The organism is Terribacillus saccharophilus, assembly GCF_002272745.1.
Lineage (GTDB): Bacteria > Bacillota > Bacilli > Bacillales > Amphibacillaceae > Terribacillus > Terribacillus saccharophilus_B.
Genome location: NZ_NPBD01000002.1, coordinates 748,211 through 805,881, shown reverse-complemented (window position 1 = coordinate 805,881; position 57,671 = coordinate 748,211). Strand labels below are relative to the sequence as shown.

At 44.4% G+C, this 57,671-nt stretch carries 60 protein-coding genes, 1 other RNA gene, 1 pseudogene and 2 other annotated features (2 of these 64 running past the window's edge); of the genes and pseudogenes, 47 read left to right on the top strand and 15 right to left on the bottom strand.

All coding sequences use genetic code 11. The features are described 5' to 3' along the window. Positions 1 to 234: the 3' portion of a DUF421 domain-containing protein gene (locus CHH58_RS05905; RefSeq protein WP_095232886.1), read on the top strand. The gene continues 432 nt to the left of window position 1, outside the view; 234 of the gene's 666 nt are visible here — the last part of the coding sequence; the start codon falls outside the window, past its left edge; it ends in the stop codon at positions 232 to 234. A gap of 6 nt (positions 235 to 240) precedes the next feature. On the opposite strand, the gene spoVB is transcribed toward CHH58_RS05905, so the two are convergent. Next, positions 241 to 1,788: a stage V sporulation protein B gene (spoVB, locus tag CHH58_RS05900; RefSeq protein WP_095262159.1), complete on the bottom strand. Its 1,548-nt coding sequence runs from the start codon at positions 1,786 to 1,788 to the stop codon at positions 241 to 243. A gap of 119 nt (positions 1,789 to 1,907) precedes the next feature. Between spoVB and CHH58_RS05895 the strand changes: the two genes are divergently transcribed. The 11 genes from CHH58_RS05895 (at position 1,908) to ssrS (ending at position 14,762) form a co-directional block, all read left to right on the top strand. Beyond that, positions 1,908 to 2,204, top strand: coding sequence for a post-transcriptional regulator (locus CHH58_RS05895; RefSeq protein WP_249275040.1), 297 nt, complete (start codon positions 1,908 to 1,910; stop codon positions 2,202 to 2,204). Positions 2,205 to 2,358: 154 nt separating this feature from the next. Continuing rightward, positions 2,359 to 4,617: a protein translocase subunit SecDF gene (gene secDF, locus CHH58_RS05890; protein WP_095226831.1), complete on the top strand. Its 2,259-nt coding sequence runs from the start codon at positions 2,359 to 2,361 to the stop codon at positions 4,615 to 4,617. Between the two features lie 86 nt (positions 4,618 to 4,703). Next, a complete protein-coding gene (locus CHH58_RS05885; protein ID WP_095232883.1) occupies positions 4,704 to 5,087 on the top strand; it encodes a LapA family protein in 384 nt (127 codons plus the stop codon). 57 nt (positions 5,088 to 5,144) lie between these two features. Beyond that, positions 5,145 to 7,490, top strand: coding sequence for a single-stranded-DNA-specific exonuclease RecJ (gene recJ / locus CHH58_RS05880; protein WP_095260724.1), 2,346 nt, complete (start codon positions 5,145 to 5,147; stop codon positions 7,488 to 7,490). Then, positions 7,480 to 7,995 (top strand): adenine phosphoribosyltransferase, encoded by a 516-nt coding sequence (locus tag CHH58_RS05875; protein WP_038561596.1) that lies wholly within the window; start codon positions 7,480 to 7,482, stop codon positions 7,993 to 7,995. Before recJ ends, CHH58_RS05875 begins: the two co-directional genes overlap by 11 nt. A 166-nt stretch (positions 7,996 to 8,161) precedes the next feature. Continuing rightward, positions 8,162 to 10,378, top strand: coding sequence for a RelA/SpoT family protein (locus CHH58_RS05870; protein WP_095226833.1), 2,217 nt, complete (start codon positions 8,162 to 8,164; stop codon positions 10,376 to 10,378). An 18-nt stretch (positions 10,379 to 10,396) separates the two neighbouring features. Beyond that, positions 10,397 to 10,858, top strand: a complete 462-nt coding sequence (gene dtd / locus CHH58_RS05865; RefSeq protein WP_095262157.1) for a D-aminoacyl-tRNA deacylase — start codon at positions 10,397 to 10,399, stop codon at positions 10,856 to 10,858. Between the two features lie 81 nt (positions 10,859 to 10,939). Further along, positions 10,940 to 11,110, top strand: coding sequence for a hypothetical protein (locus CHH58_RS18325; protein WP_170937534.1), 171 nt, complete (start codon positions 10,940 to 10,942; stop codon positions 11,108 to 11,110). 46 nt (positions 11,111 to 11,156) lie between these two features. After that, positions 11,157 to 11,375, top strand: a binding site (T-box leader). Positions 11,376 to 11,451: 76 nt separating this feature from the next. Next, positions 11,452 to 12,744, top strand: coding sequence for a histidine--tRNA ligase (gene hisS, locus CHH58_RS05860; protein ID WP_095226835.1), 1,293 nt, complete (start codon positions 11,452 to 11,454; stop codon positions 12,742 to 12,744). After that, positions 12,737 to 14,521 carry an aspartate--tRNA ligase gene (aspS, locus tag CHH58_RS05855; protein WP_095226836.1) on the top strand — a complete coding sequence of 595 codons (1,785 nt, stop codon included), beginning with the start codon at positions 12,737 to 12,739 and terminating at the stop codon, positions 14,519 to 14,521. The genes hisS and aspS overlap by 8 nt, the downstream gene beginning before the upstream one ends. 62 nt (positions 14,522 to 14,583) lie before the next feature. Then, positions 14,584 to 14,762: non-coding RNA, 6S RNA (ssrS, locus tag CHH58_RS05850), on the top strand. 58 nt (positions 14,763 to 14,820) lie between these two features. On the opposite strand, the gene CHH58_RS05845 is transcribed toward ssrS, so the two are convergent. Further along, positions 14,821 to 15,567, bottom strand: a complete 747-nt coding sequence (locus CHH58_RS05845) for an RsfA family transcriptional regulator (RefSeq protein WP_095232880.1) — start codon at positions 15,565 to 15,567, stop codon at positions 14,821 to 14,823. A 105-nt stretch (positions 15,568 to 15,672) separates the two neighbouring features. Beyond that, on the bottom strand, positions 15,673 to 16,941 hold the full coding sequence (locus CHH58_RS05840) for a replication-associated recombination protein A (RefSeq protein ID WP_095260722.1): 1,269 nt from the start codon (positions 16,939 to 16,941) through the stop codon (positions 15,673 to 15,675). 158 nt (positions 16,942 to 17,099) lie between these two features. Between CHH58_RS05840 and cymR the strand changes: the two genes are divergently transcribed. The 15 genes from cymR to greA all read left to right on the top strand — a co-directional run bounded on the left by cymR (position 17,100) and on the right by greA (position 31,393). Beyond that, entirely contained in the window at positions 17,100 to 17,519 is a 420-nt protein-coding gene (gene cymR, locus CHH58_RS05835) for a cysteine metabolism transcriptional regulator CymR (RefSeq protein ID WP_095226839.1), read from the top strand. A gap of 15 nt (positions 17,520 to 17,534) precedes the next feature. Then, a complete protein-coding gene (locus CHH58_RS05830) occupies positions 17,535 to 18,683 on the top strand; it encodes a cysteine desulfurase family protein (RefSeq protein ID WP_095232878.1) in 1,149 nt (382 codons plus the stop codon). 5 nt (positions 18,684 to 18,688) lie between these two features. Further along, positions 18,689 to 19,801, top strand: coding sequence for a tRNA 2-thiouridine(34) synthase MnmA (gene mnmA / locus CHH58_RS05825; protein ID WP_095232877.1), 1,113 nt, complete (start codon positions 18,689 to 18,691; stop codon positions 19,799 to 19,801). A 54-nt stretch (positions 19,802 to 19,855) separates the two neighbouring features. Continuing rightward, positions 19,856 to 20,530: a tetratricopeptide repeat protein gene (locus CHH58_RS05820; protein ID WP_095232876.1), complete on the top strand. Its 675-nt coding sequence runs from the start codon at positions 19,856 to 19,858 to the stop codon at positions 20,528 to 20,530. 13 nt (positions 20,531 to 20,543) lie between these two features. Continuing rightward, on the top strand, positions 20,544 to 22,880 hold the full coding sequence (recD2, locus tag CHH58_RS05815; protein WP_095232875.1) for an SF1B family DNA helicase RecD2: 2,337 nt from the start codon (positions 20,544 to 20,546) through the stop codon (positions 22,878 to 22,880). A gap of 59 nt (positions 22,881 to 22,939) precedes the next feature. Then, a complete protein-coding gene (locus tag CHH58_RS05810; protein WP_095226844.1) occupies positions 22,940 to 23,140 on the top strand; it encodes a hypothetical protein in 201 nt (66 codons plus the stop codon). Further along, the gene (locus CHH58_RS05805; RefSeq protein ID WP_170937533.1) at positions 23,106 to 24,206 is read left to right on the top strand and encodes an AI-2E family transporter; all 1,101 of its coding nucleotides are present in this window, start codon (positions 23,106 to 23,108) and stop codon (positions 24,204 to 24,206) included. Before CHH58_RS05810 ends, CHH58_RS05805 begins: the two co-directional genes overlap by 35 nt. 42 nt (positions 24,207 to 24,248) lie before the next feature. Then, positions 24,249 to 24,461 (top strand) — a binding site (T-box leader). Between the two features lie 53 nt (positions 24,462 to 24,514). Further along, a complete protein-coding gene (alaS, locus tag CHH58_RS05800) occupies positions 24,515 to 27,151 on the top strand; it encodes an alanine--tRNA ligase (RefSeq protein WP_095262156.1) in 2,637 nt (878 codons plus the stop codon). 67 nt (positions 27,152 to 27,218) lie between these two features. Next, positions 27,219 to 27,482: an IreB family regulatory phosphoprotein gene (locus tag CHH58_RS05795; RefSeq protein WP_038561551.1), complete on the top strand. Its 264-nt coding sequence runs from the start codon at positions 27,219 to 27,221 to the stop codon at positions 27,480 to 27,482. Then, complete coding sequence (ruvX, locus tag CHH58_RS05790) at positions 27,479 to 27,907, top strand: Holliday junction resolvase RuvX (protein ID WP_095226847.1); 429 nt, start codon at positions 27,479 to 27,481, stop codon at positions 27,905 to 27,907. The genes CHH58_RS05795 and ruvX overlap by 4 nt, the downstream gene beginning before the upstream one ends. A gap of 13 nt (positions 27,908 to 27,920) precedes the next feature. Further along, positions 27,921 to 28,208, top strand: coding sequence for a DUF1292 domain-containing protein (locus CHH58_RS05785; protein ID WP_038561545.1), 288 nt, complete (start codon positions 27,921 to 27,923; stop codon positions 28,206 to 28,208). A gap of 138 nt (positions 28,209 to 28,346) precedes the next feature. Continuing rightward, entirely contained in the window at positions 28,347 to 29,474 is a 1,128-nt protein-coding gene (mltG, locus tag CHH58_RS05780; protein WP_249275039.1) for an endolytic transglycosylase MltG, read from the top strand. Between the two features lie 22 nt (positions 29,475 to 29,496). Beyond that, positions 29,497 to 30,135, top strand: a complete 639-nt coding sequence (locus tag CHH58_RS05775) for an O-methyltransferase (protein ID WP_095262155.1) — start codon at positions 29,497 to 29,499, stop codon at positions 30,133 to 30,135. A 29-nt stretch (positions 30,136 to 30,164) separates the two neighbouring features. Beyond that, on the top strand, positions 30,165 to 30,797 hold the full coding sequence (gene udk / locus CHH58_RS05770) for a uridine kinase (RefSeq protein ID WP_095226849.1): 633 nt from the start codon (positions 30,165 to 30,167) through the stop codon (positions 30,795 to 30,797). Between the two features lie 119 nt (positions 30,798 to 30,916). Continuing rightward, complete coding sequence (greA, locus tag CHH58_RS05765; RefSeq protein WP_095218169.1) at positions 30,917 to 31,393, top strand: transcription elongation factor GreA; 477 nt, start codon at positions 30,917 to 30,919, stop codon at positions 31,391 to 31,393. Between the two features lie 45 nt (positions 31,394 to 31,438). Here the strand turns inward: greA and CHH58_RS05760 are convergent, their stop codons facing one another. Then, entirely contained in the window at positions 31,439 to 31,693 is a 255-nt protein-coding gene (locus tag CHH58_RS05760; RefSeq protein ID WP_141235004.1) for a hypothetical protein, read from the bottom strand. 219 nt (positions 31,694 to 31,912) lie between these two features. Between CHH58_RS05760 and CHH58_RS05755 the strand changes: the two genes are divergently transcribed. From CHH58_RS05755 to CHH58_RS05745, 3 genes are all read left to right on the top strand, one after another. Further along, on the top strand, positions 31,913 to 32,545 hold the full coding sequence (locus CHH58_RS05755) for a YrrS family protein (protein ID WP_170937532.1): 633 nt from the start codon (positions 31,913 to 31,915) through the stop codon (positions 32,543 to 32,545). A gap of 13 nt (positions 32,546 to 32,558) precedes the next feature. Next, the gene (mtnN, locus tag CHH58_RS05750; protein ID WP_095226852.1) at positions 32,559 to 33,251 is read left to right on the top strand and encodes a 5'-methylthioadenosine/S-adenosylhomocysteine nucleosidase; all 693 of its coding nucleotides are present in this window, start codon (positions 32,559 to 32,561) and stop codon (positions 33,249 to 33,251) included. A gap of 80 nt (positions 33,252 to 33,331) precedes the next feature. After that, positions 33,332 to 33,559: a YrhC family protein gene (locus CHH58_RS05745; RefSeq protein ID WP_095226853.1), complete on the top strand. Its 228-nt coding sequence runs from the start codon at positions 33,332 to 33,334 to the stop codon at positions 33,557 to 33,559. 27 nt (positions 33,560 to 33,586) lie between these two features. On the opposite strand, the gene CHH58_RS18745 is transcribed toward CHH58_RS05745, so the two are convergent. The 9 genes from CHH58_RS18745 to CHH58_RS05705 form a co-directional block, all read right to left on the bottom strand. Continuing rightward, positions 33,587 to 33,712, bottom strand: a complete 126-nt coding sequence (locus CHH58_RS18745) for a hypothetical protein (RefSeq protein ID WP_283162798.1) — start codon at positions 33,710 to 33,712, stop codon at positions 33,587 to 33,589. A 51-nt stretch (positions 33,713 to 33,763) separates the two neighbouring features. After that, on the bottom strand, positions 33,764 to 34,462 hold the full coding sequence (gene sigK / locus CHH58_RS05740) for an RNA polymerase sporulation sigma factor SigK (RefSeq protein WP_095226854.1): 699 nt from the start codon (positions 34,460 to 34,462) through the stop codon (positions 33,764 to 33,766). Between the two features lie 113 nt (positions 34,463 to 34,575). Next, a complete protein-coding gene (gene mnhG, locus CHH58_RS05735; RefSeq protein ID WP_095226855.1) occupies positions 34,576 to 34,968 on the bottom strand; it encodes a monovalent cation/H(+) antiporter subunit G in 393 nt (130 codons plus the stop codon). After that, positions 34,949 to 35,260, bottom strand: a complete 312-nt coding sequence (locus CHH58_RS05730) for a monovalent cation/H+ antiporter complex subunit F (RefSeq protein WP_095226856.1) — start codon at positions 35,258 to 35,260, stop codon at positions 34,949 to 34,951. Before CHH58_RS05730 ends, mnhG begins: the two co-directional genes overlap by 20 nt. Further along, positions 35,257 to 35,733: a Na+/H+ antiporter subunit E gene (locus tag CHH58_RS05725; protein ID WP_095226857.1), complete on the bottom strand. Its 477-nt coding sequence runs from the start codon at positions 35,731 to 35,733 to the stop codon at positions 35,257 to 35,259. The genes CHH58_RS05730 and CHH58_RS05725 overlap by 4 nt, the downstream gene beginning before the upstream one ends. Then, positions 35,734 to 37,218 (bottom strand): Na+/H+ antiporter subunit D, encoded by a 1,485-nt coding sequence (locus CHH58_RS05720; protein WP_095226858.1) that lies wholly within the window; start codon positions 37,216 to 37,218, stop codon positions 35,734 to 35,736. After that, complete coding sequence (locus CHH58_RS05715) at positions 37,211 to 37,549, bottom strand: Na(+)/H(+) antiporter subunit C (protein WP_095226859.1); 339 nt, start codon at positions 37,547 to 37,549, stop codon at positions 37,211 to 37,213. Before CHH58_RS05715 ends, CHH58_RS05720 begins: the two co-directional genes overlap by 8 nt. Continuing rightward, positions 37,549 to 39,906 carry a hydrogen gas-evolving membrane-bound hydrogenase subunit E gene (gene mbhE / locus CHH58_RS05710; protein ID WP_095262153.1) on the bottom strand — a complete coding sequence of 786 codons (2,358 nt, stop codon included), beginning with the start codon at positions 39,904 to 39,906 and terminating at the stop codon, positions 37,549 to 37,551. The genes CHH58_RS05715 and mbhE overlap by 1 nt, the downstream gene beginning before the upstream one ends. 171 nt (positions 39,907 to 40,077) lie before the next feature. Beyond that, positions 40,078 to 40,218 carry a sporulation histidine kinase inhibitor Sda gene (locus CHH58_RS05705; RefSeq protein ID WP_038561505.1) on the bottom strand — a complete coding sequence of 47 codons (141 nt, stop codon included), beginning with the start codon at positions 40,216 to 40,218 and terminating at the stop codon, positions 40,078 to 40,080. Positions 40,219 to 40,607: 389 nt separating this feature from the next. On the opposite strand from CHH58_RS05705, the gene CHH58_RS05700 reads away from it, so the two are divergent. From CHH58_RS05700 to CHH58_RS05665, 8 genes are read left to right on the top strand one after another with little or no spacing between them, the layout of a single operon-like run. Beyond that, the gene (locus CHH58_RS05700) at positions 40,608 to 41,123 is read left to right on the top strand and encodes a YqeG family HAD IIIA-type phosphatase (RefSeq protein WP_038561502.1); all 516 of its coding nucleotides are present in this window, start codon (positions 40,608 to 40,610) and stop codon (positions 41,121 to 41,123) included. 2 nt (positions 41,124 to 41,125) lie between these two features. Then, the gene (gene yqeH, locus CHH58_RS05695; RefSeq protein ID WP_095226911.1) at positions 41,126 to 42,229 is read left to right on the top strand and encodes a ribosome biogenesis GTPase YqeH; all 1,104 of its coding nucleotides are present in this window, start codon (positions 41,126 to 41,128) and stop codon (positions 42,227 to 42,229) included. A gap of 14 nt (positions 42,230 to 42,243) precedes the next feature. Next, complete coding sequence (aroE, locus tag CHH58_RS05690; protein WP_095226861.1) at positions 42,244 to 43,080, top strand: shikimate dehydrogenase; 837 nt, start codon at positions 42,244 to 42,246, stop codon at positions 43,078 to 43,080. A gap of 1 nt (position 43,081) precedes the next feature. After that, complete coding sequence (yhbY, locus tag CHH58_RS05685; protein ID WP_095226862.1) at positions 43,082 to 43,372, top strand: ribosome assembly RNA-binding protein YhbY; 291 nt, start codon at positions 43,082 to 43,084, stop codon at positions 43,370 to 43,372. A gap of 11 nt (positions 43,373 to 43,383) precedes the next feature. After that, positions 43,384 to 43,953 (top strand): nicotinate-nucleotide adenylyltransferase, encoded by a 570-nt coding sequence (locus CHH58_RS05680; protein ID WP_095226863.1) that lies wholly within the window; start codon positions 43,384 to 43,386, stop codon positions 43,951 to 43,953. Then, entirely contained in the window at positions 43,940 to 44,512 is a 573-nt protein-coding gene (gene yqeK, locus CHH58_RS05675) for a bis(5'-nucleosyl)-tetraphosphatase (symmetrical) YqeK (protein WP_095226864.1), read from the top strand. The genes CHH58_RS05680 and yqeK overlap by 14 nt, the downstream gene beginning before the upstream one ends. Further along, the gene (gene rsfS, locus CHH58_RS05670) at positions 44,512 to 44,868 is read left to right on the top strand and encodes a ribosome silencing factor (protein WP_095218155.1); all 357 of its coding nucleotides are present in this window, start codon (positions 44,512 to 44,514) and stop codon (positions 44,866 to 44,868) included. The genes yqeK and rsfS overlap by 1 nt, the downstream gene beginning before the upstream one ends. Next, positions 44,868 to 45,626 carry a class I SAM-dependent DNA methyltransferase gene (locus CHH58_RS05665; protein ID WP_095233998.1) on the top strand — a complete coding sequence of 253 codons (759 nt, stop codon included), beginning with the start codon at positions 44,868 to 44,870 and terminating at the stop codon, positions 45,624 to 45,626. Before rsfS ends, CHH58_RS05665 begins: the two co-directional genes overlap by 1 nt. A gap of 51 nt (positions 45,627 to 45,677) precedes the next feature. On the opposite strand, the gene comER is transcribed toward CHH58_RS05665, so the two are convergent. Then, entirely contained in the window at positions 45,678 to 46,502 is an 825-nt protein-coding gene (gene comER / locus CHH58_RS05660; RefSeq protein WP_095226866.1) for a late competence protein ComER, read from the bottom strand. Positions 46,503 to 46,598: 96 nt separating this feature from the next. On the opposite strand from comER, the gene CHH58_RS05655 reads away from it, so the two are divergent. The 4 genes and pseudogenes from CHH58_RS05655 to holA all read left to right on the top strand — a co-directional run bounded on the left by CHH58_RS05655 (position 46,599) and on the right by holA (position 51,409). Further along, on the top strand, positions 46,599 to 47,207 hold the full coding sequence (locus CHH58_RS05655) for a ComEA family DNA-binding protein (protein WP_170937531.1): 609 nt from the start codon (positions 46,599 to 46,601) through the stop codon (positions 47,205 to 47,207). 71 nt (positions 47,208 to 47,278) lie between these two features. Next, positions 47,279 to 47,729, top strand: a pseudogene (locus CHH58_RS05650) (ComE operon protein 2); the annotation flags it as partial. Positions 47,730 to 47,850: 121 nt separating this feature from the next. After that, complete coding sequence (locus CHH58_RS05645; protein ID WP_095262152.1) at positions 47,851 to 50,103, top strand: DNA internalization-related competence protein ComEC/Rec2; 2,253 nt, start codon at positions 47,851 to 47,853, stop codon at positions 50,101 to 50,103. 268 nt (positions 50,104 to 50,371) lie between these two features. Then, complete coding sequence (gene holA / locus CHH58_RS05640; protein ID WP_095226870.1) at positions 50,372 to 51,409, top strand: DNA polymerase III subunit delta; 1,038 nt, start codon at positions 50,372 to 50,374, stop codon at positions 51,407 to 51,409. Positions 51,410 to 51,475: 66 nt separating this feature from the next. Here the strand turns inward: holA and rpsT are convergent, their stop codons facing one another. Then, positions 51,476 to 51,742: a 30S ribosomal protein S20 gene (gene rpsT / locus CHH58_RS05635; protein WP_095218148.1), complete on the bottom strand. Its 267-nt coding sequence runs from the start codon at positions 51,740 to 51,742 to the stop codon at positions 51,476 to 51,478. Positions 51,743 to 51,900: 158 nt separating this feature from the next. Between rpsT and gpr the strand changes: the two genes are divergently transcribed. The 5 genes from gpr to hemW all read left to right on the top strand — a co-directional run. Continuing rightward, positions 51,901 to 52,992, top strand: coding sequence for a GPR endopeptidase (gpr, locus tag CHH58_RS05630; RefSeq protein WP_095226871.1), 1,092 nt, complete (start codon positions 51,901 to 51,903; stop codon positions 52,990 to 52,992). 85 nt (positions 52,993 to 53,077) lie between these two features. Further along, positions 53,078 to 54,283: a stage II sporulation protein P gene (gene spoIIP, locus CHH58_RS05625; protein WP_249275037.1), complete on the top strand. Its 1,206-nt coding sequence runs from the start codon at positions 53,078 to 53,080 to the stop codon at positions 54,281 to 54,283. After that, positions 54,280 to 54,597, top strand: a complete 318-nt coding sequence (locus CHH58_RS05620; RefSeq protein WP_095226872.1) for a hypothetical protein — start codon at positions 54,280 to 54,282, stop codon at positions 54,595 to 54,597. Before spoIIP ends, CHH58_RS05620 begins: the two co-directional genes overlap by 4 nt. Before the next feature lie 115 nt (positions 54,598 to 54,712). Then, entirely contained in the window at positions 54,713 to 56,533 is a 1,821-nt protein-coding gene (gene lepA, locus CHH58_RS05615; protein WP_095226873.1) for a translation elongation factor 4, read from the top strand. Between the two features lie 62 nt (positions 56,534 to 56,595). Beyond that, positions 56,596 to 57,671, top strand: partial view of a radical SAM family heme chaperone HemW gene (gene hemW / locus CHH58_RS05610; protein ID WP_095226874.1) — the 5' portion only. Its footprint extends 85 nt past the window's final position; 1,076 of the gene's 1,161 nt are visible here — the first part of the coding sequence; the start codon lies at positions 56,596 to 56,598; the stop codon falls past the right edge of the window.

Genomic DNA, 57,671 nt, shown 5'->3' with positions numbered 1-57,671 from the left:
GGTGAATTGTCCGTATTTGAAAAGCAGGATACAGATAATGGCAGCAGCGGCTTTGTCCAGCCATTGATTATCGACGGAGAGATTCAGCAAAAGGCGTTAGATAACATCGATAAATCTGATTCTTGGCTTCGCGGTGAGATGAAGCGCCATGGCCATCCTGATATTGCGCGTATCTCGTATTGCACGCTCGACCAAGACCATAACTGGTATATTGACCGAAAAGATGAACGCTGATAATGATTAACGTTTCTTTCTGGACAGAAACTGCTCCACTTCCGCTCTCGTTATAAACCCGAAACTGAGCATGAATAATAGATAGAGGACAGTTAGAATTAAAAGCAATAATAGAAATGTTGGAAGGTTATATAGAGAACTGGCAAATATACCCCTCAACAGATGTGCAGAAAATGCTGTTAATCCCAGCAAACCAAGCATTTGACCGAGTTCCTTCCACGATAGTCTGAAACCAGCAACACGTGCTAGAGAGATCAAATGCAATAAAGTGATCAAAACTACTGTGACAATCATACTGATGGCTACTCCAATAATTCCAAACTTCGCATTGGATGCCAGTGAAACGAGCAAAATTATTTTTACGCCTGCACCGATGATCGTATTCCACATCGCAGATTTGGCTGCGTCGAGCGCTTGCAGTGCGGTACTGAGCGGCATTTGGATATACATCATAAGGTAAAAAGGTGCCATCAGCAGTATAAATCGCTCCGCGCTCTCGCTTCCGTACATATAATAAAGAATCGGACCTGCAAATACTGTCAGAATTACCGTTGCTATTGCACCAGATGCAAAGCTTAGCCGGATTGCTTGGTGAATCCGATAATGGACAAATTGATGTCGATTCTGTTCATTTGCCTCGCTGATAGACGGCAGTAAAGCTGTTGCGAGAGAATTCGTAATGAAAGTCGGCAGGAACAAAAGAGGCAGTGCATAGCCTGTAAGTTCACCGTACTGCCTTGTTGCCATTGCCGTTCCGACCCCGGCTAGAGCAAGACTTTGAGCAGTAAGTATTGGCTCAAGGAAATGGGTGCCGCTAGCAACCAGCCTGCTGCCGGTGGCGGGTAAGGCAATCGAGAACAGGCGCTCTAATGTCTGTTTGCCTCCCTTTAAGGCTGCAACGAATTGAGATCGTATTTTTACGGTCTTTTTTCGTTTAAATTGATAGAACATATAAAGCAAAGAAATGAATTCTCCGATTAAAACCGAAATCATCGCCCCTAAAGCAGCGAATTCTACTCCGTAAGGCAGAAAGAATTTTACGAGGAAGACCGTACAGCTAATCCGGACGATCTGTTCGATCACTTGGGAAAAGCTCTGCGGTTTCATATTCTGTTTCCCTTGGAAATACCCCCGAAGTACTGCTGCAACTGCCAAAATCGGTATGACTGGTCCGATTGCCAGCAATGGATAGATGACACGTGCATCTTTCAGGAGCTTGTCCGCAAGAAACGGAGCTGCGAGATAAAGAACTCCGACAAAAACGATGCTGATGCTCAGTGTTACCGTTAGAGAAACAACAACGATTTTTTTGATTTGGTCGTTGTCTCCACGCACATCTGCTTCTGCTACCCGTTTGGAAATAGCAGTGGGCAGACCGAACTGGGTGATGGCAGTCGCCAGGAATAATGTCGGCATGGCCATCATGTATAGACCAATCCCTTCTTCCCCCATGACACGTGCAACGACAATTCGGTTCACGAATCCTAGGAAGCGGGTGATCAAGCTGGCAGCAATCAGAATGAGTGCCCCTTTTAGGAAAGTCTGCTTCGTCACATCGACAACCTGCCTTCTCAAATATTAGTTTTTCGGCTACAATTATATGTATGCATGAGATATGGCCAAGCATGACTAGCCTGAACAGAACAAGGCAAGTTGTTTTAGGAGGTAAAAACGTGTACGAAACAAAGACAGTAAATGAATGGAAGTCGGAAGTGATGCCTGCAGTGATCAGCAAGAAGGAAGAATTTCACCTGCTTGGATATAATAAAGCTTCTGCTGCAGATATTTGGAGCTGTATGGAGAAAAAGGTATGGAAAAAAGAGAAAGGCAAACAAAAACGATTATATGAAGTAGTAGCTGATATTATGTCGCTGAATGTATCGGTTTATATGGGCTACTTGACAATGTCAGTGTATGAGGAAGATGAGGATCTGATGGCTTCCATCGCCGCCATCAATGGTCAATCCTGATCAGGGTAATGTTGACAGTGCTTGTTCATGTTTTCTATACTATGTGAGTATTTGACGGACGAGCACAGCATGTACATACATGTAAACTTATTGCAGACATAGTCTGCAGCATATTAGGTTTCCGTTTGAACGGAAAATGGGAGGCAGTTGCATCATGGTGAAAAGAGGCAGAATCGTTGCCTTCTTCTTGATCGTCCTATTGCTATTAGGAGCGATGGGAACGACGATTAAAGGAATTGCAAATGATTTAAATTTAGGACTCGATCTGCAAGGCGGTTTCGAAGTACTTTATGAAGTAAGTCCGCTGGAGGAAGGGGACGAGGTGAATACGGCAACGTTGAATGCCACAGCACAGGCATTAACGGAGCGTGTCGATTCTCTGGGTGTTAGTGAGACAAGTATAGATATCGAGCAGCCGAACCGAATTCGTGTCCAGCTTGCTGGTGTGAAGGATCAGGAACAGGCACGCGAAATGCTGTCGACTACTGCTAATCTATCATTCCGTGACACCGTAGATAAAGAGTATTTGAATGGTACGGATATTGAGGCAGGCAGTGCGAAGCAAGCATTTGATCCGCAAACAAATCAGCCGCTCGTTACCGTGGAAATGAAGGATGCTTCAAAATTCGGTGAAGTGACGAGTGAACTCTCCCAGCGAGCATACCCAGAAAATCGGTTAGTAATCTGGCTGGATTATGAAGATGGGAACTCCTATGAAGAGGAGTCACAAAAGCCTGAGGATGAACAGAAGTTTATTTCTGCTCCTGCGGTTTCCCAGACTATCAATAGTAAATCAGTTCAGATTGAAGGTAACTTCACAGTAGAAAGTGCACAAGAGCTTGCAGATCTCCTGAATGCTGGTTCCCTTCCAGTGAAAATGGATGAAGTGTATTCAAACTCTGTTGGAGCTCAATTCGGTCAGGAAGCACTGGATCAGACAATGCTTGCTGGATATATCGCCTTCGCGCTTATCTTGCTGTTCATGATCGTTTATTACAGACTTCCAGGTTTGATTGCAGCGATCACATTAGCAGTTTTTGCTTATTTGAACATACTTGTATTCGATTTGCTTGGTGTTGTTCTGACACTTCCAGGCATTGCAGCACTAATCCTGGGTGTGGGGATGGCAGTTGACGCCAACATCATCACATATGAACGAATAAAAGATGAACTGAAAACCGGCAAGTCGCTCAAAGCTGCTTATAAAGCGGGTAATAAAAACTCTTTGGCAACAATTACCGATGCCAACTTGACTACGATGATTGCAGGGATTGTCCTGTTCATCTTCGGTACGAGCTCCATTAAAGGTTTCGCAACGACGCTAATCATCAGTATTCTATTGAGCTTCATCACAGCTGTATATGGATCACGTGCTTTGCTTGGTTTGATGGTGAAAAGCCGAGCGTTCGATAAGAAGCCTGGCTGGTTCGGGGTATCGAAGAAAAATATCCGTAAATTGAATGACAAAGAAGAACGTGAAGTTACTTTCTATGGTTTGAAGTTGAACCTAGTCAAACACAGAAAAGCGTATTTCGCTTTCTCTATCGCGCTTACAATTGCCGGGATCATCTGCTTGAGTGTATTCAAACTGAACCTTGGTATCGACTTTACGAGCGGATCACGTGTTGAATTTGATTCGAATCAAGCTCTTAAGACAGAACAAGTGGAGCAGAAGATCGAAGACCTTGGTTTCGAGTCTAAGGAAACACAGCTTTCTGCTGATGGCAAACATGCCTCCGTCCGACTTGAAGACACGCTTACAAAGAATCAGGAAAATGAACTGAAGAGCAGTATCCAGGATGAATATGGAGATGCGCCGAGCATCAGTACCGTTTCACCTATAATCGGAAAAGAACTAGCGAAAAATGGATTGTATGCTGTAATCTTTGCTTCAATTGGAATCATACTGTACGCGACGATCCGATTTGAATTCAAATTTGCAATGACAGCCATCCTAGCCTTACTGCATGACGCTTTCTTCATTCTAGCGGTATTTAGTATCACCAGGCTGGAATTCGACATTACGATCATTGCCGCAATCCTGACGATAATCGGTTATTCGATCAACGATACGATAGTCACCTTTGACCGGATCAAAGAGAATATTCGAATCAAACGGAAAGTCAAAACCTTCGATGAGCTGGCCAAGATCGTGAATGACAGCTTGCTGCAGACACTTGTACGAAGTGTAAACACAGTACTAACAGTAATAGTAGCAGCGATTATTCTCTGGATCTTCGGTGCTTCATCGATTGCTAACTTCTCAATCGCGCTTGTGATTGGTTTGGCAGCAGGGACATATTCATCCCTATTCATTGCTTCTCAGCTGTGGCTCGTTTGGCGCGGCAGAAATATTGAAAAAAATCCAATCATCCATGAAGAGAAAAAGAAAGTGGAAGGACCGCAAGTCTGATTGGAGAACCTCCGTAATAATTACGGGGGTTATTTTTTTTAGATTGGGGAATGTATAGAGTAGCCGCATTAGAAAGGAGCCAGCAAATGAAGGCACAATGGTATATCATTCTAGCAGTCATCTTTGCAGTACTTATTGCAGTATTCGCAGTTATTAACGTAGACAGCGTACAGGTGGACTATTTATTCGGAAAAGGTTCCGCCCCGCTAATCCTGATCATTCTGTTCTCCGTTTTGATGGGCGTCTTGATTACAGCATCTGTAGGAGGGTTGCGTATGTTCAAGTTAAATAGGGAAGTACGCGCTTTACGTAAGGATAACGATAAAAAAGCAGCTGAAATTACTGAACTACAAGAAAAACGTGCGGAACAGGGACATGAAGAACTGGAGAGGCCAACGACAAATATATCCGATCCGACAACGAATACGTACCCTACATCCGAACGAATAAGAGATGAATACAAACAATAACGGATTGCTCCCTTGACCAGGCTCTAGTATAATAGCTTGGTTAGGGGGTCTTTTTTTATGTTGGAAAGTAGAATGAGATGGAAGGATAATAGCAGCCGCCATTCAGCTCAAGAGCCGATGGGATTAGGTGTTTCTCCGCTTGTGGAGCAGTTGCTCATACAGCGCGGAATCACGTCAGAAGAGGCTGCAAAACGGTTCCTTCATCCGTCTCTTGAGGACCTACACAGCCCGGAACTTATTTCTGATATAGATGTTGCAGCGCAACGGATCCATGCTGCAGTGGAGCAGGGTGAAAAAATTCTGGTTTTCGGAGATTATGATGCAGATGGAGTTTCATCCACTGTTGTTTTATTAGAAGCATTACGGGAGCTTGGAGCGGACTGTGATTATTATATTCCGAATCGGTTTACGGAAGGATACGGACCAAATGAGGCAGCTTTCCGAGCTGCAAAGGACAACGGCTATCAATTGATTGTAACAGTAGATACTGGTATTGCTGCAAACCACGAAGCGGAAGTAGCGAAACAAATCGGAATTGATCTTATCATCACTGATCACCATGAGGTACAGGAAGCAGTCCCAGAAGCTGTCGCAGTTGTACATCCGAAATGTTCGCCAAATTATCCTTTCCATGAGCTTGCTGGAGTAGGAGTAGCTTTCAAACTAGCTCATTATTTACTTGGTTATTTCCCAAAACAGCTGCTTGATCTGGTTGTGATTGGAACGATTGCTGATTTGGTACCGCTTGTTGATGAGAACAGGGTACTTGCTGCTGAAGGATTAAAGGCAATTGCATCGTCGACAAGGCCTGGAATCCGCGCGCTGAGAGACAGCTGCGGACTAGATGGAATCGTAACAGAAGAGGATATTGGCTTCAAAATCGGTCCGCGTATCAACGCTGTCGGACGATTACAGGATGCTGACCTCGCTGTCGAACTGCTGCTTGCAGCTTCGTATGAGGAAGCTGCAGAAATGGCAGAGGAAATACAATCACTCAATACAGAACGGCAGAATATCGTAGCTAAAATAGCTAAAGAAGCAGAAGCAATGGTAAGAGAACAGTCTGCGGAAGATAGTAGTCATGTCATCATCGTTGCCAAGGAAGGCTGGAACGAAGGGGTACTTGGAATTGTGGCCTCTAAATTGGTGCGAACCTTCGATCGCCCGGCGATTGTGCTGGCAATTCATCCGGAAAAAGGCACGGCAAAAGGTTCAGCGCGCAGCATTGATGCTTTTGATTTATTCCATCATTGTATGCAGGTTCGTGATCACTTCATCGCTTTCGGCGGACATGCCCAAGCGGCCGGTATGACATTGGAACTGGAACAATTGGATAGATTGAGAAAAGCATTGAATCAAATGGCAGCTGAATCGCTTTCAGCTGAGGATTTCAAACAAACTCTTGCTATCGACTTGTCGGTTACCGTCGGTGATGTATCGATCGATTTGATCCGAGACATGGCTCAGCTCTCGCCTTTTGGAATGCAAAATCCCAAACCGCTCGTTAAGCTTACTTCACCAATGCGGGAAGTGAAGCTCATCGGAGCGAATAAGAACCATCTTAAGTTCGTATTTGCAGAAGATAGCGTACAGTTAGACGGTGTATGCTTTGGTCAGGGAGAACTTTATCCATTCCTCACACCGGCAGATGACTTGGAAGTTGTTGGAGAGTTGTCTATCAATGAATGGAATGGCAGACAAAAACCGCAGATTTTGATTGAAGATGTCGCAATTCGCTCTTGGCAGCTATTTGATCATAGAGGCAGCAAACAGCTGCAGAAAGTTGTTCAAATCAAAGACGAAGAAGAGACAGCTGTCGTACGATTCCGGCCGAATACAGATTTAAGCTGGCTGTCTGATCAAATTCGCATTCTTGATTTTGAGACAGAAGGTCTTGCAAATGCGGCCAGCAATATCAAGGCGGTCATACTCGCCGATCTGCCCCGCCGTATGACCGATATCACGTATGTATTGCAGCATATACAGCCAGATTTAATTTATGCCTGCTATGACGTCAAGGAGAACGCCTATCTGCAAGGTTTCCCAGATCGTGACCAATTTAAAATATTCTATGCGATTGTGCTGAAGCAAAAGACGATTGATTATCGCCAGCTCGAAGATTATCTGAAAAACAGCCGGGGCTGGAGTCTTGAGAGGACCAAGTTTATTTCCGACGTGTTTTTTGAGCTGGAATTTGTTAAACTAGATAAGGATCAAATTTCAATCAACCAAAATCCTTCCAAACGTGATCTGGCTGACTCCGAAGTCTACCAGGGATTGAAGGAAGCGATAGAAGTCGAGAAGATCTTATATTATTCCGGCTATAAGGAATTGAGAGCGTGGCTGGAACGCGTACTTGAACGCGGGGAAGTTATCGAGGAGGAAGCAGTAAATGGATTATAAAAAATATATTACAGTCGTAGAGGACTGGCCGAAACCAGGTATCAGATTCAAAGATATCACCACATTGATGGATAATGGTCCGGCATATAAATCAGCGGTAAATGAAATCGTGGAATTCGCTAAAGATAAAAATGTGGACTTGATTGTCGGTCCTGAAGCCCGCGGCTTCATCGTTGGATGCCCAGTATCTTATGCGCTGGATATCGGCTTTGCCCCTGTCCGTAAGGAAGGCAAGCTTCCTCGTGAAGTTATCAAAGTCGCTTATGGACTTGAATACGGCGAGAATGTTTTGACAATCCATAAAGATGCAATCAAACCAGGACAGCGCGTCCTTATTACGGATGATTTGCTCGCAACTGGTGGTACAATCGAAGCGACAATCAATCTTGTTGAACAGCTAGGTGGTATTGTTGTCGGATGTGCGTTCTTCGTTGAACTGTCTTATCTTGACGGCAGAGACAAGCTAGACGGATATGAAGTGCTTACACTGACTAGCTACGAATAATGTTAAACATAACTAGAGTGCCTCTTATGGGGCACTCTTTGTTTCATTTTAAGAAAGAGACACTTGTCGAATAGAATGGATATTTGTTAAGCTTATAAAAATAACATGTGACAGTTTAGAACCCTCGTCGCTTATGCAGACGATGAGAAGGAGTTTAACTAAAGAGATGCCAAAGGAAAAAGTTCTCACGGCCGAAGAGGTCATACAAGAAGCAGCCCGATATCTGTCGGACGAGCATATAGATTTTATCCGGAAAGCGTATGAGTTCGCCGAAAAAGCGCATGAAGGACAATTCCGCCGTTCCGGGGAAGCTTATATTATCCACCCTGTTCAAGTTGCGGGAATTCTTGTTCATCTGGAACTCGATGCTGAAACAATCGCAGGTGGCTTCCTGCACGATGTAGTGGAGGATACACCTGTTACGGTCGAAGAATTGGAAGCGGCTTTTAATGCCGAAGTAGCTATGCTAGTCGACGGTGTTTCCAAGCTTGGGAAAATTAAATATAAATCTAAACAGGCACAGCAGGCTGAAAATCACCGAAAGATGTTCGTTGCAATGGCAAAGGATATCCGGGTTATTTTAATTAAGCTTGCTGACCGGTTGCATAATATGCGTACACTGAAGCATCTGTCACCTGAAAAACAACGCCGAATTTCCAATGAGACACTGGAAATCTTTGCGCCACTTGCGCACAGACTCGGAATCAGCACGATCAAGTGGGAACTTGAGGATACGGCTCTTCGCTACATGAATCCTCAGCAATATTACCGTATCGTACACTTGATGAAGCAAAAGCGCGATGAACGGGAAAGCTACATTGGTGACGTAATGGATCAGATACGCAGCCAGCTTAGTGATATTCATATCGATGCTGACATATTCGGACGTCCAAAGCACTTGTACAGTATTTACCGGAAGATGGAGTATCAGCATAAGCAGTTCAATGAAATTTATGACCTGCTTGCGGTTCGAGTGATTGTGAAGAGCATCAAAGACTGTTATGCCGTTCTTGGTGTGATTCATACTTGCTGGAAGCCGATGCCTGGCAGATTCAAGGATTATATCGCGATGCCTAAACTTAACTTGTATCAATCCTTGCATACGACTGTTATCGGTCCAAAGGGCGACCCGCTTGAGGTGCAGATTAGAACGGAAGAGATGCATGAGATCGCCGAATATGGTATCGCAGCCCATTGGGCGTATAAAGAAGGCAAACAGCTAAACACGAGCACGCAAAAGAAATCATTTGAAGAGAAGCTGACATGGTTCCGAGAGATACTTGATTTCCAGAATGAATCCGAAAATGCGGAGGAGTTCATGGAATCTCTTAAGCTCGACCTTTTCAGTGACATGGTTTATGTGTTCACACCAAAGGGTGATGTTATCGAACTTCCTTCTGGTTCTGTTCCGATTGATTTCGCTTATCGTGTCCATACAGAAGTGGGGAATCATACAGTTGGTGCGAAGATAAACGGCAAGATGGAGCCGCTTGAGTATAAACTGAAGAATGGCGATATTGTCGAGATGATGACTTCCAAGCACTCCTATGGCCCTTCTCAGGACTGGGTTAAACTTGCACAGACAACTCATGCACGTAATAAGATCAAACAGTTCTTCAAGAAACAGCGCCGCGAAGAGAATGTTGCCAAAGGCAAAGAGCTTGTGGAAGAAGAAGTGAAACAGTCTGGCTTCGATTTGAAGCTTGTATTTACGCCGGACAACCTTCGCAAGGTAGTCGAGAAGTTCAACTTCACATCAGAGGAAGATATGTATGCAGCTGTAGGCTATCAAGGTATCACAGCAGCACAGATCACGACTAGACTGACTGAGAGCCTGCGTCGTCAGTACGAAAAAGAAGAAGTGATGGAGAAGACGATTGAAACAGCGAAGATGGCAAGTGCGTCCAAATCCGCTGCCTCAAGCCGCAAGCGGGATTCCGGGGTGCGTGTCGAGGGTGTCGATAATATGCTCGTTCGCCTTTCTAAATGCTGCAACCCTGTACCAGGTGACGAAATTGTCGGTTATATAACGAAGGGAAGAGGAGTTTCTGTCCATCGTTCCGACTGTCCGAATATGCAAACAGAAGATGCTCAAACGCGTAAGCTTCAAGTCGACTGGGAAAACAATGCAACCATTTCCAAGCAATATCATGTTGATCTGGAAATCACTGCTTTTGACAGACATGGATTGATGAATGAAGTGCTGCAGGCTGTCAATGAGACTCGCACGCAGATTACTGCTGTCGATGGCAAGTCTGATCGGAATAAGCTTGCAACAATCCATCTGACCATTTTAATACACAATACTGGCCATCTTCGGAAGATTGTAGAGCGTATCAAACAAATAAAAGATATTTATACCGTTACGAGAATGCTGCAATAGAGAAATGAGGCGCAAGAGATGAAAGTAGTAGCACAGCTTTCAAAAGAAGCCTCCGTCACTGTACGTGAAGAGGTTATCGGAAGAATTGGCAAAGGATTCATGCTGCTTGTTGGCATCACACATGAAGATACGGAAGCGGATCTTGATTATATCGTGAATAAATTAATTCACCTCCGCGTCTTTGAAGATGATGACGGTAAGATGAATGAGTCGCTCCTTCAAATCGGCGGAGAAATTCTGTCCATTTCCCAATTCACACTGTATGCTGATACTCGGAAAGGACGCCGGCCCAGCTTCACTGACGCTGCTAAGCCGGATATTGCTATTAAGCTTTATGAAAAATTCAATCAAAAGCTTACCGAAGCAGGCATTCACGTGGAAACTGGAGAATTCGGTGCGCATATGGACGTACAGCTCATCAATGAGGGACCAATTACTATTATCCTAGACAGCGCGGATCGACCGAACAAGGAAGCATGATGCTTTCTTGTTTTTTTTTGTATAAAAAGCGGATGAATCGAGAATACTAGTGATGAAAAAATCCGTAAAGGTGTGATCAGCTTGCGAGGCAGTGATGCACAGCAGCATGTATTCGCCGCAGCTCGGCTGGATGCTATCCGGCTTAGAAGTGAACCGGCTTCACTTATCGACGATCCGATTGTACCGGACTTCATAGGATCGCCAAACAGTATGGAACGAAAAAAATTACAAGAACGGCTAAAACAATCTTGACAATCTTTCTTACAAACATGTACTATTATTACAATCTAAAGAAACCGGAAATCCGATGAGGGAAAGAGTAAGTCGAAATCACTGTGAACAGAGATCAGGCGTCATTGGCTGCAAGCGCCTGGCACAGCTTCGAACTGAAAGACATTCCTTAGGATCACTGTCGAACAACGCAGTAGACAGTGACGTAGCAGGCGTTAACTGACCAAGGTGGGATACAGCTGTATCCAACTAGGGTGGCAACGCGGGAAAAACTCCCGTCCCTTGTGTTATAAGGGACGGGGGTTTTTTGTCGTTATTTTTAGGAATCCGGGGATTGGGTCATTAGTCGAGGAGGTTATCACATGGAGATGAAAGCGCCAAGAGGTACACAGGATATCTTACCTGGTACATCGGAAAAGTGGCAGTACGCAGAAAAAGTACTGACAGATCTGGCAAGTAAATTCAACTACAAAGAAATCAGGGTGCCGATTTTTGAACACACAGAGTTGTTCCTTCGCGGTGTAGGGGAAACAACCGATATCGTGCAGAAAGAAATGTACACATTCAAGGACAAAGGTGATCGCAGCTTGACGCTGAGACCAGAAGGAACGGCTTCTGTCGTTCGCGCATATGTGCAAAACAAACTTTATGGGTTGCCAGAGCAGCCAACGAAGCTGTTCTATCACGGACCGATGTTCCGCTATGAGCGACCGCAGCAAGGACGCATGCGTCAGTTCGTTCAATTCGGTGTAGAAGCATTGGGTAGTGAAGATCCGGCGATCGATGCAGAAGTAATCAGCTTGGCAATGAGCGGTTATCAGCAGTTAGGCTTGAAATCATTGAAACTGATTATCAACACGCTTGGAGATAAAGATAGCCGTGATGCACACCGAGCAGCTCTGATCGAACACTTCACACCTGTCAAAGATGAGCTATGCAGTGACTGCCAGAATCGTCTGGAAAAGAACCCATTGCGGATACTTGATTGTAAGAAGGACCGGGAGCACCCGAAAGTGAAGAGCGCACCATCCATCCATGATTATCTCAATGACGAATCCAAAGCATACTTCGACGGAGTTAAAGCGAATCTGGATGCAATCGGTATTCCATATGAAGTAGATCCGAATCTTGTTAGAGGCTTGGATTATTACAATCACACAGCATTTGAAATCATGAGTAATGCAGAAGGTTTCGGTGCTCTTACGACTCTCACAGGCGGGGGACGTTATAACGGTCTTGTCGAAGAAATTGGCGGACCATCCACACCAGGTATCGGTTATGCACTGAGTATAGAACGTCTATTATTTGCATTAGAAGCAGAAGGTATTGAACTGCCTGTTCAAGCTGGAACTGATGTTTATGTGGTTGCACTTGGTGACGAAGCTGTCCAAAAAGAAGCAGCAAAGCTGACATATCAGCTGCGCTTAGCTGGAGTAACAGCAGATAAGGATTACCTTGGCAAGAAAATGAAGGGCCAATTCAAGGCTGCCGATCGCCAGCAGGCGAAGTTCGTTGTTGTACTCGGTGAAGATGAGCTGGAAAAAGGCGTCATTTCCTTGCGTAATATGCAAGATGGACAGCAGAACGAAGTAGCAATCAAAGAAGCTGTTGAAACAATCAAACAACAGCTGGATGGAGGAAAAGCGGATGAGTGAAAGACAAAAGGCGGGGCTGCTGCGAACGAGCCATGCAGGCGAGACAGTAACAATCAAAGGGTGGGTACAGAAACGACGTGATTTAGGCGGATTGATTTTTGCTGATATTCGTGATCGTTCCGGAATCGTACAAGTCGTCTTTAATCCGGATGTATCCAAAGAAGCATTAGAAACTGCTGAGCAAATCCGCTCTGAATTCGTAGTTAGTGTTACTGGTAAAGTTGTGGAGCGCGAAGATGCAACTAAAAATCCAAACATGGCAACTGGTGAAATTGAAGTTGTTGCAGAAGAAATTGGTATCTTGAACAAAGCGAAGAGTCCAGCATTCCAAATCGAGGATGAAGTAGATGCATCCGAGGATGTCCGCTTGAAATACCGCTATCTTGATTTGCGCAGAAAACCGCTGCAGGAGACATTCCGTCTTCGCCATCAAGCAACGCAAGCAATCCGCAACTTCTTGAACGAAGAAGAATTTTACGAGATGGAAACGCCGATGCTGACGAAAAGCACACCAGAAGGAGCGCGCGACTATCTTGTACCGAGCCGTGTGCATCCAGGTGAGTTTTATGCGCTTCCGCAATCTCCGCAGCTTTTCAAACAGCTGCTGATGATTTCAGGCTTCGAGAAGTATTATCAGATTGCCCGCTGTTTCCGTGATGAAGATCTGCGCGCTGACCGTCAGCCAGAGTTCACTCAAATAGATATCGAGACTTCGTTCATGTCCACAGAAGATATCATCGGCATGACAGAACGCATGATGAAGCGTGTCATGAAAGAAGTGAAGGACGTTGAAGTTCAAGTGCCATTCCCGCGTTTGCCTTATGCAGAAGCAATGGAACGTTTCGGTTCTGATAAGCCGGATACGCGTTTCGGACTAGAATTGATAGATGTGAGAGAAGCAGTGAAATCTGCTGACTTCAAAGTATTCCAAGATGCAATCCAGAATGGTGGCCGCGTCAGCGCAATTAACGTCAAAGGACAGGCGGCTAACTTCTCACGTAAGGATATCGATGCATTGACTGATTTTGTTAAGATTTATGGTGCAAAAGGACTTGCGTGGGTCAAAGCAGAAGCTGATGGTAGTTTGAAAGGGCCAATTGCGAAATTCCTTGATGAAACTGTCCAGAGCCAGCTGAAAGAAGTTCTTTCTGCAGAAGCGGGTGACTTGCTAGTGTTTGTTGCAGATAAGACAAAAGTGGTCTTTGATAGCTTAGGCGCATTACGAAATAAGCTTGGCCGTGAGCTTGGACTGATCGATGAAACAAAATTCAACTTCCTTTGGGTAACTGATTGGCCGTTATTCGAATATGACGAAGAAGAAGGCCGCTATTACGCAGCTCATCATCCATTCACGATGCCGGCAGCAGCAGATATCGACAAGCTGGAAACAGATCCTTCCTCTGTCAAAGCTGAAGCATATGACATTGTTCTCAATGGTTATGAGCTAGGAGGCGGTTCGCAGCGTATCTATCAAATGGATCTGCAAAACCGGATGTTCGAAGTTCTTGGCTTCACGAAGGAAGAAGCGCAGGAGCAATTTGGCTTCCTATTGGATGCATTAGAATCTGGAGCTCCTCCACACGGCGGAATAGCACTTGGTTACGATCGTTTCATCATGCTATTGTCCAACAGCACAAACCTTCGGGATACAATTCTGTTCCCGAAAACTGCATCTGCGACAGATCCACTGACAGATGCTCCGGATCCTGTAAGCAAAAAGCAGCTGGATGAGCTGTATTTAGATATTCAGAAAAAATCAGCAGGGCAGGAAGCATAATAGACAGAGTTACCAGTTGAAATCTCTGTGTATCCATGCTAATATAGTTCCATAAACAAATAGCAATCCTGATGTGTACGTTCTTCATATGTTTTGACCGATTACAGTGAAGTACGGGAGCCCGAAAGTCTTCGCGCGGCATGCAAGCCTCCATGGAGTGGACGCATAAAGTGCGAATCAGGGCACCCACCTGCGGAGAGCGGGTTCAAAACTTCAATAGGACGGCACGATCGGGATTGCTATTTTTCCGTTAAAAATGAACAAAGCAGCACACACCCTACTAGGGTATGTGCTGCTTTTTATTTTGCGACTTGTTCTAAGTTGCCATTTTTGTCCATCCTGAAAGCTGGGGGTGCAAAGGCATCCTTGTCGTCGAAGATAACCATTTTCCTTGCACGATCCATAATCTGTATTAGCACCTGATAATCAGCTTTCATCGTTTTAAGCTGATTTTTTAAGCTCTCGCATTCTTCTGTAAGCTGTTCGTTTACATGGCGGAGGTTATGGTTCTCGGCTTCCAGCTGATGAATGGTATGCCGGCTCGTTTCACTAGTTTGATAACCTTGCTCCAATGATTGCAAGTAGCTGATTACCTGAGACAGGTTCAGATCATCAGCTTGCATGCCGCTATCGGTCTCTGTTTTAGTTTCAGTATGTTCACCAACAATGAATGTCTCTTGTGCAATCTCTGCTTCAAAACGGGCTGTTTCTTCATCCATTGTAATCGGGAAAGCTTGTTGTGTTTCCATCACGGACATTACCGGTACTGACTGATGAACGGGTGCAGCAACTGGTTTCTGCGCTCTTTGTTCAGCACGTTTTTTCTCCTTGCGCTGTCGTTTGGCAATTGCAACGGCCTGTTCGTAGCGGTTGCGGATTTCCGCGTTCCAGCGGAAGCCGCAAGCTGCAGAGGTGCGATTCAGTTTGTCACCAACTTCATCGAAGGCTCTCAGTTGAGTGCTTCCTTCCCGAATATGCCGAAGCACGGTTTCGGCCAGCAATAAGTCGTCTTCATGACTCCATGCATCTTGTCTTACTTTAACCATATGGGCTAACACTCCATTTCTTATCTGTTAATCTACAAACATAGAAAGTAATAAAAACTGTTAGCCCTATTGTTACCGCAGACTACTGCTCGTATACCTATAACCTCATTTTCTTTTTGTCACGCGTTCATAGACTTGTTTGAGAGCTTGTTCAAACTTGCCTGTGTCTACCGGTTCATAATATCGTCTGTTCTTAAGCAGGTCGGGTAGATATTGCTGCTCCACCCAAGCACCTGGATAATCATGCGGATATTGATAATTTACGCCGCGGCCCAAATGCTTAGCCCCTTGATAATGGGCATCCTTCAGATGTGCAGGCACCTCACCGACTTTGCCTGAACGGATATCCGACAGTGCAGCATTAATGCCCTTATAAGCGCTGTTTGATTTAGGAGATAAACAGAGTTCTACGATTGCGTTAGCCAAAGGAATACGTGCTTCAGGGAAACCTACGCGTTCAGCTGCTTCTACTGCAGCTAAAGCCCGAGGTCCTGCTTGCGGATTGGCTAGCCCAATATCTTCGTAGGCGCACACAATCAACCGGCGCCCAATACTGTCAAGGTCGCCTGCTTCAATTAAACGGGCCAGATAATGTAAGGCTGCATTTACGTCGCTGCCGCGTATCGATTTCTGGAAAGCGCTCAGTACATCATAATGTGCGTCGCCGTCTTTATCATGAGAAAAGCTTTTCTTTTGCATGCAAGCTTCTGCAACTTCCAAATCAATTTGGACAGTCCCATCTTGTGCTGGGGTAGAATAAGCGGCAAGTTCCAGACCGTTCAATGCTGCCCGCAAATCGCCGCCTGATGAACTTGCAAAATGCTCCAATGCATCTTTCGTTATGTCCAGCTGCATAGCGCCCAGTCCTTGGTCAGGATCATCTACTGCGCGCCCGAGTGCTTCTTTTACATCCGCCGGTTCCAGGCTATTCAATTCGAACAGATGGCATCGACTCCGGATTGCCGGATTTATAGAATGATAGGGATTGCTCGTTGTGCAACCAATCAATGTTATTAAATTGCTCTCAACATGCGGAAGAAGGAAATCCTGCTTCGCTTTATCAAGACGATGGACCTCATCTAGTATAAGAACGAGCTGACCGCTCATCTTCGCTTCTTCTACCGCAATCTCCATATCCTTTTTCTTGTCCACTACCGCATTCAGGAGCTTGTACCGAATCTGAACACTGGAAGCAAGCGCGATGGCCATCGACGTTTTCCCCGTCCCAGGCGGTCCGTAAAGAATCATCGAGCTCAATCGGTCCGCCTCCACCATTCGCCGGATCATTTTACCTTCTCCTACGAGATGTTTTTGGCCGATGATCTGGCTGATATCCTTCGGCCGCATGCGGTAAGCTAATGGTTGTCTGGCCATAATTATTCCTCCATCCTGTTTCTGCTTGTCTTAGCGTATCCAGCGACCGGGGAAAATGCAAGCCACTTGCTATCCATGGTATAATATTTTCTGGTATAATAATCGTTATTGTTTTGAAAACCGCACATTACTGAGGCAGTTATGAGGAGTTTTAAGAGATGAAAATATCGACTAAAGGACGATATGGATTGACTATCATGATCGCATTAGGAAAGCATTATGGAGAAGGACCAGTCTCCTTGAAGACTATTGCGACAGAAAATAAATTGTCCGAGCATTATTTGGAGCAGCTCGCTGCACCGCTCAGGAATGCCTGTCTGGTCAAGAGTATCCGCGGCGCCAAGGGCGGCTACATGTTAGCATCACCGCCAGCAGAGATTACGGCTGGAGATATCATCCGTACGCTTGAAGGTCCGATTACACCTGTCGAGGGAATCGAAGAGGAAGAGCCAGCTAAGCAGCAGCTTTGGCTGCGCATCCGTGATGCCGTCAGGGACGTATTGGATACGACAACTTTAGAGGATCTTTGCCGTCATGGAGATGATGAGAGTACAGATCCGTATATGTTTTATATTTAATGGAGGCAAGCAGTTATGAAACCAATCTATCTTGATCACGCCGCGACATCTCCAATGCACCCGGACGTCATTCAGGCGATGATTCCGGTGATGGAGGGCACATTCGGCAATCCATCCAGTGTTCATGCATTCGGCAGAGAAGCACGGCATATCGTGGATGTTGCACGTGAGAGAGTTGCAGCAAGCATCGGTGCAACGGATAAACAGATTATTTTCACGAGCGGAGGAACAGAAGCTGATAATATGGCTCTCATTGGTGTGGCGAATGCCTGCCAAGAACAAGGTAAGCATATTATTACAACTGCAATCGAGCATCATGCTACACTACATGCAGCCAACTATCTGGAAAGCCAAGGCTTTGAGGTGACATATCTGCCGGCCGACGCGTCAGGAGCAATTAAGCTTGCTGATTTGCAAGCAGCACTTCGACCGGACACGGTACTTGTATCTGTGATGATGATCAATAATGAAACAGGTGTCAAGCAGCCGATCCAAGCAATTGGGGACTTGCTTCAATCCCATCCTGCATATTTCCATACTGATGCTGTCCAAGCTTATGGAACAGAGGAGATTGATGTGAAAACACTTGGAGTCGACCTTTTGAGTGTATCAGCACATAAAATCAACGGTCCAAAAGGAATTGGCGCTTTGTATCTAGCTGATGGTGTACGTATAAAACCGATCACTTACGGCGGGGAACAGGAGCGCAAACGCCGTGCGGGAACAGAAAATGTTGCCTCAATTGCAGGTTTTGGTAAAGCAGCAGAACTTGCAATGCAAAAACGGACAGAACGCAAAGCAGCGTATCAGATGCTTCAGGATACTTTCATTTCTGAGCTTAAAATCGCTGGAATCGATTTTTCCATTAATGGAGAATCAGGTCAGCGTTCAGCTGGAATAGTCAACATCAGTTTTCCGGGGACAAATGTTGAATCTCTACTGATGAATTTTGATTTGTCCGGTGTTACTGTATCCAGCGGTAGTGCCTGTACAGCAGGTTCTGTCGATCCATCACATGTATTGAAAACGATGTACGGTGATGATGAGCGTGTCACGAACAGTATCCGTTTCAGTTTCGGATATGGCAACACAGCTGAATCCGTCGCAGAGGCTGCCCAGACAGTCGCTGCTATTATAAAACGTCTAACAAAAGGAAAGGAGTGACAAAGATGAAAGAAAACAAAGATATTCGTGTTGTCGTCGGTATGAGCGGCGGTGTCGATTCTTCCGTTGCTGCCCTATTGCTTAAACAGCAAGGGTACGACGTAGTCGGCATCTTCATGAAAAACTGGGACGATACAGATGAAAATGGCTTCTGTACCGCTACAGAAGATTATGAAGATGTTAAAAAAGTTGCAAACCAAATCGGTATTCCATATTACGGGGTGAACTTCGAAAAGCAGTATTGGGATAAAGTATTCACGTACTTCCTTGACGAATACAAAGCTGGACGCACGCCGAACCCTGACGTAATGTGCAACAAAGAAATCAAATTCAAAGCTTTCATGGACCACGCTATGTCTCTTGGAGCAGACTATTTAGCAACAGGACATTATGCACAAGTGGAAGAGCGTGACGGCAAGACAGTTATGCTGCGCGGCTTGGATGAAAATAAGGACCAAACATATTTCCTAAACCAGCTGACAGAATCAACTCTTTCTAAAGTTATGTTCCCATTAGGAGGAATGGACAAGAAAGAAGTACGTCGTATCGCAGCTGAAAACAATCTTGCTACTGCAACGAAAAAAGATTCCACTGGTATTTGCTTCATCGGAGAGCGCAATTTCAAGAGCTTCCTAAGCGAGTACCTGCCAGCACAGCCTGGCGTCATGTCCACACTTGACGGCGTGGTAAAAGGTAAACACGACGGTCTTATGTATTATACAATCGGGCAGCGTCAAGGTCTTGGTATCGGCGGAGAAGGCGAACCATGGTTCGTTGTCGGGAAAAACCTGAAGGAAAATATCTTGTATGTAGAACAAGGCTTTAATCATGATAGTTTGTACTCCGATGCTCTAATCGCTACGGATATGAGCTGGGTTTCCGAAACAGAACTGTCTGAACCGATTACGGTAACTGCTAAGTTCCGTTACCGCCAAAAAGACAGCAAAGTGACGGTTACACCAATCGGTGATAACAAAGTACGTGTCGATTTCCATGAACCGCAGCGAGCAATTACACCAGGACAAGCAGTTGTCTTCTATGATGAAGATGTATGTCTTGGCGGCGGTACAATCGATGATATCATCAAGAACGAACAACAGCTTGAATACGTCGGTTAAAACAGAAACCCTTGTCTTATGGCAAGGGTTTCCCTTACATAGAGGAGTGAAAAAATGGATCATATTAAATTAGGAATAGAAGCTTTGCAGAAGCAGGATCTTGAGGAAGCTGCAAAGCATTTTAATATAGCTATCGAAGAAAATCCAAACGATCCAGTTGGATATGTCAATTTTGGTAATCTACTGATGCGGATGAATGAATTGGAGAAAGCAGAGCGTTTCTTCCAGCGTGCCATCGAGCTTGATGAAAAAGCTGCGACAGCTTATTATGGTCTCGGAAGTATGTATTACACGGGAGAAATGTATGATAAGGCGATTCAGCAGCTGATGGAAGCAGTGAAACTTGGTCTGGATGAAGGGGACGTCCATTATCTGCTTGGTATGTCGTTACAGCAGACTGGACAGGAAAAGCTTGCACTTCCTTACTTGCAGCGTGCTACGGAGCTTGAGGATCGTGATGCAGCCATCGTTTTCCAATATGGTTTGGCACTAGCGAACGCAGGAGAAGTTGATACAGCGCAGCAGGTGCTGCTTGACCTTCTGGAATGGAGTCCAAATCATAGCGATGCCCTGTATAATGTAGGTGTCGCGTATCTGTACCAGCAGCAGTTTGAAAAAGCGTTCGCTTATATGGATAAAGCACTCGAAGCACAGCCTGATCATGAAATGGCTATGCACGGAAAGGTGCAAATTGAACTAATTATGGAGCAAATCGAGAACGAAGAGTAAGGAGCACAGGCGTATGGAATATGGGGAGACTGCCGAAAGCCCAAAAGGCTTTGTGAAAGGTGAATTATTGCATACGATTTTCCGGAAAGAAGAAGAACAGTTTTCCATTGTCCGGATCAAGGTATTAGAAACCAACGAGACGATTGAAGAGAAGGATATCGTCATCAAAGGGTATATCGGGGAACTGGACCAAGGCGAGCCCTATCTGTTTTATGGTTCAATGGTCAGTCATAAACGATTCGGTGAACAGTATGAAGTGACGGAATACAAACGGTATATGCCGGAAACAAAGGATGGGCTTATTCAGTATCTTTCCAGTGATCTGTTCTATGGTATCGGAAAACGGATTGCGGAAAGAATTGTAGCGAAGCTCGGTGAGAATGCGATAGCAGATGTTCTATCAAATCCGGAATTGCTGGATGGTATTCAAGGGCTGAACGATGAGAAGAAAGAACGGTTCCTCCACGATCTGCGTACGCATCAGGGATTCGACCACGTGATGGTACATCTGTCGAAGTATGGTATCGGGCTGAAGCTTGCACAGAAAATCTATAAGGTGTATCGCGATGAAGCAATCCAAGTACTGGAGAAGGATCCGTACCAGTATGTATTTGACATTGAGGGCTTCGGTTTTCATCGGGCGGATGAAGCTGCTCGTAAGAATAACCTGGCAATGGACCATGACAGCCGGCTTCAGGCCGCATGCTTGATGGTGCTGCAAGACAGCATGCAGGCAGGTCATGTCTATTTGCCGAATGAAGAAGTGCTTAAACAAGCAGCTGCTCTTTTGCGCAGCGCGCAATTTGGAATCGGGGCAGACCAGATTGAAGAACAGCTTGGTGTGCTGCACGCTCAGAAAAAGGTTGTCAAACAAGAAGAGCGGATTTATCATCCGATGCTTTACTTTGCAGAGACAGGTTTTTGCAGTCATATGCAGCGATTGACCGAAAAAGAAACCAAAACGGAAATTATCCAGGCAGAGCTTCTGAAGATTATCGGCAAGATGGAGGAAGCGGAGACGATCAGCTACGGGAAAGAACAGTTTGAAGCAATCGAGCAGGCGCTGCAATCAAAGGTGATGATCTTGACTGGGGGACCGGGAACTGGTAAAACGACGGTTATCAAAGGGTTCATCAAAGCTTATGCCGAACTGCATGAACTGTCTCTCGATCCGAAGGACTATAAAGACAAAGATGAGAATTATCCATTCGTCCTGACTGCTCCAACCGGAAGGGCAGCCAAGCGAATGAATGAATCAACTAATATTCCAGCCAGCACAATCCATCGTTTGTTAGGGTGGGACGGCAACGACTCATTCGAACGAGATGAAGATAATCCGCTAGCTGGAAGGCTGCTGATCGTTGATGAATTTTCGATGGTCGATATTTGGCTGGCAAACCGATTATTCAAAGCCATTCCAGATGATATGCAAGTACTGCTTGTCGGTGATGAGGATCAATTGCCTTCTGTCGGTCCAGGGCAGGTGCTGTCTGATTTACTTCGTTCAGAGGCGGTACCGCGTGTGATGCTAAAAGATGTGTATCGACAAAAAGAAGGATCGAAAATCATTACGATTGCCCATGCTATCAAAAATGGAACATTATCACAAGACGAACTGGAGAAGGATAAGGATTTCAACTTCATTCCTTGCCGGGAACATCAAGTCGTCGATGTGATTACTCAAATTGTTGGCAGGGCCGTCGAAAAAGGCTGGGATTTGCGCGATGTGCAGCTACTGGCTCCGATGTATCGCTCGCAGGCTGGTATTCATGAATTGAATAAACAGCTCCAGCAGCTCGTCAATCCAAAGGACAAGCAGAAGCGGGAGATGGCGGCAAAAGATGTTATTTTCCGTAAGGGTGACAAAGTCATTCAGCTTGTCAATGACCCGGAGGAAGGCGTCTTCAATGGAGACATCGGTGAAGTAGTCGCTTTGTTTCGGGAAGAAGAAAATATCGAGCAGAAGGAGCAGCTTGTCGTTGCCTTTGAGGAAAAAGAAGTTGTCTATGAAAGCAAGGATTTATCGAATCTAATGCATGCGTATTGTATTTCTATCCATAAATCCCAGGGCAGTGAATTTCCAATCGTTATTTTGCCTGTCGTACCGGGTTATCGCAGGATGCTTCGTAAAAATCTGCTGTACACTGGGATAACGAGAGCACAGCGTTCCTTGATCCTTGTCGGGGAAAAGCAGGCGTTTCTCCAAGGAATTCAAACCGAAGATACGAACCAGCGCTATACTTCCCTTGTGGAGCATCTTGGTTTCCGTGAAGAGGGAGATGACATCGATCGGATGCTGCGTGAGGCAGAAGCTGAGCAGGAAGATATCTCTCCATACGATTTCATGTAGTATATACGCGGAAATAATTGGACATTCTAACATGTAAAAAGAATTTGGAGTGATCCAACATGTTAAAATGTCCGAACTGCAGCAGCAAGGATATCGGAAAAATAGGACCTGAACAGTATTATTGCTGGGGCTGTTTTATCGAACTGTCGTATAAAAATGAGATGCTCTTCCTGCATCAAGTAGAGGAAGATGGCTCGTTGAGTTCCCTTGATGATTTGTTCACAGATGATGAACGGAAATGCGACGGCGCATCATTCTAGTAATATGAAAGAGGCATCCCGTCTTTATCGTGTTCTCCTCTGGATGGTGACGATTGTCGTCGCCTTGCTGCTCTGCTTTCTGATAATTAAGTTATACCCATTTTATCGTTCGTTTCTGCTATTTTTAGGCGGACTATTCCTGCCTTTCATCATTGCAGGCTTGATTGCTTATTTGCTTCATCCAGTCATTGATGTTCTTGCTGCGTGGCGACTGCCGCGCTGGCTGTCGATTCTGATTATTTATACGCTGTTTTTTGGGCTTACCGGGCTCCTGCTGTACAAAGGCTTTCCGGTTCTGATCAGTCAGGTAAAGGAATTCAGCCATAATCTGCCGGTGTTGACACAACGTTATGATCATTATGTGCAATTCATGTATGAACGGACAGCATTCCTGCCGGAAACAGTGCATGATCAAATGGATAGCATACTGCATGGCTTGGAACAGCGTGCAGAAGGATTTCTAAAAGATATCCTGCATATATGGAACAAGCTGCCGCAAGTAGTCATTTTTCTTGTCGTTACGCCGGTTATCGTCTTTTATATGCTGAAAGATACGGATAAAATCGGTAATGCAGGTCTTATGCTTCTGCCTCGCCGTTACCGGAGCAGGGTCAAAAGCTTAGTGCTGCGCATTGATAATAATCTAGGCTACTATATTCGCGGCGTGCTGCTTGTCAGCTGTATCGTCAGTCTTCTGACTTGGACTGCGTTCACGCTAATTAAGCTACCGTATTCTTTGGTATTAGCTTTACTGGTAGGGGCGACGAATATCATTCCTTATTTCGGTCCGATTATCGGGGCCGTTCCTGCTATTCTCGTCGGAATAACTATCAGCCCGAAAACGGCTCTCCTTGCTGGAATCATGGTTTTTATTATTCAATTGATTGAAGGGAACCTGCTTTCTCCCTTTATCGTCGGCAAAAGCATCCATACCCATCCGCTTCTGATCATTTTTGCCTTGCTTGTAGGCGGGGAACTTGGGGGTATTATTGGTATGATCGCCGCTGTTCCATGTCTGACGATTATCAAAGCCTGCCTGGATACAGCAAAGGAGGCGGATGTTTGACAAAATCCGCTTTTTTATCTATACTAACGCTTAGATTTATAGCTAAAAGCGATGAAGGTACAAGTACATGACGTCCTTTTATTAAGAGAGGAGATTCCTAGGCTGGAAGAATCTCCATAAAAGTGTGATGGAAAGCTATACCGGAGCTCTGAGTTAATCCTTATCGGCTGCGCACCGTTATCCGCGCCTAAAGGTGATAGACCAATTTCCGGTCTATAATCAGGGTGGTACCGCGATCATACTCTCGTCCCTGCATATGGCAGGATCGGGAGTTTTTTGTGTGTTTACATAATAAAGGAGGCATTTTTATGGAAAGATTAACGTCTGCTGAAGTAAGACAGAAATTCCTCGATTTCTTCAAGGAGAAAGGACATAGCGTCGAGCCAAGTGCTTCACTTGTGCCGATTGAAGATCCTTCCTTGCTATGGATCAATAGTGGCGTTGCAACGCTGAAGAAATATTTTGACGGACGAGTTGTGCCTGAGAACCCACGTATCGTGAATGCACAAAAAAGCATCCGTACAAATGATATTGAAAATGTAGGCTTTACAGCCCGCCATCATACGTTTTTCGAAATGCTTGGAAACTTCTCTATTGGGGACTATTTCAAAAAAGAAGCAATCCTTTGGGCATGGGAGTTTTTAACAGACAAAAAATGGATCGGTTTTGATCCGGAACGATTATCCGTAACAGTTCACCCGGAAGATGAAGAAGCGTATCAGATGTGGCGTGATCTAGTTAAATTGCCAGAAGAGCGAATCATTCGTACGGAAGAAAACTTCTGGGATATCGGTGAAGGCCCGAGTGGTCCGAACTCTGAAATTTTCTATGATCGCGGGGAAGAATACGGTAATGATTCATCTGATCCAGAACTTTACCCGGGTGGTGAGAACGAGCGCTATCTAGAAATTTGGAACCTAGTGTTCAGCCAGTTCAACCATAATCCAGATCACACATATACACCGCTTCCGAAACAGAACATTGATACAGGGATGGGTCTGGAACGAATGGTATGTGTTATTCAGGACACGAAAACGAACTTCGAAACAGATCTATTCATGCCGATCATCGAGAAGACGGCTACGTTTGCGAAAAAAGCATATGGTGAAACAGCAACAGATGATACAGCATTCAAAGTTATTGCCGATCATATCCGTACTGTATCCTTCGCGATCAGTGATGGAGCACTTCCTTCCAATGAAGGACGAGGCTATGTACTCCGTCGTCTAATTCGTCGTGCAGTACGTTATGCGAAGAACATTGGCATCGAAAAGGCGTTTATGAAGGAGCTTGTGCCGGTTGTAGGTGAAATTATGGATGCTTTCTACCCGCAAATCCTTGAAAAACGTGAATTCATCGAGACAGTCATTCAGACAGAGGAAGAACGTTTCCATGAAACTCTTGCAGATGGTCTGACTATCCTGAACCGGATCGTAGCAGAAGAGAAAGAGAAAGGCAGCAATGTCTTCCCTGGCACAGAAGTATTCCGTCTTTATGATACGTATGGTTTCCCGAAAGAACTGACAGAGGAATATGTTAGTGAAGAAGGCTTCACGATTGATGAAGCAGGTTTTGAGGAAGAAATGAAGCAGCAGCGTGAACGTGCTCGTGATGCACGCCAGAAAGTCAACAGCATGCACGTACAGGATAGCGTTCTGCAGGAAGTAGAAGCAGAAAGCACGTATGTCGGTTATGACCGTACAGAAACAGATACAGCGATCCTTGCAATCGTAAAAGATAAACAGCTTGCTGATGTAGCCGTTGAGGGAGACGAAATCTTCTTCATCCTGGAAGAAACGCCATTCTACGCAGAAAGCGGCGGACAAGTAGCAGATGAAGGCTGGGTGACGACCGAAACAGCGACAGTTTTCGTACAAGCAGTCAAAAAAGCACCAAAAGGTCAAAATCTGCATCAAGCAGTAGTGAAGCGAGGGCAAATTCAAGTGAAGGAAATTGTCCATGCAAAAGTTGATACGAGCAGACGTCAGCACGTAGTCAAGAACCATACAGCAACGCATCTATTGCATCAAGCTCTGAAGGACGTACTAGGTACCCACGTTAATCAGGCTGGATCTTTAGTTGCTCCAGATCGACTTCGTTTCGACTTCTCCCATTTCAGTGCAGTAACAAAAGAAGAATTGGAGAAGATAGAGGAAATCGTTAACGAAAAAATTTGGGATGAGCTTGCTGTAAGCACTTCCTATCAAAGTCTAAGTGATGCGAAAGAAATGGGTGCCATGGCGCTATTCGGTGAGAAATACGGCGATGTTGTACGTGTAGTTCAAATCGGTGACTACAGCCTGGAGCTGTGTGGCGGTGTGCATGTTCGAAACACATCTCAAATCGGTCTGTTCAAGATTGTGTCCGAAAGTGGCATTGGTGCTGGTACACGCCGGATCGAAGCAGTCACTTCTAAAGAAGCTTATCGATTCACAATTCAGCAGCAGCAGATTCTTTCTCAAGCTGCAGCTGAACTGAAAACAACTAGCGAGCAAGTACCTGCCCGAATCGAAGCGGTATTTGCGGATATGAAGGAAGTACAGCGGGAACGTGATAGCCTGCGCAGCAAACTGTCTCAGTTAGAAGCTGGTAATATCCTTGATAAAGTGAAAGAAGTGAAGGGTGTTAAAGTTCTTGCAGAACAAGTTGATGTAGCAGATATGAACCAGCTTCGCGGTATGGTCGATGATTTGAAACAGAAGCTTGAAAGCGGCGTTATCCTCTTGGCAGCAACAGCTGAAGGCAAGGTACAGCTTGCAGCTGGAGTATCCAAAGACTTGATTGGACGCGGTCTGCATGCTGGTAACCTTATTAAAGAAACTGCGAAACGCTGCGGAGGCGGTGGAGGAGGCCGACCAGATATGGCGCAGGCTGGCGGTAAAAATCCAGAGCAGGTGCCGGATGCACTCGCATATGCGGCAGTATATGTCGAAGAACAGCTTTGATTTTCCAAATCCGACAGAAAAGTATATACTGAAAAAAAGACTGGCAAATAAAGCGAGGTGGCTTCACTTGAGTTCGATGGATAAAACGATGAAATTCAACTTTCCGGAAGAACCTATGGACGAAAATGTCCGGGAAGTACTAATGTCCGTATACGAAGCATTGCGGGAAAAAGGATACAATCCGATTAATCAGATTGTCGGCTATTTGCTGTCTGGGGACCCGGCTTATATTCCCCGGCATAAAGATGCTAGAAATCTGATCCGCCGTATGGAGCGGGATGAGATTGTGGAACAATTGGTAAAATTTTATTTGGAACAGAACAAATCATGACTGACATACTAAAGACGATTGGATTGGATGTCGGATCCAAAACGATCGGTGTGGCAGTCAGCGATGGACTTGGCTGGACTGCCCAGGGTTTGACTACTATTCATTGGAATGAAGAAGATTATGATACAGCCAGAAATGAACTGGAGCAGATCATTCAGCAACATGACGTACAGAGAGCTGTCATTGGCTTGCCGAAGAATATGAATGGTACAATTGGTCCAAGAGGAGAAGCTTCACAAGTTTTCTCCCAATGGATCAAAGATGAATTTAAGCTCGAGACCGTGCTTTGGGACGAGCGTCTGACGACGATGGCAGCTGAACGAGTGCTGCTTGAAGCTGACCTTAGCCGTAAGAAACGAAAAAAAGTAATCGATAAGATGGCAGCAGTCATGATTCTGCAAGGCTTTCTGGATTCGAAACAATAAGGAGTGTAGTCATATGGCATTGGAAGAAAAAGAACGTATTATTATCCCAGACGAAAATGGAGAAGAACATTTATTTGAGGTCTTGTTCAATTTCGACGTGGATGAAACTGGACATTCATATATTGCTGTCGTACCGGCTGAACAAGCTGATGCGGATGATGAAGTCGAAGTGTTCGCTTTCCGCTATGAAGAAAAGGGCGATGACAAAGATCTTACATTATTCCAGATCGACAGTGAGGAAGAATGGGAAATGGTCGAAGAAATGCTGAATACACTTACTGATGAGGAAGACGGCATCTAATTTTGTAAAGGCAGTCCTCTCTTTCCGATAAGGCAGAGAGGATTTTTTCTTGCAGCTTTATCCGCATAAATTGTCGGACAGGTGGTGACCTGCTTGACGTTTGTTGTATAATAAGGCGGATAAAGGAGGAAAGATAGCTTGACTGCCTCGAATGAAGATCTTTTTCAACAGAATCGGGACAGAAGAATGGAGGAAGCAAGCGTCGTGCGGAAAATAGTTTTAATGATCATATCCGTAATAATCGTACTTCTATTGATTGGTGCACTCGGAACCTTTATCTACGTGAATGCCAGTATGAAAGCTGTCGATTCAGACAATGATACGACACAAGTTGTCGAAGTTCCTATGGGAGCTACTGCTAGCTCAATTGGTCAATCCCTAGAGGAGCAAGGTCTGATTAAAAATGCTTTCATTTTCAGGCTGTATGTGAAGTTTTCTGGTGAAGCCAACTTCCGCGCGGGGAATTATGAGCTTTCCCCTTCTATGTCCATGCAGCAGGTCGTCGATGAACTGAACGATCCAGAGGCGGGGAATACCCCCTCTGAATCTGCTGCAGTTCCGGAAGGGTCTGATATCGAGGAAATAAGCGTAATACTGTCTGGGTCACTGGGAATAGACCAGCAGGCTTTCCTGGATAAAATGAAAGATGAAGATTATATCAAACAGCTGATAGATGAATATCCGGATATTCTGACTGAGGATATTTTAAATAAAGATATACGTTATCCGCTCGAAGGCTACTTATTTGCGGCCACTTATAACTTTACATCCTCAGATGATATCACTGTGGATAAGGTTGTCCATATGATGCTGGATAAGTCCCAGCAAATTATTTCACCATATTTGGATGGATTCAAACAGAAGGAATTGAGCGTGCATGGAGCACTAACATTCGCTTCGCTCGTCGAGAATGAAGCAAGGAATGAAGATGAGCGCAAGAAGATTGCCGGAATCTTTTATAACCGTTTGGCAGATGATATGAGGCTGCAGACGGATCCTACTGTGCTGTATGCATTAGGAGAGCATAAATCTCGCGTGTATTACAAGGATCTGGAAGTGGATTCTCCTTACAATACATATCGTAACAAGGGGCTTCCTGTCGGGCCGATTAGCAACTTCTCAGAGAATGCGCTCGAAGCCGTCGTCCAGCCGGAAGAATCCGATTATTTGTATTTCATTGCCGGAGATGATGGCGAAATTTATTATGCGCGGACATTCGATGAACATGAAGAACTGATTGAGAAGCATATGCACTTGGATGAGTAAGCAGGTAAAGTGAGGAAATGATATGTTACAAGCAATAATGGGATACTTGGAGGAGCATGTTGAGTCTTCTCCAGAATGGGCAAAAAAATTGGAAGAGCTTGCTGCAGAAGATCGTGTACCGATAATGGAACCGCTTGGTATCCAGTTTTTGATGCAGCTCATTCGGCTTCATCAGCCAGAAAAAATATTAGAGATCGGGACAGCAATCGGCTATTCAGCACTTATGATGCGCCACGCGAAACCTGATGTCAGCATCGTGACCGTCGAACGTGATGATATCCGCTATAATCAAGCAGTTACACATATTCAAGCACAAGGTGCTCAGGGTTATATCTTGATCCTAAAAGGCGATGCATTCGATTTAGAAGAGACAATCAGAGCGCATGCTCCATACGATTTTGTCTTCATTGATGCAGCAAAAGGTCAATATCAGCGTTTCTTCGAATCCTATAGCGAGATGCTGAGTGAGCGCGGAGTCATTGTTAGTGACAATGTTCTTTTTAAAGGTTATGTGGCTGACGACAGTGAGGCAACACCACGCAAAGCGAATATCGCAAAGAAAATCCGTAAATATAACGACTGGTTATTCGAGCATGAAGCGTTCCACACGACGATTCTGCCGGTAGGCGATGGAGTAGCTGTCAGTGTGAAGAAGAAATGAACAAGGCAGTGGGAAGAGGAGTAGGAGCAATGGAAAAGAAACCTATCATTATCGGTGTTGCAGGAGGATCGGGATCAGGGAAGACGTCTGTCACAAGATCCATCTACAAGCGGTTTACAGATAAGACAATTCTAGTGATCGAGCAAGACTCGTATTACAAAGATCAATCTCATCTTCCATTCGAAAAACGACTGAATACGAACTATGATCATCCATTCGCCTTCGATAATGAACTGTTAATGCAGCATTTACAGGCACTTGGCGAACAGCAGTCTATTGAGAAGCCGATTTATGATTACAAAATCCATACGCGTTCTGAAGAGACAATACCAGTCGAACCAAAAGACGTTATTATTCTGGAAGGAATACTGATCCTTGAGGACGAACGACTGCGCGATATGATGGATATAAAGGTATTCGTCGATACAGATGCAGATCTTCGGATTATACGCCGTTTGCTGCGTGACATTAAAGAACGCGGACGGACAATTGATTCTGTGATTGAGCAATATGTGAATGTAGTACGTCCGATGCATTTGCAATTCATCGAACCAACGAAGCGGTATGCAGACATTATCATTCCAGAAGGCGGAGAAAACCACGTAGCCATCGATTTGATGTCTGCGAAGATCGAAACGATCCTCTCCGGCCGCACAACGTGACTTGTACAGATAAGTATTGAATTTTCGGCGGGAATCTGCCATAGTATGGAATATGCATGAAAACGCTATAGAAGTTAGGTAAAGGGAAAGAATCTTTTAGAGCTCAAGGGGTGGTTGAATTGGCTACAGAAAAACAATATTACATGACGAATGAAGGTTTGGCGAAGCTGGAGGAGGAGTTGGAGTATCTGAAGACAACTCGTCGTCAAGAAGTTGTCGAGCGTATTAAAATCGCACGAGGCTTCGGTGACTTGTCCGAGAACTCCGAATATGATGCGGCGAAGGATGAGCAAGCATTCGTCGAGTCCAAAATCGCTACAACAGAGAACATGATCCGCAATGCTGTGATCATTGAAAGTGATACAGATAATCCTGATATGGTAGGAATGGGTAAAACAGTTACCTTCATTGAGTTGCCAGACGGGGAAGAAGAAAGTTATACAATCGTCGGAAGTGCAGAAGCAGATCCGTTCGAAGGCAAAATCTCAAACGATTCTCCGATCGCAAAAAGCCTGATTGGCCATGAAGTCGGTGAAGAATTGAGTGTCTCCACACCAGGTGGCGACATCCAGGTCAAAATTACTAAAGTAGAATAGACATAAAACAAAAGCTGCTTCCGAATGCTATGGAAGCAGCTTGTTTTATTGAGCCTGATGAAATGACTGCGTTGAAGATTTCTCAAACGGGAAAAAGGGTATAAGTTTTTGCAGGATAAAACTTTCTTTGTCGAGTGCAAGCAGAAATGAAAAGACGACTTGTTCTTTCACACTAGTAAAAGATAAACAGCATTCTTCATGTAAGAAGATAGAGAAGGTCTCGGCTTCCTTGTCGTAGCCGACATACTCGAACGATTCGTGCCCCCATAGGTTCGTATCCATTCTTGTCACTTTCATCACGTTTATCTTCCTCCCCTTCCACAGGAACCATGATGACTGATCAAAGTAGTCCTACCTGCTTTTCTAATTTATATAGTTAGATATATATGCACAGAATCCTTCCAGTATGTCAAAATTAGAGATGCTTCAACAAAATCATCGAAAGAAAAAGAGCTTATAATATGACTTTGGCTTCGCTCCAGTTCATAGTATAATAGAGACCAATGAGGAGGGATGAGCATGGCGGATGATAATCAGGATTTTTCCAGATTGAATAATAGAAACAGACGCAGAAAACCTAGGAAGTGGCTTAGTTTAGTCCTGGCAATTGCGGGTGTCGCCCTAGTCGTCGTGCTGCTCGTAGCAGTTTTAAATGATAAACCGACAATGGATAATCAGACAGCTGACGAACAGAATCAAAAATCCATCGCAGAACAACTTCAAGGCAATAATGATTCCAGCAATGGCGAAGATACAGAGCAAGCTGACGAAGAGAAGCAGGATAATGACGAAAAAGAAAAAGAAGACAAAAAAGAAGCCGCACCTTCAGATGATAATGTGAAGGAAGCGTACTCGAAGGACTGGGAGCCGGTAGGTACCGATCAGTCTGGAACACATACGACAACTTTTGAAAAAGGCACGCAGGACTGGAATGAAATGATGCAGGCAATTGGAGGAGCTGTTGGATTGGATCCAACCTCAATGACAGCTTGGTGGGTAGAGAACAATGGCAATGGCGGCAATGATGTTATTGCAACGGTCTCTGCACCTGATGCAAATGAAACATTCCGAGTATTTGCAAGCTGGGTTGATGGAGAAGGCTGGCAGGCAACAAAAGTGGAAGTACTGAAAGAAAACGACAGGAAGAGTTAAAGGAGCGTACAGAATGACAATCGGCATCATTGGAGCAATGGACGAAGAAGTAGCATTATTGAAAGAAACGATGGCAAACAAAAAGGAAGTAGTCGTAGCAGGTTATGAAATTACAGAAGGCACACTGTCCGATAAACAGGTTGTCCTGCTTAAATCAGGAATCGGTAAAGTGAATGCAGCACTCGCTACAGCTATGCTGATTGAACGATATGCACCAGAAGCGATCATCAATACCGGTTCAGCTGGTGGTTTCGCAACGAATTTGGAAGTAGGGGATATCGTCATCTCTGATTCTGTTGTTCATCATGACGTAGACGTTACAGCATTCGACTATGTATATGGTCAGGTACCGCAGATGCCACCAGCTTTCCAAGCGGATCAGGAGCTAGTACAGCTAGCTAAGAGTGTTATTGACCAGTTCCCTGATACAAACGCAGAAATCGGTCTTATAGCGACTGGCGATAGCTTTATGTCTGATCCTGAACGCGTTGCATTTGTCCGTGACAAGTTCCCTGCCATGCTGGCAGCGGAGATGGAGGCAGCTGCAGTGGCTCAGGTTGCGTATCACTACGGAACACCTTTCGTTATTGTACGAGCGTTGTCCGATATAGCAGGTAAAGAATCTTCGGTTTCATTTGATGCTTTCCTTGACCAAGCTGCTCGTAATGCAGCTACACTAATCATGAAAATGGTTGAACACCACTAATACAAATGACAGCAATTACCAGGTAATTGCTGTCATTTTTTATGTTACAATAATGCTAGATTAGAAGAGGAGGCGACAAGATGAATAAAAGACAACAGCAGTTGATTGACAAGATTGCAGATTACCGTCGTTTTGCATTGGCGCTTCTGATTCTTGGCAGTTATTTATACATCGGATCGGTTATCAATGTTTATTTGGCACCTACAGATAAAGCAGATATCCTGTTTGCTATGACTGGCGGATGCGTAATTACAAGCATGCTTATTTGGTTTGCGATAGAACGATGGAAAAAACAATTAGAAAGCTAAAAACTCCGGTATAATACCGGAGTTTTTTTAATCCCATATATTCTCCCAAGCATAAGCTCCTCCTACAAAAAGCAGGACAAGGAAGGCAGCAATAAGCACGCCGGTGCTGGTTCGCTGCTGATAGTGACTTGGTGAATAGCTGCTTGCATACATATTGGTAACCTCCTTTTAAAAAGCATAGTAGCGTCTAGTTAGTGTATTGCTCTATGTGCGATGCTGTCTGTAGTATTCATGGAAGATCTTCATCAGGGCGCGCTTTTCAATACGGGAAACATAACTCCGGGAGATATTTAACTTTTTCGCAATTTCACGCTGTGTCATATCTTCTTCATTATTAAGCCCATAACGACTGATAATTACTTCTTTTTCGCGTCCGTCCAGGATATCGATGTATTCCTTTATTTTTTCCACTTCCATATTCAACTGGATATATTCAATGATATCTTCATTGTCTGCTTGAAGAATGTCAATGAGACTGATCTCGTTTCCTTCCTTATCTTGACCAATGGGGTCATGGAGAGAAATATCTTTTTTGGTCTTCTTTAGGGCCCGCAAATGCATAAGAATTTCATTTTCGATACATCTAGCTGCGTATGTAGCGAGTTTTGTGCCTTTATCACTCGAGTAGCTTTCGATTCCTTTAATTAGCCCGATTGTACCAATAGAAATGAGATCCTCCGAATCTTCGCCAGTATTTTCGAATTTCTTTACGATGTGAGCAACCAGACGCAGGTTATGTTCGATTAACTTGTTACGGCTCGTTTCGTCCCCCTGCTGCATTCTTTCAATATGCAATGCTTCTTCCTCGGGAGGGAGAGGCTGAGGGAATGCGTGATTCTTTACATAGGAAACGAAAAACATTGCTTCCTTTACTAGAAGTCCTATAGCACCAATAATACTCATTTCATTGCACCTCCTGTACACTCTCAAGAATTGCCTATACACTAACTTTATGTGAAGGAGTCTCTGAACGTGTCTGTCCCGCAGAAAAAGAAAAAGTGAATGCCTGATGGCATTCACTTTGATTTTTGTTGTTGTTTTTGTCTTCGCTTTTCTTTATCAATCGCTTCTTGATACTGATCTTTCAATGTGCCATATGGCTTTGCTCCGCGAAGGTGAGCTGCTCTCGAAATGAGGTGACTGGCAACCGGGGCAGTGAGCATAATGAACAGAACACCAAGAATCAGTTTTCCGCTTATGATTCCATATTCGGTATAATGGAAGATACATGCTCCGATGAGTATGCTTGCAACGCCTAATGTAGAGCCTTTACTAGCTGCGTGAAGCCTTGTATAAATATCGGGGAAACGCAAAACGCCGACAGAAGCGGTAAACATACTAAAAGTACCGCCAATCAAAAATAAGATAACTAGAATATCAAGGATGATGTCAATCGTCTTCTGTATCAATTAAATCACCCTTTTCTAAGTAAATTGCAATCGCCACTGTTCCAATGAACAAAAGGATACCTATCAGCAAAACAATATCGTTGAAGTTTGGTGTGATCAGGATGATGGCGAGCAAAGCAGCAAATGCCATGATATTTATTCCGATAGCATCGAGTGCAACCGCTCGATCAGCATTGGAGGGACCCTTCATCACCCTTATTATCAGCAAGAGGATGGAAACACTCAGCGCAATTAGACAGATGATGGATATCATCTGAATGATTCCTGCGAAGTTATCCTGTAGTGCACTCATCTTGTCACCTCCATGATATGTTTCTCAAAGCTATCCTTGATGGAGTGAACAGCTTCCTTCATATCAATAATATCCATAGCATGGATATACATTTCCTTTTTATCAGGAGAGATCGCCAGGGTGACTGTCCCTGGAGTCAGCGTGATTAAGACCGCCAATAGCGTTATTTCCCAATCTGTTTCTAATTCTGTTTCCATTGTAAAAATACCCGGATTGATATCCAGCCGTTTAGCGTAGACGAGCTTTGTAATTTCAAAATTGGAAAGGATAAGCTCTTTAATAAAAATTAGCAGCAGGGATACAATCTTATAAACCCTTCTCAAGTAAAACGGACCCTTCAGGAAGCGGCGCAGCAGGAATAATAGTACGATACCGACAATATATCCTGTTACAAATCCGGACATGCTGTAGGACTCACCTAGGAACATCCACATTAATGCAACCAGCAGATTAATACATATTTGAAAAGCCATCTAACGTCCCCCTTTCAATACAAGATCGATATATTCCTGTGGGTTAAGAAGATAGTCTGCTATCTGCTGTACAGTCGGCAGGATTGCTTCTGCACCAACTCCAAGGAATACAGTGAACAGCATCAGGAATCCTACTGGTATAAGTCGACGCGTACTGTGCCGTGTTTGTTGTGTTGCTGTTTCCCCTTCTCCCCAGAAGATGCGTATGAAAGCTCTGACGATGGAAAGCAATATGAGTAAGCTCGTGAGTAGCATAATGATAACAGTAACTGTTTCGCCTTTTTCGAAAGCACCTCGTACCAGGAGTAGCTTGCCAATGAAACCGCTGAACGGCGGGACACCTGCAAGTACAAGTCCAGCAAGGAAGAACATCCAGCCAAGGACTGGGTGAGAACGTATCATACCGCCCATTTTATTGATATCCGCTGTACCGGCTACTGCTGCAATAGTGCCAGCAAGGAGGAAGAGGGCTGCCTTTACGATCATATCCTGAAGCAGATAATAAATGCTTCCGCTCAGACCATCGTGATTGAAAATACCGATTCCAACAAGCATAAACCCAATGGCAGGAATGATATTATAAGCGACAATCAACTTGATATTACGTGATGCCAAGGCTCCTATCACGCCGAATAGCATGGTCAGATTACCGACCCAGAGGAACAGCTGATCGATAATTTCAGGCTGCTGATGGAAAATGAGTGTGAACGTACGGATCAGGGAGTACACACCCACCTTAGTCAAAAGTGCGCCGAATAAAGCAGAAACGACTGGATTCGGTACGATGTAGGAGTGCGGCATCCAGTAATAAAGTGGAAATGCAGCGCCCTTGGTCGCAAAGACGAAGAATAGCAGTATGGCGACTGTCGTGATGATGCCCGGCTGATCAGTGGCTGCTGCCCGTTCTGCCAGCTGTGCCATATTAACTGTACCCAGCACAGCATATATGTAGGAGACAGCCGTTACGAATAACATGGAAGAAAACAGATTGATTAATACGTACTTGATTGATTCACGCAGCTGCACTTTCTTTCCGCCATGGGTGATCAAGGCATAGGATGCCATCAGCAGTACTTCGAAGAATACGAACAGGTTGAACAGATCTCCTGTTACAAAAGCACCCGATACACCAGTTACCAGTAAAAATACGAATGTATAAAAATAGAAGCCTTCCTGTTCTTCTGAAACTGATGCTGGTGCGTACCAGACGACAGCCAGAAGAATGATAGAAGAGGTCAAAACAAGTAAAGTACTCAAAGGATCCAGTACAAGGATGATGCCGTATGGAGCAATCCAATCTCCAGCTTCAAGCACAATGCTGCCATCAAGAAGGACTTTGAAAAGAAGGAAGCCCATCGCGATCAAATGGATAAGTGCGAAAACCATTGCCAACCGTCTTGTGAGCTGGATTCGGTTATGGGTGAACGCCAGTAATATACCAGCTAGGAATGGGATCAAAATTGGTAAAATAGCAAGATTAGTCATGTTCATTACCTCTTAATTCTTCCATATTATCAGTCCCATTCGTTTTGACTGCCCGATAAGCTAGCACGAGAAGCAGACTGGTGACCCCAAAGCTGATAACGATGGATGTCAGGATCAGTGCTTGTGGCAGCGGATCGGTATAATTCTCTGTACCTTCAGTAAGAATGGGAGCGGCACCACGCTTCAATTTTCCCATCGTCAGGATGAACAAGTGGGCAGCGTGCGACAACAAAGCAGTGCCGATGATGATTCGAAGGAGCTGCTTTTGCAAGATGTTGTAAACGGCGAATCCGAAGAGGATGCCGGCAAGTACGATCATGATAATTTCCATCAGCGATCCCCTCCTTTTTGGCGCAGTTTGATAAGCGAATATATTCCCAGAGCCGCAATAGCTAACACGGTGATTTCAAATAATGTATCAAGTCCCCGGAAATCGACGAGGATGACATTGACGATATTATCTCCGCCTCCCAGCTTGTAGGAATACTTGACAAAGTAATCAGAAATGGCAGGGAATAGACGCTGACTGTAAGCAGCCAAGCCAACCAGCATCATCATAAGACCGCAAAGAGAGGCGATAATGATATTGGTGATTTTCTTTGATGTTTTTTCTTTTCTTTCTTGTTTCATTTCAGGCAGATGTCGGAAACACAGCAGGAACAGGACGACGGTGATTGTCTCGATACTAAGCTGTGTCAAAGCAAGATCGGGTGCGCGGAACAGGACAAACAAAATGGATAGCCCATATCCTACAACGCCCAAGATAATGACTGCTGTAAGCTTCTTCTGTGATACTGTGCTTCCGAATGCTGCAGCGATCATGATCAGTGCTACGGCAAGCTCCGGCAGGCTTTGAGGGAGTGAGACTGGTGAAGTATCAATGTTACTCAAATCGAAAGAGTTCGTCCCGAACAAGACCAGCAAGGTCACAATCGAGATGACACTAATGATGATTGCATTGTACTGTCGGATAGAGCCACTGACGATGCGGTCATTGAGTTTCTTTGTCTGATTCTCACTAGCTGATAGAAGCGAAGTATAAACAATATTTCCAGATAGCTTTCCAGGTAATATGTTGTATAGTCCCATCCAATATTTTCGAGTGCTATAAAATAAAATACCTAAAACCACGACAATCAGAGACATGATCAATGCTGGTACGAAACCATGCCAGAAATGGATGGTATGTTCTTTCATTGCCTCCCCATAAACAGCATTTGCTGCCGGCTGAAGCAAGTGGCGGCTGAACCAGTTCGGGAAGATACTGATTAAGAGCACACCTGATACGAGCAGGACCGGTGCTGCTAACATCCCGAGTTTTGGATCATGGGCTTTTTCAGCAGTAGTTTTCTCTGCTTTCCCTGTAAATGTACGGAAGTAAAAGTACATGCTGTACACAAATGTGAAGATGCTGCCAGCAACTGCTGCATACGGTACGATATTGGCTAGTAAAGCAGCAAAATCTGATCCGAATGCACGATCGCCGGATAAATTCCAGGAGCTTGTGAAGAATTCCTCTTTACTATAAAATCCGTTCAAAATTGGTAACGGCACACCCGCCATAGAGAAAGATGCAAGTATGCTGATTATGCCAGTGACCGGCATTAGCTTCCAAAGTCCACCGAGCTTTTGGATATTCCGAGTTCCTGTTTCGTGGTCGATGATACCGACCGCCATGAACAAGCTTCCTTTGAATGTTGCGTGATTAAGGATATGGAATATAGCAGCGAAAATGGCTGCTTCGGTTCCGTAACCGATCATTGCCATGATCATGCCGAGCTGACTAATCGTGGAGTAGGCTAGTATTCCTTTGAGATCTGTTTGCTTGACTGCCATATAAGATCCCCAGAATAAAGTGACAAGACCGATTATAGATACAGCTATGAAAAATGCTTCGCTTTCTCTGAATACAGGTGTGAAGCGGAGCAGCAGGAAAAGACCGGCTTTGACCATTGTAGCGGAGTGCAAGTATGCACTGACCGGTGTCGGAGCTTCCATCGCATCTGGCAGCCAGATGTGGAATGGGAACTGGGCAGATTTTGTACAGGCAGCAAGGAGCAGCAGCACGACAATCAGCGGGAACCAATCATTGGCCAGGATAAGGTCTCCTTGCGTTACTATTTCGCGGATACTCGTAGATCCCGTTACAAGATGCAGAAGCACTAATCCGCCAAGTAACGAGAAACCGCCAAGGAAGGTGATCAGCATGGATTTAAGAGCGCCGTCTGTGGAAGCTTTTCTAGTGAACCAGAAACTGATCAAAAGGAAAGAAGATACAGAGGTGAGCTCCCAGAAAGTATAAAGGGCGTAAATATTATCTGAAGTTACAATGCCGAGCATAGCCCCCATGAACAGTAGCAAATAGACATAGAAGGATCCTAGGCGTTCTTCGCGGCTCAGATAAAAGATGGAATAAAATGCTACGAGAGCACCGATTCCGCTAATCAGTAAAGCAAAGAAAAGTGCCAGTCCATCTGTATAGAATGTTAAATCCAATCCAAGAGACGGAATCCAGCTATAACGATATAGTATGTCGGTTTCCCCGCTGATTAGCAGTACGAGAAAGTAAAGGAAGATGGAGAGCGATGTAGCAAGCACCGCATATCCGGTATGTATTCTGTGTTTGAATTTTGAGATGAATGGGATGCACATAGCGATTAAAAATGGCATCAGAATGGCAACGATCATATTATGGCAGTCCTCCTCTTTGATTACAGCTCTCAATAGTTTCTTCTATTTTATATGATATGTAAAAATCCTATACCCAATTGTAAAGTAATTCAACCATACACTGCAACAGACATGGTTCCCTTCAAGAAAAAAGCCTTGCCATAGCGGCAAGACTGAGGGAGACGATGTTTAGCTGGTATAGCGGATCTTATGCGATAAGCCACGTGACTGGATTTCTTTTTCTATTAGATGAATAAACTCTTGGCTCAGGTGGAGTTCGTTCGCCTTGTGGTAAGATTCGATCAGCAATTCATCAGACAGATGTTCCATCTTGCATTCCTCCTGATTGGAGATATCTTACTACCTTGCAGATCTTCTGTGCGTGGGTTGGGGAGTTGATAAGTTATTAATAATGTATCATGAAAAAAATAGAGGGACAAGACGATAGTTATCTACAGAAAACTGTTTATAACCTGTAGATAAAGTGTTTATAAATGTGCAAAATTGTTTCATATTGCGGTTAATAATGTGGACATAGTTATCCACAAGAAGAAGAATGTAGAGATTTGTCGAAAGGTTTTGCTTCTGAAATCATGTGTATTGCATAAAGAAAGGTCGAAAAAAAGCGGAACAATGAAAGATTTTTTTGAAACCATAGCAAAAATGTCTTATGATGGGTAAGTAACTGTTGAAGTGTACGAGATCGGAGGAAAGCCACAATGCTAAAGAAGTTCTTGCCGAACGAGCATGTGAAAAGCATTTTTGATATAAAGCCAGAGAAATTGAAAGCGCAAGGAATCAAAGGTATCATTACGGATCTGGACAATACCCTTGTTGCATGGGATGTTGCAGATGCTACGCCGGAAGTGACCAATTGGTTCAAGGAAATGCGCGCACATGATATTAAAATTACGATTATATCTAATAATAATGAGCAACGAGTGAAACTGTTTTCTGAACCTTTAGAGATTCCTTTCGTCTATAGCGCAAGAAAGCCGCTGGGGCGTGCCTTCAAGCAGGCTGTCAAGCAGATGAACCTTCAGAAGGATCAGATTGTTATGATTGGTGATCAGCTCCTTACAGATGTATTAGGGGGCAATCTGGCCGGTTTCTATACGATCGTTGTGGTGCCAATCGTCAAAACAGACGGTAAAATCACCAGAATCAATCGGATGATCGAACGACGGATACTCAACTATTTCAGAAGAAAAGGAAAGATTACATGGGAGGAATGAATGTGGAAGAATTGATTTGCCAAGGCTGCGGAGCGCCGATTCAAACAGAGGACGCATCCTTGCCGGGCTATATCCCTGCATCAGCATTAGGGAAAAGTGATGAGGTCATCTGTAAGCGCTGCTTCCGGCTCAAGCATTACAATGAAGTCCAGGATGTTGCAGTGACTGACGATGACTTCTTTACGTTGATTAGTGAAATCAATAACAAAGATGGCATTGTCGTCAAGCTAGTGGATATATTTGATTTTAACGGCAGTTTCATTTCCAGCATCAAACGGCTTGTCGGAGACAAACCGATTATTCTTGTTGGAAACAAAGTGGACTTGCTTCCAAAATCGACAAACCACGAACGTGTCAAACAGTGGTTGCGCGGGGCAGCTAAAGAATATGGTATCCAAGTGGCGGATGTACATTTGATTTCAGCAAAACGGGGAATCGGAATGTCGGAGCTTGAAGATAGCATTCAGGAATTGCGTGATGGACAGGATGTATACGTTGTCGGCAGTACGAACGTCGGCAAATCAACATTCATTAACGCCTTAATTAAGCATTCAACAGGGATAAACGATGCAATCACTACTTCTTATTTTCCTGGTACGACGCTTGGATTCATAGATATTCCGCTCGATGAGACAAGCTCCCTTTATGATACACCGGGGATTGTCAACCGTCAGCAGATTGCCCATTATGTGACGGATAAGGACTTGAAAACCATCACTCCGAATAAAGAAATTAAAGCACGCATCTTCCAATTGAACGATAAGCAAACATTGTTCATCGGTGGTTTAGCGCGTATCGATTTCGAAAAAGGGGAACGCCAGTCATTTGTCTGCTATTTCTCCAACGCGCTCGATATCCATCGTACGAAGCTTGAGAATGCGGATTCGCTTTACGAACGCCAAAAAGGAGAATTGCTTACACCTCCATATCAGGAGCAGCTTGAGCATTTTCCACCTTTAAAGAAGGCAGCATTCAGGATAAAAGACCAAAAAACGGATATTGTCATTCCGGGATTAGGTTGGATAACGCTTTCAGGTGAGCCTGCTTCGGTTACAGTCCATACACCAGAAGGAGTGCCGGCAACTATCCGCAGATCATTAATCTAAGGGGGAGCGAGAAGATGAAAATATTGAAGTTAGGCCTGATCGGCCATCCAGTGGAGCACTCTTTATCACCATGGATACACACACAATTCATGGAACAGGCTGGAGTCGAAGGGGAATACAAGCTATACCCTATCGAACCAGATGTTTTTGATGAAAAAATTACAGCTTTACTGCAAAGCGGGATTGATGGCTTCAATATTACGGTTCCATATAAACAGCGCATCATCCCATTTCTTGATGAGCTTGATCCAGATGCAGCGAAAATCGGAGCTGTGAATACCGCAGTACGAAAGAATGGCAAATGGATCGGGTATAATACGGATGGATCTGGCTATGTGCGTGCATTGGAACAGGTGATTCCCTCGCAAGAATCCTTGCATGTGCTAATGCTTGGCGCAGGAGGAGCAGCTCGCGGAATATATCGTGCGCTGGTTGCAAATGGCTTCCGCTATGTTGATATCGCCAATCGTACAGTTTCTAAAGCAGAACAGCTGCTGCAATTACAGGAACCAAAATCGATTACGGAGATTTTGTCATACAAGGAAGCGCAACAGAAATTGGATAGCTATGATATCATCATACACACGTCAAGTGTTGGAATGAGTCCACATGACCGTGAGCAAATCATCCCGTTAGCCAATTTAAAATCTAATGCAGTGGTAAGCGATATCGTTTATAAACCGATTGAAACGATGCTGCTTCGAAGTGCCAAGCAGCAGGGGGCTATCATTCATCATGGCCATAGCATGCTTTTATATCAAGCACAGTACGCATTTGAAATCTGGTCAGGGCAACAAGTCGTGATCGGTGAATTATTGAATCAGCTGGAACAAAGATTAACGGAGGCATAATATGTTAACAGGTAAACAAAAAAGATATCTTCGCGCTCAAGCGCATCATTTAAAACCAATTTTCCAGGTAGGGAAAATCGGTGTGAACGATAACATGCTCGTCCAGATTGGCGAAGCATTGGAAAAACGTGAACTAATCAAAGTGAGTTTGCTTCAGAATTGTTTGGATGAGAAAGAGGATGTTGCTGCTACGATTGAAGAGGGTACAGGTGCATCTATCGTCCAAATTATCGGAAGTACAATCATCCTTTATAGAGAATCAGAAGATAATAAACAGATCAAGCTGCCGTAAAGGAGTAAGACATGAGAAAAGTCGGATTATTGGGAGGGACATTCGATCCGCCCCATCTCGGACATTTGTTCATTGCGCAGGAAGTCCAGCACAGACTTGGTTTGGATGAAGTGTGGTTCATTCCTGCTCACGAAGCACCGCATAAAGTAAAGTCCCATACCGATGCGGTTCTGCGTCTCGAGATGGTGCAGGCGGCAATTGCGGATAATCCAATTTTCCGTATGAATCCTATTGAGGTGGATCGTTTAGGCAAATCCTATACATTTGATACAATAAAGCTGTTACAGGAAATGCATCCGAATACTGCATTCCATTTCATCATAGGTGCTGATCTGGTGGAGAGTTTACACACATGGCATCGTATCGATGACTTAGTCGAAATGCTGACATTCGTCGGTGTCGGCCGGCCTGGATATGAGCTTGTGACAACTCACCCTGTCACCTATGTCGATATTCCGGAGCTTGAGATATCCTCAAGCATGATCCGTGCACGTGTCGAACAGGGGGCACCTGTACACTATCTTATTTCAGACGCAGTGTTCGATATTATAAAGGAGCAAAAGCTGTATGCAGAGAGATAGGGCATTGGCGATCGTTGAGAAACAGTTAAAGAAACCACGGTATGAACATACTATCCGTGTAATGGATACAAGTATCAGACTTGCAAAACAGTATGGTGCAGATGAAAAGAAAGCGGAGTTGGCAGCTATTTTTCATGATTATGCAAAGTATCGGCCACTCGAGGAAATGAAACGCTGGATCGAATCTGAACAACTGCCGAAGGACTTGCTGGACTATCACCATGAGTTATGGCATGGTCCGGTAGGAGCGCTTATGGTAAAGCGCGAAATCGGTATTAGCGACCCAGAGATACTGCATGCCGTCACTGTACACACAACTGGATGTGTTGGTATGTCAGTACTTGATAAAGTCGTATTTCTTGCAGATTATATTGAACCGGGCCGTGCTTTTCCCGGTGTGGATGAAGTACGTAAAGTTAGTGAGAACAATTTGGATAAGGCGTGCTGGATGGCTTCCCGAAATACGATCAATATGCTCGTCTCGTTGAACCGAAAAGTATACCCAGACACGTTCCATGCTTATAATGATTTATTAAACTCTACTGGAGGTAACACTTAATGGAAACTATTGAATTAGCACAAATAGCAGCAAATGCCGCAGATGCGGTAAGAGGGGAAGACGTTGTCCTATTGGAAATGAAGGAGGTCTCCTTGATTGCTGATTACTTCATGATTTGTCATGGAACAAGTGAGCGTCAAGTGCAAGCTATCGCCAGACGAATCAAAGAAAAAGCTGAAGAAGCTGGTGTGGAAGTGAAGCGGTTGGAAGGAATGGAGCAGTCAAGATGGGTGCTTGTCGATCTTGGAGATGTTGTTTGCCATGTATTCCACATCGATGAACGCAGATATTATAATCTTGAACGCCTGTGGGGAGACGCGCCGCAAGTGGAACCGGTATTCTCCCAAGAAAGCTAATGGCCGCATACGAGCGGCTTGCCGCCGTATATGAACGTCTGATGCAGGATGCACCTTATGAGCCATGGCAGCAGTTCATGCAGCAAATATTCGATAAACATGCTCAGATTGAGATCAATGAGATAGCCGATTTAGGCTGTGGAACTGGATATGTCACCAGGCAGCTTGCAAAGGCAGGCTATCATATGACAGGGATTGATCAATCCGAGAATATGCTTGCCTATGCTGCTTCCCGTGATACAAAACAGCAAGTGCGCTGGATACAGCAGGATCTGCGAGAGCTAGAGACAATCAAAGCAGATGCTGCAATCAGTATGTTTGATGTGGTCAACTATATTACGTCACCAGAAGATGTGCAGCAGGCTTTCTCCCGTATATGGCAGATGCTTGCTCCTGGCGGTGTTTTCCTGTTCGATGTCCATAGCATACGTCATATCGAAGAGGACTTGGCTGGTGAGGTTTTTGCTGAAATTCATGATGACCTTTCTTATACATGGTTCTGTGAAACCGGCGAAGAAAAGGGAGAAGTATTTCACGACCTTACTTTCTTCACTAAAGAGACGGACTCGGATAAATACGATCGCTTTGATGAATACCATCATCAGCGTACATATTCCATTGATACGTATATCTCCTGGCTTGAGGAAGCAGGCTTCCGTGTGTGCGGAGTATACGGTGATTTTGATATAGAACGGACCGAGCAATTGGAACAAGCAGACCGGCTGTTCTTTGCATGTTTGAAAAACCAGGAGGCATAATGCTGCTACCTGGTTTTTTTTGCAGGAAAAGCGAAGAATGTGTCGAATTTTTTAGTTGTACAATCCCTTTTGAATTGCTTCCTTTTCCTCCCGGAATTTTCGATGAGTTGCTTGGAATAATAGCTGAAACTGTTCAGTAGTTTCCTTTTCCAGTACTGCGATTCCTTCTCCTGTTATACCGCCTTTCACACAAACCTTTTTAATCAGTTCATCCAATGTATAATGTCCGTTTGCTAATAAAGTCCCGAGTCCAATTAGCATCTCTGAAGTTAAATGAGTGGCTTGTTCTTTACTGATTGCTGTTTCCTCCACTGCGCCATCGATAAATCGCTGCGCAAGGTAGCTGAAGAAAGCCGGTCCGCAGGAAACAATATCTGAAGCTACTCTCGTTATATCCTCTGGAATATAAAGCGGATTTGAATAACTGCTAACCAAATCGATTAGCGCAGCTTTGTTTCGATTTGACAGGCTCGTTCCGAATGTCAGCAGAGTCGTACCTGCTGCGGCCCTGTTCGTGATACTTGGAATGGCTCTAGCTACCTGACAAGGTACAAGTACTTCGAGATCTTCAATTGAATACGGACTAGTAATAGAGACTAGTACTTGATCCGGCTGTAATAGAGGATGAAGCTCGTGACAGACACCTGGCAAATGTGGTGGCCTCACACACAGAAACAAAATATCAGCATAATCTGCGATTTGGCTAGTGGATTCTGCCACATGTATAGATGGAAGAGCTTTTTTCCATTGAATTTCCTTTTCGGCAGAACGGTTCAAAATCATGATATCATCCTGGGCGATCGACCCGGAGTTCACCCATGTTTCCAGTAACATACCTCCCATATTGCCAACTCCGATTATTCCCCATTTCGTCATTTTAAACTCCTCCTCTGCTCATTTTCTTCTTATTTCCCAGTTACGCTGTTACCCATTTTATGTTTTATGGATATGAAATATGAAAGGAGGTTCAAGGTGCAAATAATTAAACAATATAGCTGGGCTATCATACTGGCTGCTGTAGCATTTGTTTTTTTAGTCATGTGGATTAGGGAGCAAAAAGGTGATGCTGCAGTGCAGCAGCTTGAAGAAGCTGTAAATCCTTCTGAGAATCAGTTGCTCACAGAAATACCAGCTGAAAATGAGTCTGTATCGGCTAATGCGAAGGTCAAGGTAGATATAAAAGGAGAGGTTCAGAATCCCGGTGTATACGAGCTTGCTCCAGACAGTAGAGTGGAACAGGCTTTAGATGCAGCAGGCGGGCTAACAGAGAATGCAGAGGGGCGAAGTATTAATCTTGCACAGCGAGTGGCAGATGAACAGGTTATCTATGTGGCGGCTATCGGTGAAGCTGATGTACCTGTTCAAACTGCGGGTTCGAGTACTTCTTCAGAGAAAATAAATATCAATCAAGCAGACAGCGATGAACTGACAGAACTGAACGGCATTGGGGAAGCAAAGGCACAGGCTATCATTACCTTCCGTGAGGAAAATGGTCCTTTCACTTCTATCGAGCAGCTTACAGAAGTACCTGGCATCGGGGAGAAATCATTAGAGAATATGAAGGAGCAGATCAGCTTGTAGAGCTGGTTGACGGATTAGAAGGGGGATTGTACACTTACTCTAGAAAAGGAAAGGAAAGGTGGCGAAGCGTCATGGAACGAATCGCATGGAATCAATATTTTATGGCGCAAAGCCACTTACTGGCGCTGCGCAGCACCTGTCAGCGGTTGATGGTCGGTGCGACTGTAGTCCGCGATAAAAGGATTATCGCGGGCGGTTACAATGGCAGTGTCACAGGCAGCAAGCACTGTGTCGATGAAGGATGCTATGTAATAGATGGTCATTGTGTGCGGACAGTGCACGCAGAAATGAATGCTCTTTTGCAATGTGCGAAATTCGGTGTGCCGACCGAAGGAGCTGAAATTTACGTGACACATTTTCCGTGCCTGCAATGCTGTAAAGCTCTGATACAAGCAGGCATCAGAACGGTTTATTATGCAAGTGATTATAAAAATCATCCTTATGCTGTTGATCTCTTTGCTGAAGCTGGTGTCACAACGGAACAGGTGGAGCTAGATGCAGTCGTAGTGGATACGAAGCCACAAGAGACGCGCAGTCTGATGGAAAAAGTCGTGGACAAGCTCAATCAGCTGGACGATATAGAAAGTCAACAGCTCGCTGAAGAAGCTGCATCTCGTTATCAACTCCCAAACAAAGAACGAATATGATCGGCAGATGGCATATTGTTGCGCTGGCAGCCCTTGGCGGGATGCTGGCGCATTCCTTACATTTTTCGGTACTGCTAGTCATACTTGTTTGGCTGAGTCTGTTGTATTACACAAAACGTATTCAATTCGCGCACCTGCTTCTGTCTTCAATTGCTTCTCTTTTATTTTTCGGCAACAGTATCCTCGGACAAGAAATTCCTCCCCAACTGCCGCTCGATGAGCCGATTCAGCTTACTTCCGCTATATCAGATATCTCCGAAACAAAAGAACGAATTCAATTCACTGCAAAAGATCCTTCTGGTTCGGCCTCTATCCTGGTGACATATTTCAAACAAGAAGAACACGAAACTGTATCTGGTTTATCTGCTGGAGCTAAATGTGTCATTAATAGCAGTCTTGCACAGCCTGCTCCTGCCACTAACCCAGGACAATTTGACTTTCAACACTATTTACGACAGCAAGGTATCTTTTATGAGATAGAACTTCAGAATCTAGGGGATATCTCTTGTACTGGAACATCACAATTCGGTCAGCTGCTAAAGGCACGAACATCGTTTTTGCATAAGACTGATAAAATCCTTGATTCTCATTCCGCTGCGTGGGTACAGGCGATGATAGCGGGGGAAGATAGCAAATTAGATGAGGAAACGGTGGAGCTGTTCAACCGCTGGAGCTTATCTCATATCCTTGCCATTAGCGGCATGCATATTGCATTATTTTCGGCGATCCTCTTCTTTCTCCTCACAAAACTCCAGATTCTCACGATTGAGAAGACCTATTGGTTTTTATTTGTCTTCCTAGCTGTTTACCCTGTATTTGCGGGTGGCGAGCCTTCGGTATGGCGTTCTGCTTTAATGGTAATGCTCATCATGCTGCTTATGCGATTTAGGGTTAAGCTGCCGATCATCGATAGTATCAGTATTGTTTTCATACTTTTACTCGTAATCGATCCGCATTATCTGTACCATATTGGTTTCCAATTTTCGTTTCTAGTCAGCTTGGCACTGCTATTGTCAGCCCGGTTATACACTGGTTCCTTTATCAGCGCACTGCTGGAAACAAGCCTATTAAGCCAGCTTGTCATTCTTCCTCTGCAGGTATCCCAATTTTATTACCTGAATCCATTGTCTGTTTTAATGAATCTCTTTGCTATTCCATTTTATACCTTTATTGCCATTCCGCTTTTATTACTAATCAGTATTCTGCTGTATCCTTTGCCCCGATTTGCTGCTCTTCTTGGAGAAAGTTTTCGATTTATCAATGAATTAGTGATTCGCATTATCCAATGGATAGATAATATAGCCTTTTATCCTTGGGTAACAGGGGAGCTTCCAATCGGTATCTCACTGCTTTATTTTTTGGTTCTTATTCTATTTTGTTCTGCTTGGGAGGAAGGAAAGCGGAGAAAGGCTCTTCGGTATGGTGCTTTGCTCACCTCAATTCCGCTTACGGCAGCATTGCTACCGTATACAAGCAGTACAGGATATGTAACCATGCTTGATATCGGACAAGGAGATGCGTTTGTCATTGAATTGCCTTATCGCAGAGGTGTTTATTTAATTGATGCTGCTGGCAGTATCGGAATGGACTTTAAGCCAACTGATAAGAATTTCGAACAAGTTATCAAACCATATCTGTATAAGCGAGGGATTGTTAAAGTGGATGGCGTTTTTGCTTCACATGCTGATCATGATCATATCGGGAGTATCGGCAAGCTGACAGAGGAGTTTCATGTGGAATGGGTGCGTACATCGGTCTATTTTGACCGTTCGAAAGCTAACCTATGGAATTCGGATACAAAGATAATTCCTTGGAAAGCTGGAGAGATGCTCCGTCTGCCTGGCTGGGAAATTCAGCTGCTGGCTCCTATCCGCGATAAAAAAGATCCAAACAAGAATTCGCTTGTTATGTATACGATGCTAGGCGGGAAGAGCTGGCTCTTTACTGGGGATATTGGCAAAGAGGAAGAACAGGAAATCATCCGGCGTTATCCGTCAATACGTGCGGATATTCTGAAGGTCGGACATCATGGCAGCAATACATCGACTGATTCAGCATTTCTTCAGCATATGAAGCCGGAGACAGCGTTAGTTTCTGCTGGGAGGAACAACCGATATGGTCATCCGTCACCAGAAGTGGTGGATAGCTTGATACAACAAAACATCCGTATCTGGCGTACAGATACGGATGGGGCGGTCGTCTATACCTTCTCAGGAAAGACAGGCACATTTAGCCCGTTCCTCCCATAAGATACGGTAGTTATAAATGAGGCAAATGAACTTACCACAGGCAACAGGTACTTACCTCGATTAGCAAGAGTTGTCACCTATAACCTGAGTGCTATCAGGATAACCTAGAGGTAAGAAAACACCGCTTAGCGTTACAGCCTCCGGAGCTGGCTAACAAGAGCGTTTATATAGATTGGGGGGGAACATTCAATTGTTCTCCTCTGTTCCACCTTGCGTTAATTCCTATTTGCCGATACGATAAACAATAGGATTACGTAGGAGTGAGAACATGTCATATACTGACGCTTTAAAAGCAATCAAGAAAAAGGATTTTTCACCTATATATTTACTATATGGCACGGAGTCTTATTTCATGCAGGATATAAAGGAAAAAATAGAGAAACAATTCGCCCTTTCCGATGGAACAAATGTTTCCGTCTATGATTTGGAGGAAACCCCAATCCAGGAAGTCATTGCGGATGCAGAGGAATATCCTTTTTTCAGTGAACAAAAATTAATACTTGCTTATCATCCTTTCTTTCTGAAAGCAAAGCCGGATAAGTCCGCAGTGGATCATCGTTTGGAAAGCTTGGAGCAATATGTAGAAAATCCAGCAGCTTGGACAACACTTGTTTTGTTAGCTCCATATGAGAAGGTGGATGAGCGCAAGAAAATCATTAAAAGCATTAAAAAGACAGGACAAGCTGTCGCATGTTTGCCTGTAAAAGAATGGGATTTATCGGATTGGATCGTTACGTTAAGCAAGGAGCATCAAATTGTGCTGGAGGATGCAGTTGCTGATTTGCTTATCCAGGAGGCTGGAACCGATCTTTCTATGTTGCGCGGAGAAATTGAGAAGCTTGCGCTCTATGCAGGTGAAGGAAGTAAAATAACCTTGGATATTGCGGAATCACTTGTTTCCCATCAGCAGACAAGCTCTGGATTAAAGCTGGTTGACAGCTTAATGGCAGGTGACCTGGCAAAGGCGATTTACATCTTCCATGATTTGATCAAATTGAAGGAAGAGCCGATTGCCTTGATAGCGCTGCTTGCTTCCCAGTTCAGGACAATTCTGCACGTAAAGCTTCTGAAGCATAAAGGGTATAATCAAGCGAAGATGGCAGAAGTAACAAAAGTTCATCCATTTGTGATTAAGCTTGCCTTAAAGCGGGAAGCGCACTTCTCGGAAGAAGAATTGAAACATATTCTATTTTTAGCTGCCGAAACGGATGCAGATTTGAAGCAGGGACGTATGGAAAAGAACCTGGCGTTTGAACTTTTGCTTCAGCAAATAGTAACAATACGAAAAAAAGCCCGGATGGTTTAATAAACCGCCGAGCTTTTTTTCTATTAAAAAACGATTCCTTCTAAAGGAATCGTTCTTCTAACCATATTATGCGCCAATAGCGTTAACTTTTTTAGTCAAGTTAGACTTCTGACGGTTAGCTTTGTTGCGGTGGATGACACCACTTTGTGCAGCTTTATCAATTTTGCTTGAAGCTGTTAGAAGAGCTGTTTTAGCAGTTGCAGCATCGTTGTTGGAAACAGCTGTTTCCACGTGTTTCACTGCAGTACGCAAGTCGCTTTTCAAAGCTTGGTTTCTTAGACGGCTATCGTTGTTTACACGAACGCGTTTAATCGCTGATTTAATATTTGCCATGTTTGTTTCACCTCCGGCACATTTCATCTTACAACAAAAGCCATTGTACCAAAGCGGAGCGATGTTTTCAACAATTCTTTTCGCTGATGGTGTCACTTTTCGTATGATTTGCTGTTAATCTGCTTATGCTAATGCTGACATTTGTGAAAAGTGGAGGGATGGTTTTGATTAAGCAGCTGCAAGTACGGACGGATTTAGCTATTGAAGCAAAGGATCTATATACATCGAGTGAACAGAAACAAGGAACGGCAGCAGGTATCTCTGTGACCGAGAAAAAAACAGAAGGTATAACCGTTAATTATGTACAAGTGAACGAAGAAGGATCAAAGCAGATAGGGAAGAAACCAGGTATCTATATTACGATTCATACGGAAGCAATAAAGAATCAGGACACAAAACAAGAAGAAGAGACAGCACTTGTACTTGCCAAGGAGCTGGAACAAATGCTGGCTGAAAACAACATTCCGACGGATGCGACTGGTTTGATAGTCGGCCTAGGAAACTGGAATGTAACACCGGATGCTTTAGGACCGGAAGTGATTGAGAAAATCATGGTCACAAATCATTTATTCAAGCTGCAGCCTGAGTCAGTGGAAGAAGGCTACCGACCGGTTTCTGCAGTATCACCGGGCGTAATGGGTACTACTGGAATCGAGACAAGCACCCTTATCCACGGGATAATTGAAAAAACAAAGCCAGACTTTGTCATAGCGGTGGATGCTTTAGCGGCTCGTTCGGTCAGTCGCGTAAATAGTACAATCCAGTTATCCGACACAGGCATCCATCCAGGCTCAGGCGTGGGCAATAAACGAAAAGAGCTGAGCAAAGAAACGCTTGGTATTCCTGTTTTCAGTATTGGCGTTCCTACAGTTGTCGATGCGGTTACAATTACGAGTGATACAATCGATTACCTTTTCAAGCATTTCGGCAGAGAGTGGAATGAAAAGGATAAGCCTTCTAAAGCACTTGTACCTGCAGGTATGCGATTTGGCAAAAAGGAATTTACAGAAGAAGATCTGCCAAACGAAGAACAGCGGCAGGCGATTTTCGGGATGGTTGGCGGTCTTGCAGAAGAAGAGAAACGTCAGCTAATTCACGAAGTGCTGACGCCGCTTGGGTCTAACCTTATGGTAACACCGAAGGAAGTAGATGGGTTTATTGCCGATATGGCTCATGTCATAGCAGCTGGCATTAATGGCGCTCTGCATGAAAAGGTCAATCCGGCAAATCTCTCGGATTACACACGCTGATTTCTTTCAAAGGTTCTACTTCAAGCTTCTCTCTCATAGATTCTAGTAGTGTTCAACTAGATTCAAAAAGAGAGGAGCTTCTTTCTTGGGAAAAAAGAAGAACAGCTATAAGCGAAAGCGTTCAGGCGTACTGTTTATATATAAGCGGACACTCATACTTGTCGGCTCCATCCTTTTTCTATTAACTGGTATAGCGGCGCTAACTTCTGCTGGGCCGGCATACCGGCTGTCCTCTCAAGCAATCACAGATTGGACAAGGCAGCTCGACAGCAGCATTTATCTGCATATACTCGGCAACGAAAATAAGGTTTTCGAAAGTGTTAGACCAGAAGAAGCTCCTTCAATCCAACTCTCTGCCGTTCTTATGCAGATGCTGACAACAATTAAACCGGATGACCCGCGCACATTGCTCGGCTCCGAGATTCCAGGTTTCTCTTTATATGAAAACCAGATCGTCATTGCGGGAGAAGGGACAAACTATACGAACCTGCCAATTGAGTCGGCTCAGCCAGATCATGTTATCGAGGAAGAGCCAACACAAGAGAAGGAAGAAGAGACACCGCCAGAAGAAGATCAGAATCCAACTGACGATAGTCAGGAACAAAAAGATGAGGAGCCTGCACCTTCTACGGGTGATAAAGATGTTGTTTTTATCTACTATACGCATAATCAGGAGTCTTATCTGTCTTCGTTGGATGCTGACCAAAAAGACAATGCTTATAACAAAAATGCTAATGTCACCGATGCTGGAGAGGCGATGGCGAAACGGCTGGAAGAGCTCGGTATCGGTACGATAGCCGACCAGACAGATATAGGAGCTATTCTAAATGAAAATGGCATGGCTTATCACCAATCCTATGATGCTTCAAGAGGAGTAGTTGAAGCTGCTGTAGCAGAAAATAAAGATGTTTCCTTCGTTTTCGATATTCATCGGGATAGCTTGAAGCGGAAAGACACCACTAAGGAAATCGACGGTAAAACTTATGCAAAAGTCGTATTCGTCGTCGGTGCGGAGAATAAAGAATATGAAAAGAACTTGAAGCTGGCAACAGATCTGCACAAAAAGATTGAAGAGAACTATCCCGGCTTAAGTAGGGGTGTCATCACTAAAAAAGGTGCAGGAGTCGACGGCGTTTATAATCAAGATGTTTCTGATAAAGCAGCTCTTCTGGAAATAGGGGGAGCGGAGAATACATTGGATGAAGCAACGCGGACCGCAGAATTGTTTGCGGAGATATTTGCGGATTATTACTGGGAAGCAGAAAAAGTACAAGGAGGACAAGCGGAATGAAATATGTAGTGGTTGTTCTGACGATGCTGACATTGTTCTTTGGCGGTATTTTAATCGGGATGGAAAAAGAGGATGTGCAGCTGGCAGAGCAGCCACCCGCTGTGCAGCAGCAGGAAGGACAGCTGACTGCATCTTCCTCATTTGATGGTGTAAAAAGCGAACCGGTACTTGAAAATACAGCACCGGTTTCGGATGAAGGAGCAGATAGCTCCATCGTCCAGCAGCTGGCAAGCGGACTTGGAAGTCTATTCACAGGTATCTGCTCTGTCATCATTACAGCGATTGAACAGCTTTCGATTGCTTTGTTCGGCTGAGGCAAAACCGCTTAAAAACATTGAATAAACAGGGCGCAATTGCTATAATCAATGCTAGTTATTGTTACGGCTGCTTCTTATTAGGCAGCTTCGGACAATTTAGGAGTGATTTTGATTGGTAGAGACAAACAGACGAAATCAGCAGCATGTGCGGAATTTCTCGATCATTGCACACATCGATCACGGGAAGTCTACACTGGCTGACCGTATTCTGGAGAAGACGAAAGCTCTTACTGCGCGTGAAATGAAGGCGCAGTATTTGGATGCGATGGATTTGGAAAGAGAGCGCGGCATCACAATCAAGCTGAATGCAGTGCAACTTGAATACGAACGGGAAAATGGCGAGACATATATATTCCATTTGATAGATACACCGGGACATGTCGATTTTACATATGAGGTATCCCGGAGTTTGGCAGCCTGTGAGGGTGCCATCCTTGTAGTGGATGCAGCTCAGGGTATCGAAGCCCAAACATTGGCCAATGTTTACTTGGCGATGGATAATGACTTGGAAATCATCCCAGTCATCAACAAAATTGATTTACCGAGTGCCGACCCAGAGCGGGTTAAACAGGAAATCGAGGATGTTATCGGCATCGATGCAAGCGACGCAATTCTGGCATCTGCCAAAGCGGGTATCGGTATAGAAGAGATTCTAGAGGCAATCGTCGACCGGATCCCACCACCGAAAGGGAATGAAGAAGCACCGTTAAAAGGATTGATCTTCGACTCCTTATATGATTCCTATCGCGGTGTTGTAGCGTATACTTGTATTAAAGAAGGTTCTGTAAAAGTCGGCGACAAGATTCATATGATGGCTACCGGCAAAGAATTCGAAGTCAATGAGGTCGGTGTATTTAACCCGGCTCCAGTTAAAAAGGACGAGCTAGTCGTTGGTGACGTTGGCTATCTGACTGCTTCTATAAAAAATGTTGGTGATACTCGAGTAGGGGATACCATCACTTTAGCTAATAATCCAGCTACTGAGGCACTGCCTGGTTACCGCCGGTTGAATCCGATGGTGTATTGTGGATTATTCCCTGTTGACGCGAGCAACTACAATGATTTGCGTGAAGCACTGGAACGATTGGAGCTGAACGATAGTTCCTTGCAATATGAAGCGGAGACATCCCAGGCACTTGGCTTCGGATTCCGCTGTGGTTTCCTTGGTCTTTTGCACATGGAGATCATTCAGGAACGTATCGAGCGAGAGTTCAATATTGATTTGATCACAACAGCTCCGAGTGTTATCTATAATGTCGTTATGACTGATGGCAGCGAAGTGCGCGTTGACAATCCGGCTGCTTTACCAGATGCACAATCACGCACAGAAGTACAAGAGCCTTACGTAAAAGCGTCGATTATGGTACCAAATGATTACGTCGGTACAGTCATGGAGTTATGCCAGAAGAAACGCGGTGATTTCCAGGACATGCAATATCTGGACGATGTTCGTGTGAATGTTGTTTACGAAATCCCGCTTTCTGAAATAGTTTATGACTTCTTCGATCAGCTGAAGTCTCAAACCAAAGGATATGCAAGCTTTGATTACGAACTCGTAGGCTATAAAGCATCCGATCTTCAGAAAATGGACATTCTTTTAAATGGCGATACAATAGATGCTTTATCCTTCATTGTGCACCGTGATTTTGCTTTTGAACGCGGGAAAACAATTGTAGAAAAGCTGAAGGCGCTTATCCCTCGTCAGCAATTCGAAGTACCAGTACAGGCCGCGATCGGGAACAAGATCGTTGCCCGTTCCACTATTAAAGCGATGCGTAAAAATGTCTTGTCTAAATGTTATGGCGGGGATATATCCCGTAAACGTAAATTACTTGAAAAGCAAAAAGAAGGTAAAAAACGGATGAAGATGGTCGGTTCCGTGGAAGTTCCACAGGAAGCGTTCATGGCCATCCTGCAAATGGACGATGAATAAAAAACAGACAACCCTTGTCCTTAATCAGACAAGGGTTTGTCATTGCGGAAGGAGGCAGCATGATGAACGAAGTGAAATCCGCTTATATTCATATACCTTTTTGTGAACAGCTTTGTCATTACTGCGACTTCACAAAGTTTTTCTATCGGGAAGATAGTGCTGATGAATATGTAGAAGCATTACGGAAGGAAATAGAGCATTATATTCCGAACAGGCAGCAAATGAACACGATTTTCGTTGGCGGAGGTACACCAACGGCATTAAATATGCAGCAGCTGGAGCATGTACTGAAGAGTGTTGACCGCGCATTTGATGTTCACGCAGCTAGAGAATATACATTTGAAGCAAATCCAGGGGACCTGTCATTAGAGAAGGCAAAGCTGCTTAAGCATTACGGGGTGGATCGAATCTCCCTTGGTGTTCAAGTGTTTGATGATAAATTGCTGGAGGCCATCGGCCGTGTTCACCGCGTCAAACATGTATATGAAAGTCTTGATCTGTTAAAACAGGCTGGCTTTGACAATATCAGCATAGACTTGATTTATGCACTGCCGGGACAAACATTGGAGCAGTTTGGGCATACTGTGGAAGAAGCCTTACAGTTCGATTTGCCGCACTATTCTTCTTACTCACTTCAGATTGAACCAAAAACGGTCTTTTATCAGCGTTACAAAAAGGGTACATTGAAAAAGGCGCCGGAAGAATTAGAAGCAAATATGTACAATCTGCTGCGCGATGAGATGAAGGCGCATGGCAGAGAGCAGTATGAGGTAAGTAATTTCGCGCTGCCGGGCAAGGAAAGCCAGCATAATCTTGCATACTGGAATAATGATTTCTACTATGGACTTGGCGCGGGGGCTCATGGGTACTTGCCAGGACGACGAGTTATCAACATTCGTCCACTCCCTGCTTATCTGAAGCAAGCAAATGAAAATGGTATTCCTGTTTTACATGAGGAGCCGATAGGCCGTAAAGAGCGCATCGAAGAGGAGCTTTTCCTTGGACTTCGGAAGAAAACCGGCGTGAATAAAGCAAGTTTCCGTAACAAATTCGGTATCGAGCTCACAGATGTTTATCGTAAACCTCTGGATCTGCTGATTAGCAAAGGCTGGCTCATAGAAGATGCTGAACATGTTGC

Bases quoted from the DNA above. Each gene is read 5' to 3' on its own strand.
- secDF (WP_095226831.1), top strand. From the start codon at position 2,359: ATGGTGAAAAGAGGCAGAATCGTTGCCTTCTTCTTGATCGTCCTATTG.
- CHH58_RS05885 (WP_095232883.1), top strand. From the start codon at position 4,704: ATGAAGGCACAATGGTATATCATTCTAGCAGTCATCTTTGCAGTACTT.
- recJ (WP_095260724.1), top strand. From the start codon at position 5,145: ATGTTGGAAAGTAGAATGAGATGGAAGGATAATAGCAGCCGCCATTCA.
- CHH58_RS05875 (WP_038561596.1), top strand. From the start codon at position 7,480: ATGGATTATAAAAAATATATTACAGTCGTAGAGGACTGGCCGAAACCA.
- CHH58_RS05870 (WP_095226833.1), top strand. From the start codon at position 8,162: ATGCCAAAGGAAAAAGTTCTCACGGCCGAAGAGGTCATACAAGAAGCA.
- dtd (WP_095262157.1), top strand. From the start codon at position 10,397: ATGAAAGTAGTAGCACAGCTTTCAAAAGAAGCCTCCGTCACTGTACGT.
- hisS (WP_095226835.1), top strand. From the start codon at position 11,452: ATGGAGATGAAAGCGCCAAGAGGTACACAGGATATCTTACCTGGTACA.
- aspS (WP_095226836.1), top strand. From the start codon at position 12,737: ATGAGTGAAAGACAAAAGGCGGGGCTGCTGCGAACGAGCCATGCAGGC.
- CHH58_RS05845 (WP_095232880.1), bottom strand. From the start codon at position 15,567: ATGGTTAAAGTAAGACAAGATGCATGGAGTCATGAAGACGACTTATTG.
- CHH58_RS05840 (WP_095260722.1), bottom strand. From the start codon at position 16,941: ATGGCCAGACAACCATTAGCTTACCGCATGCGGCCGAAGGATATCAGC.
- cymR (WP_095226839.1), top strand. From the start codon at position 17,100: ATGAAAATATCGACTAAAGGACGATATGGATTGACTATCATGATCGCA.
- CHH58_RS05830 (WP_095232878.1), top strand. From the start codon at position 17,535: ATGAAACCAATCTATCTTGATCACGCCGCGACATCTCCAATGCACCCG.
- mnmA (WP_095232877.1), top strand. From the start codon at position 18,689: ATGAAAGAAAACAAAGATATTCGTGTTGTCGTCGGTATGAGCGGCGGT.
- CHH58_RS05820 (WP_095232876.1), top strand. From the start codon at position 19,856: ATGGATCATATTAAATTAGGAATAGAAGCTTTGCAGAAGCAGGATCTT.
- recD2 (WP_095232875.1), top strand. From the start codon at position 20,544: ATGGAATATGGGGAGACTGCCGAAAGCCCAAAAGGCTTTGTGAAAGGT.
- CHH58_RS05810 (WP_095226844.1), top strand. From the start codon at position 22,940: ATGTTAAAATGTCCGAACTGCAGCAGCAAGGATATCGGAAAAATAGGA.
- CHH58_RS05805 (WP_170937533.1), top strand. From the start codon at position 23,106: ATGATGAACGGAAATGCGACGGCGCATCATTCTAGTAATATGAAAGAG.
- alaS (WP_095262156.1), top strand. From the start codon at position 24,515: ATGGAAAGATTAACGTCTGCTGAAGTAAGACAGAAATTCCTCGATTTC.
- ruvX (WP_095226847.1), top strand. From the start codon at position 27,479: ATGACTGACATACTAAAGACGATTGGATTGGATGTCGGATCCAAAACG.
- CHH58_RS05785 (WP_038561545.1), top strand. From the start codon at position 27,921: ATGGCATTGGAAGAAAAAGAACGTATTATTATCCCAGACGAAAATGGA.
- CHH58_RS05775 (WP_095262155.1), top strand. From the start codon at position 29,497: ATGTTACAAGCAATAATGGGATACTTGGAGGAGCATGTTGAGTCTTCT.
- udk (WP_095226849.1), top strand. From the start codon at position 30,165: ATGGAAAAGAAACCTATCATTATCGGTGTTGCAGGAGGATCGGGATCA.
- CHH58_RS05755 (WP_170937532.1), top strand. From the start codon at position 31,913: ATGGCGGATGATAATCAGGATTTTTCCAGATTGAATAATAGAAACAGA.
- mtnN (WP_095226852.1), top strand. From the start codon at position 32,559: ATGACAATCGGCATCATTGGAGCAATGGACGAAGAAGTAGCATTATTG.
- CHH58_RS05745 (WP_095226853.1), top strand. From the start codon at position 33,332: ATGAATAAAAGACAACAGCAGTTGATTGACAAGATTGCAGATTACCGT.
- CHH58_RS18745 (WP_283162798.1), bottom strand. From the start codon at position 33,712: ATGTATGCAAGCAGCTATTCACCAAGTCACTATCAGCAGCGAACCAGC.
- sigK (WP_095226854.1), bottom strand. From the start codon at position 34,462: ATGAGTATTATTGGTGCTATAGGACTTCTAGTAAAGGAAGCAATGTTT.
- CHH58_RS05730 (WP_095226856.1), bottom strand. From the start codon at position 35,260: ATGAGTGCACTACAGGATAACTTCGCAGGAATCATTCAGATGATATCC.
- CHH58_RS05725 (WP_095226857.1), bottom strand. From the start codon at position 35,733: ATGGCTTTTCAAATATGTATTAATCTGCTGGTTGCATTAATGTGGATG.
- CHH58_RS05720 (WP_095226858.1), bottom strand. From the start codon at position 37,218: ATGACTAATCTTGCTATTTTACCAATTTTGATCCCATTCCTAGCTGGT.
- CHH58_RS05715 (WP_095226859.1), bottom strand. From the start codon at position 37,549: ATGGAAATTATCATGATCGTACTTGCCGGCATCCTCTTCGGATTCGCC.
- mbhE (WP_095262153.1), bottom strand. From the start codon at position 39,906: ATGATCGTTGCCATTCTGATGCCATTTTTAATCGCTATGTGCATCCCA.
- CHH58_RS05705 (WP_038561505.1), bottom strand. From the start codon at position 40,218: ATGGAACATCTGTCTGATGAATTGCTGATCGAATCTTACCACAAGGCG.
- CHH58_RS05700 (WP_038561502.1), top strand. From the start codon at position 40,608: ATGCTAAAGAAGTTCTTGCCGAACGAGCATGTGAAAAGCATTTTTGAT.
- aroE (WP_095226861.1), top strand. From the start codon at position 42,244: ATGAAAATATTGAAGTTAGGCCTGATCGGCCATCCAGTGGAGCACTCT.
- yhbY (WP_095226862.1), top strand. From the start codon at position 43,082: ATGTTAACAGGTAAACAAAAAAGATATCTTCGCGCTCAAGCGCATCAT.
- CHH58_RS05680 (WP_095226863.1), top strand. From the start codon at position 43,384: ATGAGAAAAGTCGGATTATTGGGAGGGACATTCGATCCGCCCCATCTC.
- yqeK (WP_095226864.1), top strand. From the start codon at position 43,940: ATGCAGAGAGATAGGGCATTGGCGATCGTTGAGAAACAGTTAAAGAAA.
- rsfS (WP_095218155.1), top strand. From the start codon at position 44,512: ATGGAAACTATTGAATTAGCACAAATAGCAGCAAATGCCGCAGATGCG.
- CHH58_RS05665 (WP_095233998.1), top strand. From the start codon at position 44,868: ATGGCCGCATACGAGCGGCTTGCCGCCGTATATGAACGTCTGATGCAG.
- comER (WP_095226866.1), bottom strand. From the start codon at position 46,502: ATGACGAAATGGGGAATAATCGGAGTTGGCAATATGGGAGGTATGTTA.
- CHH58_RS05645 (WP_095262152.1), top strand. From the start codon at position 47,851: ATGATCGGCAGATGGCATATTGTTGCGCTGGCAGCCCTTGGCGGGATG.
- holA (WP_095226870.1), top strand. From the start codon at position 50,372: ATGTCATATACTGACGCTTTAAAAGCAATCAAGAAAAAGGATTTTTCA.
- rpsT (WP_095218148.1), bottom strand. From the start codon at position 51,742: ATGGCAAATATTAAATCAGCGATTAAACGCGTTCGTGTAAACAACGAT.
- gpr (WP_095226871.1), top strand. From the start codon at position 51,901: ATGGTTTTGATTAAGCAGCTGCAAGTACGGACGGATTTAGCTATTGAA.
- CHH58_RS05620 (WP_095226872.1), top strand. From the start codon at position 54,280: ATGAAATATGTAGTGGTTGTTCTGACGATGCTGACATTGTTCTTTGGC.